The sequence below is a fragment of the Acinetobacter gyllenbergii genome (assembly GCF_001682515.1).
GTDB lineage: Bacteria > Pseudomonadota > Gammaproteobacteria > Pseudomonadales > Moraxellaceae > Acinetobacter > Acinetobacter gyllenbergii.
Genome location: NZ_KV575261.1, coordinates 173,015 through 228,947, shown reverse-complemented (window position 1 = coordinate 228,947; position 55,933 = coordinate 173,015). Strand labels below are relative to the sequence as shown.

General features: G+C 36.2%; 71 protein-coding genes and 4 pseudogenes (2 of these 75 cut by a window edge). 57 read left to right on the top strand and 18 right to left on the bottom strand.

The window, feature by feature from the left end; genetic code table 11:
• From NG55_RS01235 to NG55_RS01215, 5 genes are all read left to right on the top strand, one after another.
• Nucleotides 1-338: the end of a zinc-dependent alcohol dehydrogenase family protein gene (locus tag NG55_RS01235; protein WP_065342090.1), read on the top strand. 643 nt of this gene lie to the left of the window's left edge; the window shows 338 of its 981 coding nt (coding positions 644-981); its start codon lies beyond the left edge, outside the window; its stop codon occupies nt 336-338.
• 475 nt (nt 339-813) lie between these two features.
• Entirely contained in the window at nt 814-1,230 is a 417-nt protein-coding gene (locus NG55_RS01230; protein WP_016660323.1) for a YeeE/YedE family protein, read from the top strand.
• Nucleotides 1,230-1,640 carry a DUF6691 family protein gene (locus NG55_RS01225; protein WP_065342089.1) on the top strand — a complete coding sequence of 137 codons (411 nt, stop codon included), beginning with the start codon at nt 1,230-1,232 and terminating at the stop codon, nt 1,638-1,640. Before NG55_RS01230 ends, NG55_RS01225 begins: the two co-directional genes overlap by 1 nt.
• A 10-nt stretch (nt 1,641-1,650) precedes the next feature.
• Nucleotides 1,651-2,523 carry an MBL fold metallo-hydrolase gene (locus tag NG55_RS01220; RefSeq protein ID WP_065342088.1) on the top strand — a complete coding sequence of 291 codons (873 nt, stop codon included), beginning with the start codon at nt 1,651-1,653 and terminating at the stop codon, nt 2,521-2,523.
• Between the two features lie 163 nt (nt 2,524-2,686).
• Nucleotides 2,687-5,017: a TonB-dependent receptor gene (locus NG55_RS01215; RefSeq protein WP_065342087.1), complete on the top strand. Its 2,331-nt coding sequence runs from the start codon at nt 2,687-2,689 to the stop codon at nt 5,015-5,017.
• 81 nt (nt 5,018-5,098) lie between these two features.
• On the opposite strand, the gene NG55_RS01210 is transcribed toward NG55_RS01215, so the two are convergent.
• Nucleotides 5,099-5,584 (bottom strand): DUF2867 domain-containing protein, encoded by a 486-nt coding sequence (locus tag NG55_RS01210; RefSeq protein ID WP_065342086.1) that lies wholly within the window; start codon nt 5,582-5,584, stop codon nt 5,099-5,101.
• Between the two features lie 430 nt (nt 5,585-6,014).
• Here NG55_RS01210 and NG55_RS01205 point away from each other — a divergent pair, with 430 nt between their 5' ends.
• Nucleotides 6,015-6,821: a class I SAM-dependent methyltransferase gene (locus NG55_RS01205; protein WP_065342085.1), complete on the top strand. Its 807-nt coding sequence runs from the start codon at nt 6,015-6,017 to the stop codon at nt 6,819-6,821.
• Between the two features lie 367 nt (nt 6,822-7,188).
• Here the strand turns inward: NG55_RS01205 and NG55_RS21185 are convergent, their stop codons facing one another.
• Entirely contained in the window at nt 7,189-7,524 is a 336-nt protein-coding gene (locus NG55_RS21185; protein ID WP_065342084.1) for a hypothetical protein, read from the bottom strand.
• A 661-nt stretch (nt 7,525-8,185) separates the two neighbouring features.
• Between NG55_RS21185 and NG55_RS01195 the strand changes: the two genes are divergently transcribed.
• Nucleotides 8,186-8,653, top strand: coding sequence for a BLUF domain-containing protein (locus tag NG55_RS01195; RefSeq protein ID WP_065342083.1), 468 nt, complete (start codon nt 8,186-8,188; stop codon nt 8,651-8,653).
• Between the two features lie 417 nt (nt 8,654-9,070).
• Here NG55_RS01195 and NG55_RS01185 read toward each other — a convergent pair whose 3' ends face one another.
• On the bottom strand, nt 9,071-9,364 hold the full coding sequence (locus tag NG55_RS01185; protein ID WP_016660326.1) for a PAAR domain-containing protein: 294 nt from the start codon (nt 9,362-9,364) through the stop codon (nt 9,071-9,073).
• A 550-nt stretch (nt 9,365-9,914) separates the two neighbouring features.
• On the opposite strand from NG55_RS01185, the gene NG55_RS01180 reads away from it, so the two are divergent.
• The 6 genes from NG55_RS01180 (at nt 9,915) to NG55_RS01150 (ending at nt 14,574) form a co-directional block, all read left to right on the top strand.
• Nucleotides 9,915-10,130 carry a hypothetical protein gene (locus NG55_RS01180; RefSeq protein ID WP_065342082.1) on the top strand — a complete coding sequence of 72 codons (216 nt, stop codon included), beginning with the start codon at nt 9,915-9,917 and terminating at the stop codon, nt 10,128-10,130.
• A 47-nt stretch (nt 10,131-10,177) separates the two neighbouring features.
• A complete protein-coding gene (locus NG55_RS01175; protein WP_065342081.1) occupies nt 10,178-10,552 on the top strand; it encodes a hypothetical protein in 375 nt (124 codons plus the stop codon).
• Nucleotides 10,553-11,365: 813 nt separating this feature from the next.
• Nucleotides 11,366-12,103, top strand: coding sequence for a DUF4882 family protein (locus NG55_RS01170; protein ID WP_228704135.1), 738 nt, complete (start codon nt 11,366-11,368; stop codon nt 12,101-12,103).
• Nucleotides 12,104-12,321: 218 nt separating this feature from the next.
• A complete protein-coding gene (locus tag NG55_RS01165; protein WP_016539994.1) occupies nt 12,322-12,657 on the top strand; it encodes a hypothetical protein in 336 nt (111 codons plus the stop codon).
• A 287-nt stretch (nt 12,658-12,944) separates the two neighbouring features.
• Nucleotides 12,945-13,802: a class A beta-lactamase gene (gene bla, locus NG55_RS01155; RefSeq protein ID WP_065342079.1), complete on the top strand. Its 858-nt coding sequence runs from the start codon at nt 12,945-12,947 to the stop codon at nt 13,800-13,802.
• 133 nt (nt 13,803-13,935) lie between these two features.
• Nucleotides 13,936-14,574 carry a GNAT family N-acetyltransferase gene (locus NG55_RS01150; protein ID WP_065342078.1) on the top strand — a complete coding sequence of 213 codons (639 nt, stop codon included), beginning with the start codon at nt 13,936-13,938 and terminating at the stop codon, nt 14,572-14,574.
• Nucleotides 14,575-14,732: 158 nt separating this feature from the next.
• Here the strand turns inward: NG55_RS01150 and NG55_RS21180 are convergent.
• From NG55_RS21180 to NG55_RS01135, 3 genes and pseudogenes are all read right to left on the bottom strand, one after another.
• Nucleotides 14,733-14,933: pseudogene (locus NG55_RS21180) on the bottom strand (DNA polymerase V subunit UmuC); the annotation flags it as partial.
• A gap of 38 nt (nt 14,934-14,971) precedes the next feature.
• Nucleotides 14,972-15,427, bottom strand: a complete 456-nt coding sequence (locus NG55_RS01140; RefSeq protein ID WP_228704160.1) for a LexA family protein — start codon at nt 15,425-15,427, stop codon at nt 14,972-14,974.
• Between the two features lie 301 nt (nt 15,428-15,728).
• A complete protein-coding gene (locus tag NG55_RS01135; protein WP_065342075.1) occupies nt 15,729-17,180 on the bottom strand; it encodes a hypothetical protein in 1,452 nt (483 codons plus the stop codon).
• Nucleotides 17,181-17,336: 156 nt separating this feature from the next.
• On the opposite strand from NG55_RS01135, the gene NG55_RS01130 reads away from it, so the two are divergent.
• Complete coding sequence (locus NG55_RS01130) at nt 17,337-17,684, top strand: hypothetical protein (RefSeq protein ID WP_016539999.1); 348 nt, start codon at nt 17,337-17,339, stop codon at nt 17,682-17,684.
• A gap of 489 nt (nt 17,685-18,173) precedes the next feature.
• Complete coding sequence (locus NG55_RS01125; RefSeq protein WP_141669872.1) at nt 18,174-18,566, top strand: hypothetical protein; 393 nt, start codon at nt 18,174-18,176, stop codon at nt 18,564-18,566.
• Between the two features lie 28 nt (nt 18,567-18,594).
• On the opposite strand, the pseudogene NG55_RS01120 reads toward NG55_RS01125, so the two are convergent.
• Nucleotides 18,595-19,039 (bottom strand): annotated as a pseudogene (locus tag NG55_RS01120) (SOS response-associated peptidase family protein); the annotation flags it as partial.
• 91 nt (nt 19,040-19,130) lie between these two features.
• Between NG55_RS01120 and NG55_RS20440 the strand changes: the two are divergent.
• Nucleotides 19,131-19,271: pseudogene (locus NG55_RS20440) on the top strand (G:T/U mismatch-specific uracil/thymine DNA-glycosylase); the annotation flags it as partial.
• Nucleotides 19,272-19,410: 139 nt separating this feature from the next.
• Here NG55_RS20440 and NG55_RS01115 read toward each other — a convergent pair.
• The 10 genes from NG55_RS01115 to NG55_RS01065 form a co-directional block, all read right to left on the bottom strand.
• On the bottom strand, nt 19,411-20,532 hold the full coding sequence (locus NG55_RS01115; protein ID WP_065342073.1) for a phage integrase Arm DNA-binding domain-containing protein: 1,122 nt from the start codon (nt 20,530-20,532) through the stop codon (nt 19,411-19,413).
• A 2-nt stretch (nt 20,533-20,534) separates the two neighbouring features.
• Nucleotides 20,535-20,765 (bottom strand): hypothetical protein, encoded by a 231-nt coding sequence (locus NG55_RS01110; protein ID WP_005153261.1) that lies wholly within the window; start codon nt 20,763-20,765, stop codon nt 20,535-20,537.
• Nucleotides 20,766-20,781: 16 nt separating this feature from the next.
• Complete coding sequence (locus NG55_RS20775; RefSeq protein ID WP_141669871.1) at nt 20,782-21,015, bottom strand: hypothetical protein; 234 nt, start codon at nt 21,013-21,015, stop codon at nt 20,782-20,784.
• Complete coding sequence (locus tag NG55_RS01100; protein WP_065342072.1) at nt 20,976-21,695, bottom strand: ERF family protein; 720 nt, start codon at nt 21,693-21,695, stop codon at nt 20,976-20,978. The genes NG55_RS20775 and NG55_RS01100 overlap by 40 nt, the downstream gene beginning before the upstream one ends.
• An 11-nt stretch (nt 21,696-21,706) precedes the next feature.
• Nucleotides 21,707-22,252: a hypothetical protein gene (locus NG55_RS01095; protein WP_065342071.1), complete on the bottom strand. Its 546-nt coding sequence runs from the start codon at nt 22,250-22,252 to the stop codon at nt 21,707-21,709.
• 311 nt (nt 22,253-22,563) lie between these two features.
• Entirely contained in the window at nt 22,564-23,925 is a 1,362-nt protein-coding gene (locus NG55_RS01085; RefSeq protein ID WP_065342069.1) for a DNA cytosine methyltransferase, read from the bottom strand.
• 63 nt (nt 23,926-23,988) lie between these two features.
• Nucleotides 23,989-24,951, bottom strand: coding sequence for a PleD family two-component system response regulator (locus NG55_RS01080; RefSeq protein WP_065342068.1), 963 nt, complete (start codon nt 24,949-24,951; stop codon nt 23,989-23,991).
• Nucleotides 24,952-24,953: 2 nt separating this feature from the next.
• Nucleotides 24,954-27,416 carry an ATP-binding protein gene (locus NG55_RS01075; protein ID WP_065342067.1) on the bottom strand — a complete coding sequence of 821 codons (2,463 nt, stop codon included), beginning with the start codon at nt 27,414-27,416 and terminating at the stop codon, nt 24,954-24,956.
• Nucleotides 27,417-27,430: 14 nt separating this feature from the next.
• The gene (locus tag NG55_RS01070; protein WP_065342066.1) at nt 27,431-28,156 is read right to left on the bottom strand and encodes a restriction endonuclease; all 726 of its coding nucleotides are present in this window, start codon (nt 28,154-28,156) and stop codon (nt 27,431-27,433) included.
• 2 nt (nt 28,157-28,158) lie between these two features.
• Entirely contained in the window at nt 28,159-28,824 is a 666-nt protein-coding gene (locus tag NG55_RS01065; RefSeq protein ID WP_065342065.1) for a LexA family protein, read from the bottom strand.
• 133 nt (nt 28,825-28,957) lie between these two features.
• Between NG55_RS01065 and NG55_RS01060 the strand changes: the two genes are divergently transcribed.
• The 26 genes and pseudogenes from NG55_RS01060 (at nt 28,958) to NG55_RS00940 (ending at nt 46,656) form a co-directional block, all read left to right on the top strand.
• Nucleotides 28,958-29,209: a hypothetical protein gene (locus NG55_RS01060; RefSeq protein ID WP_065342064.1), complete on the top strand. Its 252-nt coding sequence runs from the start codon at nt 28,958-28,960 to the stop codon at nt 29,207-29,209.
• A 24-nt stretch (nt 29,210-29,233) separates the two neighbouring features.
• Nucleotides 29,234-29,686: a phage regulatory CII family protein gene (locus NG55_RS01055; protein ID WP_065342063.1), complete on the top strand. Its 453-nt coding sequence runs from the start codon at nt 29,234-29,236 to the stop codon at nt 29,684-29,686.
• Nucleotides 29,687-29,744: 58 nt separating this feature from the next.
• The gene (locus NG55_RS01050) at nt 29,745-30,029 is read left to right on the top strand and encodes a hypothetical protein (protein ID WP_065342062.1); all 285 of its coding nucleotides are present in this window, start codon (nt 29,745-29,747) and stop codon (nt 30,027-30,029) included.
• Nucleotides 30,026-30,313 carry a hypothetical protein gene (locus tag NG55_RS01045; protein WP_065342061.1) on the top strand — a complete coding sequence of 96 codons (288 nt, stop codon included), beginning with the start codon at nt 30,026-30,028 and terminating at the stop codon, nt 30,311-30,313. The genes NG55_RS01050 and NG55_RS01045 overlap by 4 nt, the downstream gene beginning before the upstream one ends.
• Nucleotides 30,310-31,149 (top strand): DNA adenine methylase, encoded by an 840-nt coding sequence (locus NG55_RS01040; protein WP_065342060.1) that lies wholly within the window; start codon nt 30,310-30,312, stop codon nt 31,147-31,149. Before NG55_RS01045 ends, NG55_RS01040 begins: the two co-directional genes overlap by 4 nt.
• A complete protein-coding gene (locus NG55_RS01035) occupies nt 31,146-32,069 on the top strand; it encodes a helix-turn-helix domain-containing protein (protein ID WP_065342059.1) in 924 nt (307 codons plus the stop codon). The genes NG55_RS01040 and NG55_RS01035 overlap by 4 nt, the downstream gene beginning before the upstream one ends.
• Nucleotides 32,066-32,239 carry a hypothetical protein gene (locus NG55_RS20950; RefSeq protein WP_171257913.1) on the top strand — a complete coding sequence of 58 codons (174 nt, stop codon included), beginning with the start codon at nt 32,066-32,068 and terminating at the stop codon, nt 32,237-32,239. Before NG55_RS01035 ends, NG55_RS20950 begins: the two co-directional genes overlap by 4 nt.
• Before the next feature lie 179 nt (nt 32,240-32,418).
• Nucleotides 32,419-32,832, top strand: a complete 414-nt coding sequence (locus NG55_RS01030; protein WP_065342686.1) for a DUF1064 domain-containing protein — start codon at nt 32,419-32,421, stop codon at nt 32,830-32,832.
• A 2-nt stretch (nt 32,833-32,834) separates the two neighbouring features.
• A complete protein-coding gene (locus NG55_RS01025; protein ID WP_016660665.1) occupies nt 32,835-33,386 on the top strand; it encodes a hypothetical protein in 552 nt (183 codons plus the stop codon).
• Nucleotides 33,387-33,941: 555 nt separating this feature from the next.
• Nucleotides 33,942-34,361, top strand: coding sequence for a hypothetical protein (locus NG55_RS01020; RefSeq protein ID WP_016540008.1), 420 nt, complete (start codon nt 33,942-33,944; stop codon nt 34,359-34,361).
• Nucleotides 34,362-34,453: 92 nt separating this feature from the next.
• Nucleotides 34,454-34,987, top strand: coding sequence for a hypothetical protein (locus NG55_RS01015; protein ID WP_065342058.1), 534 nt, complete (start codon nt 34,454-34,456; stop codon nt 34,985-34,987).
• 238 nt (nt 34,988-35,225) lie between these two features.
• Nucleotides 35,226-35,759, top strand: coding sequence for a DUF4189 domain-containing protein (locus tag NG55_RS01010; RefSeq protein ID WP_081408944.1), 534 nt, complete (start codon nt 35,226-35,228; stop codon nt 35,757-35,759).
• 180 nt (nt 35,760-35,939) lie between these two features.
• Nucleotides 35,940-36,116: a hypothetical protein gene (locus NG55_RS20945; protein ID WP_016540010.1), complete on the top strand. Its 177-nt coding sequence runs from the start codon at nt 35,940-35,942 to the stop codon at nt 36,114-36,116.
• Between the two features lie 154 nt (nt 36,117-36,270).
• Nucleotides 36,271-36,501, top strand: a complete 231-nt coding sequence (locus tag NG55_RS01005) for a hypothetical protein (protein ID WP_065342057.1) — start codon at nt 36,271-36,273, stop codon at nt 36,499-36,501.
• 907 nt (nt 36,502-37,408) lie between these two features.
• The gene (locus NG55_RS00995; RefSeq protein ID WP_065342056.1) at nt 37,409-37,918 is read left to right on the top strand and encodes a hotdog fold domain-containing protein; all 510 of its coding nucleotides are present in this window, start codon (nt 37,409-37,411) and stop codon (nt 37,916-37,918) included.
• Between the two features lie 412 nt (nt 37,919-38,330).
• Nucleotides 38,331-38,753, top strand: a complete 423-nt coding sequence (locus NG55_RS00990) for an energy transducer TonB (protein ID WP_065342055.1) — start codon at nt 38,331-38,333, stop codon at nt 38,751-38,753.
• Between the two features lie 262 nt (nt 38,754-39,015).
• Nucleotides 39,016-39,447 carry a hypothetical protein gene (locus NG55_RS00985; RefSeq protein ID WP_065342054.1) on the top strand — a complete coding sequence of 144 codons (432 nt, stop codon included), beginning with the start codon at nt 39,016-39,018 and terminating at the stop codon, nt 39,445-39,447.
• Nucleotides 39,448-39,555: 108 nt separating this feature from the next.
• Nucleotides 39,556-39,777: pseudogene (locus NG55_RS00980) on the top strand (putative metallopeptidase); the annotation flags it as partial.
• A 13-nt stretch (nt 39,778-39,790) separates the two neighbouring features.
• Nucleotides 39,791-39,985, top strand: a complete 195-nt coding sequence (locus NG55_RS00975) for a hypothetical protein (protein ID WP_065342053.1) — start codon at nt 39,791-39,793, stop codon at nt 39,983-39,985.
• A gap of 32 nt (nt 39,986-40,017) precedes the next feature.
• A complete protein-coding gene (locus NG55_RS00970; protein ID WP_065342052.1) occupies nt 40,018-40,659 on the top strand; it encodes a putative metallopeptidase in 642 nt (213 codons plus the stop codon).
• Between the two features lie 59 nt (nt 40,660-40,718).
• Nucleotides 40,719-41,237 (top strand): DUF2280 domain-containing protein, encoded by a 519-nt coding sequence (locus NG55_RS00965; protein WP_065342051.1) that lies wholly within the window; start codon nt 40,719-40,721, stop codon nt 41,235-41,237.
• A complete protein-coding gene (locus NG55_RS00960; protein WP_065342050.1) occupies nt 41,197-42,489 on the top strand; it encodes a terminase large subunit domain-containing protein in 1,293 nt (430 codons plus the stop codon). The genes NG55_RS00965 and NG55_RS00960 overlap by 41 nt, the downstream gene beginning before the upstream one ends.
• Before the next feature lie 39 nt (nt 42,490-42,528).
• Nucleotides 42,529-43,869 (top strand): DUF4055 domain-containing protein, encoded by a 1,341-nt coding sequence (locus NG55_RS00955; protein ID WP_065342049.1) that lies wholly within the window; start codon nt 42,529-42,531, stop codon nt 43,867-43,869.
• Nucleotides 43,870-43,878: 9 nt separating this feature from the next.
• A complete protein-coding gene (locus NG55_RS00950) occupies nt 43,879-44,976 on the top strand; it encodes a minor capsid protein (RefSeq protein WP_065342048.1) in 1,098 nt (365 codons plus the stop codon).
• Nucleotides 44,977-45,066: 90 nt separating this feature from the next.
• Nucleotides 45,067-45,483: a hypothetical protein gene (locus NG55_RS00945; RefSeq protein ID WP_065342047.1), complete on the top strand. Its 417-nt coding sequence runs from the start codon at nt 45,067-45,069 to the stop codon at nt 45,481-45,483.
• A gap of 273 nt (nt 45,484-45,756) precedes the next feature.
• Nucleotides 45,757-46,656, top strand: a complete 900-nt coding sequence (locus tag NG55_RS00940; protein WP_065342046.1) for a hypothetical protein — start codon at nt 45,757-45,759, stop codon at nt 46,654-46,656.
• A gap of 75 nt (nt 46,657-46,731) precedes the next feature.
• On the opposite strand, the gene NG55_RS00935 is transcribed toward NG55_RS00940, so the two are convergent.
• Nucleotides 46,732-47,079, bottom strand: coding sequence for an Arc family DNA-binding protein (locus NG55_RS00935; protein WP_065342045.1), 348 nt, complete (start codon nt 47,077-47,079; stop codon nt 46,732-46,734).
• 283 nt (nt 47,080-47,362) lie between these two features.
• On the opposite strand from NG55_RS00935, the gene NG55_RS00925 reads away from it, so the two are divergent.
• The 15 genes from NG55_RS00925 to NG55_RS00860 form a co-directional block, all read left to right on the top strand.
• Complete coding sequence (locus NG55_RS00925) at nt 47,363-48,091, top strand: phage antirepressor KilAC domain-containing protein (protein ID WP_065342043.1); 729 nt, start codon at nt 47,363-47,365, stop codon at nt 48,089-48,091.
• Nucleotides 48,092-48,171: 80 nt separating this feature from the next.
• A complete protein-coding gene (locus tag NG55_RS00920) occupies nt 48,172-48,468 on the top strand; it encodes a hypothetical protein (RefSeq protein ID WP_065342042.1) in 297 nt (98 codons plus the stop codon).
• A 99-nt stretch (nt 48,469-48,567) separates the two neighbouring features.
• Complete coding sequence (locus NG55_RS00915; protein ID WP_065342041.1) at nt 48,568-49,569, top strand: DUF6602 domain-containing protein; 1,002 nt, start codon at nt 48,568-48,570, stop codon at nt 49,567-49,569.
• A gap of 479 nt (nt 49,570-50,048) precedes the next feature.
• Nucleotides 50,049-50,198, top strand: a complete 150-nt coding sequence (locus tag NG55_RS20940) for a hypothetical protein (protein ID WP_167247743.1) — start codon at nt 50,049-50,051, stop codon at nt 50,196-50,198.
• 83 nt (nt 50,199-50,281) lie between these two features.
• On the top strand, nt 50,282-51,073 hold the full coding sequence (locus NG55_RS00910; protein ID WP_065342040.1) for a hypothetical protein: 792 nt from the start codon (nt 50,282-50,284) through the stop codon (nt 51,071-51,073).
• Nucleotides 51,074-51,085: 12 nt separating this feature from the next.
• On the top strand, nt 51,086-52,036 hold the full coding sequence (locus tag NG55_RS00905; RefSeq protein ID WP_065342039.1) for a major capsid protein: 951 nt from the start codon (nt 51,086-51,088) through the stop codon (nt 52,034-52,036).
• 45 nt (nt 52,037-52,081) lie between these two features.
• On the top strand, nt 52,082-52,387 hold the full coding sequence (locus tag NG55_RS00900) for a HeH/LEM domain protein (RefSeq protein WP_065342038.1): 306 nt from the start codon (nt 52,082-52,084) through the stop codon (nt 52,385-52,387).
• Between the two features lie 21 nt (nt 52,388-52,408).
• A complete protein-coding gene (locus NG55_RS00895) occupies nt 52,409-52,789 on the top strand; it encodes a hypothetical protein (protein WP_065342037.1) in 381 nt (126 codons plus the stop codon).
• Nucleotides 52,789-53,157, top strand: a complete 369-nt coding sequence (locus NG55_RS00890; protein WP_065342036.1) for a glutamate 5-kinase — start codon at nt 52,789-52,791, stop codon at nt 53,155-53,157. Before NG55_RS00895 ends, NG55_RS00890 begins: the two co-directional genes overlap by 1 nt.
• Nucleotides 53,158-53,195: 38 nt before the next feature.
• Nucleotides 53,196-53,909: a hypothetical protein gene (locus tag NG55_RS00885; protein WP_065342035.1), complete on the top strand. Its 714-nt coding sequence runs from the start codon at nt 53,196-53,198 to the stop codon at nt 53,907-53,909.
• A 44-nt stretch (nt 53,910-53,953) separates the two neighbouring features.
• Nucleotides 53,954-54,322 carry a hypothetical protein gene (locus NG55_RS00880; RefSeq protein ID WP_065342034.1) on the top strand — a complete coding sequence of 123 codons (369 nt, stop codon included), beginning with the start codon at nt 53,954-53,956 and terminating at the stop codon, nt 54,320-54,322.
• Nucleotide 54,323: 1 nt separating this feature from the next.
• Nucleotides 54,324-54,722 (top strand): hypothetical protein, encoded by a 399-nt coding sequence (locus NG55_RS00875; protein WP_065342033.1) that lies wholly within the window; start codon nt 54,324-54,326, stop codon nt 54,720-54,722.
• 96 nt (nt 54,723-54,818) lie between these two features.
• Nucleotides 54,819-55,331: an SH3 domain-containing protein gene (locus tag NG55_RS00870; protein WP_065342032.1), complete on the top strand. Its 513-nt coding sequence runs from the start codon at nt 54,819-54,821 to the stop codon at nt 55,329-55,331.
• 103 nt (nt 55,332-55,434) lie between these two features.
• Complete coding sequence (locus tag NG55_RS00865) at nt 55,435-55,788, top strand: hypothetical protein (protein WP_065342031.1); 354 nt, start codon at nt 55,435-55,437, stop codon at nt 55,786-55,788.
• Nucleotides 55,788-55,933, top strand: partial view of a pyocin knob domain-containing protein gene (locus NG55_RS00860; RefSeq protein ID WP_065342030.1) — the 5' portion only. Its footprint extends 1,156 nt past the window's final position; the window shows 146 of its 1,302 coding nt (coding positions 1-146); it begins with the start codon at nt 55,788-55,790; the stop codon falls past the right edge of the window. The genes NG55_RS00865 and NG55_RS00860 overlap by 1 nt, the downstream gene beginning before the upstream one ends.

The window sequence follows — 55,933 nt, the reverse complement described above, 5'->3', positions numbered from 1 at the left end:
ATGACACTGTAGGAGGTGATACGCTTGCCGCATCATTATCAGCGATAAAACCCTATGGACATATTGCAAGTTGTTATGCCTTTGGTGAAATCAATTTAGCACCATCTTCTTTACGTGCTGCAACCATTTCAGGTGTGTTTGTGTTATTACCGATGTTATCGGGTCAAGGACGGGCTCATCATGGAGATATTTTGCGAGAATTAACCCAGTATGTTGAATCGGGAAAAATCAAACCGATTGTTGATCCACGTACTTTTACTCTGGAAAATGCGCTTGAAGCTCATGATTACCTAGAAAGTGGCTTTGCTTCAATTAAAGTTGTGGTCGATATTGTTTAATTGACCGATTAAGCAGCTATGTTTTTTGAAATATGGCTGCTTGTTTTTATTAATGAATATCAATCACCATAAATTTCATGATTGTTACGAACACAGTCGCAACTTGCAGATGCAAGCCATTAAGCGTTGATATCTGATCATTCTTCAAGTGGTGAGAAAATGGATTTTTTAAGTAGAAATAGATTAGGTTGATCGATTAGAAATCTCTCTAGCGTACGTGATAGTTGTTTCCACTTGGGTTTGGAAAGCTACTTTCTCAGTGCGATTAGTTGGCTCATTAAAGTATTTCAATACTGTTTTGTCACCGATTTGGATGCTTATGATTCAAGTAAAAATACTTATTTTTCAAAAAAACTTACCAATATGTGCCTAATTTCATAAAAATTAGTGATTAAGCGCTAATATTAAATAGATTTATTTAAATAATATTCTGAATGATATATTATAAAAACATATATTGATTGGTGGAAGGATGATGACAAGTATTATTCTAGCTTTGTTAGGTGGCGCGTTAATTGGATTAGCGGCTGTTGGTTATTTATACGTCAATGGGCGTATAGCGGGTGTGAGTGGCTTGATTGCACAATTATTACAGCCCAAAACATTTTTGAGTAGTTCGGCTTTTTGGTTTCTATTGGGTCTGATTATTACACCATTTATTTATCAAATTTTTGTTAAGCCTGAAATTATCATGCAGTCGTCTCCGCTCGCTTTAATCATTGCTGGACTGTTGGTAGGCTTTGGGACTCGTTTAGGTTCAGGTTGTACCAGTGGACATGGGATCTGTGGGATTAGCCGTTTATCACCACGTTCAATCGTTGCCACAATGACATTTATGTTTGCTGGTTTCGTTACGGTGTATGTTGTACGTCATATTCTGGGAGCCGCGTAATGAAAAATCTATTTGCGTTTATCTTTGGCAGTGTATTTGCACTGGGCCTATTGATTTCAGGCATGTCAAATCCTGAGAAGGTATTAAGTTTTTTAGATATTTTTGGTGCTTGGGATATTAGTTTGATGTTTGTAATGATTGGAGCAATTGCGGTTGCATTCATTCCATTTCAGAAAGCATTGCGTCGTCCCAAAACATTATCAGGTGAGGCGATTGCTTTACCAAAGAATAATCAAATTGATAAGAAGTTGATCTCAGGTGCGATATTATTTGGTATGGGTTGGGGCATTGCAGGCATTTGCCCAGCACCTGCAATTACTTTGATCGGACTGGGTTATTTTGAGGTTTGGTATTTTATAGGCGCAATGCTACTCGGCATGTTGATCCATCGTCTTTGGGCCAAACAGTAGGAGAAATGCAATGCAACATCCAACAGTCAAAGCTTTTTTTGATGAACAGAGCAATACCTTTAGTTATGTTGTGCATGATCCTGAAACAAAGCATTGCGCGATTATTGATAGTGTTTTGGATTATGATGCTGCCTCAGCTTCAACTTCCACACAACATGCAGATGAGATTATTACCTACATTCAATCTCAAGCACTCACAGTTGAATGGATATTGGAAACACATGTTCATGCAGATCATTTAACGGCGTCACAATATTTAAAATCAGAGCTGGGTGGCAAGATTGCCATGAGTGAGAAAATTGCGATTGTTCAAGATACCTTTAGTGCGATTTATCATATTGATCTTAAATATTTTAATACGCATCAGGTGTTTGATTATCTGTTTAAAGACCATGAACACTTCAGTATCGGAAACCTAGACGCATATAACATACCAACGCCAGGACATACCCCTGCGTGCTTAAGTTATATCATCGGTGATGCTATTTTCGTTGGCGACACCTTATTCATGCCAGATTATGGTACGGCGCGCTGCGACTTTCCTAAAGGAAGTGCTGATCTATTATTTGATTCTGTACAAAGGCTTTATCAACTTCCTGACCAAACGCGTGTTTTCTTATGCCATGACTACAAGCCAGAAGGCCGAGCTGAATATGTGTATGAAACCAGCATTTGTGCACAGAAGCAGCATAATATTCATATCAATATGAAAACGCTTAAACAGGACTTTGTACGGATGCGTCAAAGCCGTGATGCAACATTGTCGATGCCAAAGCTTATTCTGCCTGCAATTCAAATTAATATGGATGCAGGGCGGTTCCCAGAACCGGAATCGAATGGCATTCGCTATCTAAAACTACCTTTTAACTATTTTAATCGCTAAGAGTGCAAAGCCCAGATTACTCAGATCTTTTTGAGTTATCTGGGCTTTCTTATATCAAATTTTTGCATGCAGTCCATATTTAGCAGAAAAAATGGAGTTTAGGTTCTGTTTGAACACTCAATTGTTATGTTATAACATATCAATTGCAATTAAGGAGTTCAACGTGCGTTATAAAGCCTTGGCAATCGCCATTCTATTTATTCATCATCAAGCATCTGCAAATGAGCAGGACAGTCCTGTAATTTTGCCAAATATTAGTTTAAAAGCAGAAACAGATCTTTCAATCGGGAACAATATTGTTGTAGAGAATCGAAATACACAAAATCAAACTTTGGGGGATGCACTCAAGCAGGTGTCAGGCGTACAGAGTAGCTCTTTTGGTCCCAATGCAGGCGCACCAGTTATCCGCAGCTTAAGTGGAAATCGTGTACAAATTCTTGAGGATGGACTAGCGATTTATGGCATGAATGCTGTCAGTGGCAATATTGCCATTCCATTTGATCCTTTATTTAATCAATCTATTCAGGTAAATAAGTCATCGGATAGTGTGAGATACGGTGGAAATGCCATCGGTGGTAGTGTAAATGTAGAGAATGGTCTGATTAGCAAAGAAATTCCTAAGAAAGATCATAATTTAGAGCTGGCTGTGCGAAAAGGCTGGAACAGCACCGATGCACATGGTTTTAAGCTGAATTTAAATAATCAAAGCAACTTTTCAACCAATTTTTTATTTTCTAAACAGGATATTTCGTCTTATAAAATTCCGGGGAATAGCAAAGCTGAACAATGTAATAGTGGAATTTTTCCTGCAACGGGTGGGGTGAGTTCAGCCTTGGCAGACGCCTGCCAAAAGGATGCACGTATACAACAGATCTATAACACCGCATCGCAAAAATATATCGACCAATTTATGACTGAAAATCCAGATTGGGCGGATGGCCAGTTTTCATTTTATACCGATAAACCAACATCTGTTTGGAGTGGTAAAACTTATACCAACCCAGTCAATCCTGAATATATACCTGATACCCCTAAGTTTAAAGAAAACAAGATTAATCAAGATGTGACGCCAAATTACCATCGTAAATTAGGTAACAGTTATTTAGAAAATCAGCATTATGCGATTGGCAGTACTTATTTCTTGGAAAATGGCTATATTGGTCTAAGTGCGGATTCGAAGAAAAATGCATACGGCGTACCAGGTTTTTCTTTAGAAAATAAGTCATTTCAATCCTCCTATGAGGATGGCTTACCCGTTGGGGTAAAGACTGATCAAAGAAAATATAGCCTAGATAGCCAGTTTAATTTTGATATTCCCTTTTTAAAGGGCGTTGATATTAAAGCGAATCAGGTGATCAATCGTTCAGGTGAATATTTAGGTCCACAACTGGCTAATGATTACCGCTTTGATACTAAACAAGCCGAAATTGTATTGAGACATCAGCCTATTCGCTACGTGAATGGTTTACTTGGGCTGAGTCAAAGTAACCGTAGTGTCGAAGGGCAGGGCAAGCTACGCTATCTTCCCAATGTCAATACCAAGACCCAAGCCTTTTTTATTCAAGAGATGCTTGATTTGGATCGACTCTCTTTTGATGCAGGTTATCGTCAAGAACGAGTAGATCATTCGATCAAAGACAGTGATTTTAAGATCGCTCGTAATTCACCGAATACGACACTACAAGACACCAGTTTTGATTTGGAAAATTATAGTTTTGGTTCTTATCTTAAAATCAACGACTACTTTGGAGCAAAACTTAGATATTCAGTGTCTGAGCGTGCACCTGAACTCAATGAGCTTTATGCCAGCGGTAATCATTATTCCATTATGATCAATGAGCAAGGCAACCAAAAATTAGAACCAGAAAAATCCAAGAATACTGAGCTGACAGCTTTATTCAATTATCAAGATTTTAATCTTGAGGCTACTGTATATAAGATGAAATTTGAAAACTATCTCTATCTCACTCATTCTGGTATGCAAACGGCGAACCGCTTACCACTCAAATACTGGACTCAAACAGATACAGAAATCACAGGCTTTGAAGTTGACCTTAAGCAGAAAATCAATACTCAGCAATTTGGTATTTTTACGCTTGGCGCATTTGCGGATTTTGTAAAAAATAAGAATTTAAATCCGAGTCGGACCAGTTTATTTAATGATGGTAATTATCTACCAAACATGCCCACCAATCGTTATGGTGCGAGCCTAGAGTGGAGTAAAGGGGATTGGGCTGCACGCCTCTCAAGTATTTATTATGATAAACCTAAATATTTGGGTAAGAATGTATCAGAAGAAGTACCATTACCAGCCTTCAATATGGTCGATATGCAGATTAGCAAGCATCTAAAATTCAAGAATTCTGATATTGACGTGTTCTTGAATGGCTCAAATCTACTAAATGAGGAAGCGAGACCGCATAACTCCCCACTCAAATACATTGCACCATTGCCAGGGCGTGGTTTTCAACTGGGGATTAATATGAAAATATAGATCTTTGTGACCTACAATTTCGAGACTAGTCACTAAAAGCGATATTGATTATCCGCTTTTAGTGACAGTTCTTTCAATTGGTTAATGCAAATTTTTTAATGAGTTTTTGACAATCAGTCCATGAACCAAAGAAACAGGCAGCATATAAATTTTTCCAAAAAGATTGTAAGTAATCACACTGGTTGTGACGGTTAACTCATTTTTTAATTCATCATGTTCTTGAAGTTGTAATGCCACTAATACACTGAGATGTTTATCTGTAGATTGTAAATATAATTCCTTGTCTGTAATTTTTACTACATCAAAAAAATCTAACTTTTCATTGATCTGAACATTTTCTGGTTTAACCGAATCAAAGCCTTTGATCGGTTGAACACCTCCAAACTTCGAACTTAAAAAATCCCTGATCTTAAATGCGATACGTAGCCAAAAGGGTGGATGACCTGTCATTAAGTTATAAACTTGCATCACTGTTAGATTCTTGTCGATGTATTGATGTACTTCATGTAGGTAGTTAAGCGATGCTAATGGAGCAACCAAAGGATGAAGGTCATTCTGATGTTCCATTGTGCTTATTCCTAGATTTTATAGATATATGAAATTTATAATAATTTATAGATGAATTTCTGGATATTTGTCAATCACATTATCTGACGATTATTTTGAATTTGGCTTGATATTCTAGTATAAAATGGCTTTTCTAATTGATATGTATTTTGCTAAGCTAAATTACATTTCACATAGTTTATAGAGATTTAAGTACAAGCAGGATTAGCAAAAGCAATTCAGTGATTATTGCATCCGCTTAAACATTCTCGTAGGGTGGATTAAGCCTGAATAATGCCATAAATTTACAATTATCCGATGATCACGAGTGCGATGTTGTTATCTCCTCTATGGTGCAAAAAAGCAATGTTTTTTAAAAAGAAAGAATATAGTAAAAGAGGTTAAATGAGCGAAGTAAATATAGCAAAAAAATTGAAATTAAGGATAAAAGATGAATGACTATATCAGTATCAATAAGCATGCTTGGAATTTAAAAACAAATGCACATATCAAGAGCGAGTTTTATGACAATATTTCCTTTCTAAGAGGAAGAAACACGCTAAACTCAATAGAATTGGGTATTTTAGGGGATATTTCAGGCAAATCCATACTACATTTACAATGTCATTTCGGACAGGATTCTATGTCATTGGCACAACTTGGAGCCAATGTTACAGCTATAGATTTTTCAGAGGAAGCCATTAAAAAAGCAAAAGAGTTTAACGATGAACTAGGTTTAAATGTAGACTTTATTTGCTCCAATATTTATGAACTCCCCAGTGTTTTAGACAAAAAATACGATTACGTATTTACGAGTTACGGAGTTATAGGATGGTTAGAGGATTTAGATTTATGGGCTAACGTGATATCCAATTTCTTAAAAATTGGGGGTAAATTTTTGATTGTTGAATTTCATCCAGTCATATGGATGTTTGATGATGAAATTAAAAATATAACATATAGCTATTTCAAAAATGACCCTATAAATGAATCATCTACGGGCTCTTATGCGGATAAATCAGCAGAAATAAACTATCAAGCCATCACTTGGAATCATAGTCTGAGTGAAATATTTACAAGTTTAATCAATCATGGAATAAATGTTCTCGAATTCAAAGAATATGATTACTCATCATATAACTGTTTTGGCAATATGACGAAAGAGAATGAAAAATACCGGATTGAGCATTTTGGCAAGAATTTACCATTGATGTTTTCGATACTGGGTGAAAAAATCAATAAATTTATTAGATATTAATAACTTAATTTTTGGAGTTCTTTGATTTCTTGGATGATCTTTAGATGTGTCAAAGACTATTACAGTCTGTTGTGAGTCCTTTATTGATACCAGAAATTTTAGTATTTAGTTACCTTAGAAACATATCTACCACCAGTTTCCAGGTCAAAGCTTAATGAATTGAATACCATTGGCGCCGAGTGAATCCAAAAGAATGATCCCACGACTCAGCCAGAGAATTTATTTGCGATCTCGATTTGCTACAGCATTTAAAGATATTTCAGCCAAAGCGCTTGTCAGCAAATCTTTGATGAAACCAGTAAGGATTATAAAGGAGTAAGGAGCTAAGTATTAAAAAGCTGAAAATAGTTGCATAATTTGGATAAAACTAGAAAGTATCAGTTTTATAATGTGGAACGATTAGGTTTTTTCTTAATTTTGGCATCAGAATCTCAATTAATGTAAAGGTTGATAGAGAAGTTAAAAGCATCATAAAAACTTCCAGCGAATGACTTAATGTAAACAGTAGGGTATAAAATATAGAAAAGCATAGCAGGCTGGCTAGAAAGTTTTTAAAGTATAGTGTGATAAAAACAGAGTATAAGAATGCAGAAAAGAATAAATTAAAATTTTTATTCATTCCCATTTTATTAAATAAGATGATTACTAAAGAAATAGTTATTACTGAAAGAGCAAAAATAAAACAATTCTTAATGATATTCATTGCTTTTCCTTAGTTTTATTTGACAAGAGAATACCCACCTTTAAGGGCCTCATCTCAAAGGTGGGTTTGGGTGCTACACCATTATTTAAAGTAAGCATTTATATTATTTTTATTGTCTAAAATTATCATGGCTAAATATTTTAAACTCAATAAAAAAAATAATGGATTATTGAAATGCTGGTGTATGAAGAAATTATAATTATCCAATAAAATGAGGGTATAATCTTTGGCTTACATGCTTATGAGAAATTTCTTACAATTGGTTAAAAAACAACCAAATCCTTAACCATTGAAATTAAAAATATAGATATAAAACAATATTTTATTTTTAATTTGGTGAAAAGTAGTTGAAAGTTATTAATATTTTTTTACAGAAGTATGCTGTATGGTATACGAAAGGAGGTGAAGAAATAAAAATAGCATTAAAAAACAAAAGCCTGTATGCTGTAATTCACGCTTTACACAAAGACTTATCTAAATAAGCTTTTTCTTAAAAAATGATTGGTTTTTCTCTCTAAGTAATTTTTATATGCGGGTGTATCCAACATGGGATTTGTTAGAGTTCTATACGCAAGTAAGGCCCAATATCTATTTTGATCTTCGGCAAGATTTATCAAAAAGTCTTGATACAGTAGTTGAGCATTGTGAATAAGGGAAGAATATGAAAATTCAATTGTGTTATGCCAGTTCACGACAAGGTCTTGCAGATGATTTGATCGATGATCTAAGCAACATTTTAACAGTAGCAAGAGGCTTTAACTCTAAAAATGTTGTATTTGGTGTCTTGTATTATGCAAATAATGCATTTTTTCAATGCTTGGAGGGAGAAGACTTCATTGTTTTACCTTTATTAGAAAGTATTAAAAAAGATTCAAGGCATAAAAATATTTTTGAATTTAAAATAAAAGAAATTCAAAAATATAGTTTTAAAAATTGGTCTATGAAATATGTTCAGAAAAGCTCTAAAGTAGATATTTTCTTCAGTCGTTTAGGTTATGAAGAATTTACTCCTTCAGCTCTGAATGATCAAAATTTAGATGGATTACTTGAAGCCTTATTGAATGAAAATCAAACTCGCGTTCGTAAAAGAGTAGGATTAAATCAAAGGGGCATTCACCCATATATTTGAAAATAGGTTGTTTAATGTCTTCAGGTTGATTGAATTTTTATCAGCACTGTGTATAGGTTACTTCATTCAGAAATTTCTAATTTCGTAATGAAGCTTTATTTTTCATTCACGATCCTTATTGTTTCACACCATGTTCGAAAATCAATCTTTTCAATATTCGGGCATAAAATTGATTTATCAAAAATGTAATAAGTATTCTCCTCTGTCTCTGAGAAGTAGTAATAATATTTTGAATCTTCTCCATATAACCAATAGCTGCTCGACCCCTCATTAATTTTTGTTGGATGGAAAGAGAAGATGTTGCTTTCTTCAGGAATGTCGTTAGTCTGATCTGTTGCTAATCGCCAAACATTTGAAAATGCATTCGAAAATATGCTTAGACCCAATATTCCAATGAATAAAAGATAACTTAAAGATTTAAAAATTTTCATTTATGTGTTTTTCATCCTTTTCCTGATTAAAGGATGTCTTTGACTTCAATAGCTTGCACCCACATGAAAGTAAGTCACCTTCACGCGCAACAGGCAAACCACCGAACCGAGTTTCTGAATCACCTGTCATGATGAATGCTGCTGTATTATGGGTCGGGCAAGTAGCCTCATCACCAACACAAGCGATTGGTTTGCCATTGATAAGAAAGTTTCTATTTCCGCTAATTACTTCACCGCCACCCGTCGTTGGGCTTCCGACAACTATGTAATGTTTGGGCATAATAGTGTGACTCAGTAGATGATTTTGCGGCAATATATTAGCAAAATTTAATATAGAAAGTTCTGTATTACTGATGAGTGGTTAGAAAATTTCTTATCGGGATATATATAAAAGCCCTCTTAGTAGGGCTTAGTTCAACTATAATTTATCATCTCAAATATAAACCAAGCATCACCGTAAACATTCCTGGGAGCATACATAAAAAGCTCATTGCTTTACCTTCTTGGGTATTTCTTATGTGTTTATGAAATATATGTGGACCAAAAATTAATCCAAAGATAGCCAAGATGAATCCCATAATTATTAAAAATGCTGACATTGTTTTATCACTCCTTACTCAGTTCTCTTGTCAGCAAAATTAGAACTTAAATACACAATACAGCGCAATCAACCTTAAAGAGATTCGAGATTTTATTATAAAGAAGAAAAGTTTGATTTGGGTAAGTTCTTTGATCCAGAGGGGGCGGCTTTACACTCTGGAACATCTCAGAAAGCTGGATGGGCTAAAATTTAAGGAGATTGGAATTTAACCAACATAGAGGTGCTTACAATGTCAAAAGTATCAATTGCCGAATGTTGTACGCGAAAGGAAGAGCTAGAAAAGGCTTTAACTCATCAGATTGCAGAGCTAGTCAATAAGTTTGAAATTGAAACAGGGGTAAATATTCGTGATATTTACCTAAACTTTACCGATGTATCTGAGATAGACAGACCAGATAAATATGTTTTTACCAGTGTTACAGTGTGTACTCAGAAGCCTGATTAACTTTTTCAAATGTGATATATCTTATTGAAAATATATAAGAGATCAAAATGAGAAAAGTATTTTTTCTAGTAGGAATATTACTATCAGGTCATTGCTTTGCAACTTATAACCAAAACTTTGAAAAGGAGTATTTGAGAATTTTGGATGAAAGCCAAGAAAAGCTTTTAAAAGAGTATCAGTTCAATGAGTCCTATAAAGGTCAGGAGTTAAGTGAGGCTGAATGGAAAGAAGCAAAAAAAATCCAATGTGATGGGATGAAAGCAGAGTTTGCATTTTATCAACTCGTTACTAGCCGTTATGACGAATTCGTGGCGTATCACAAGCAGAATAATTTAGAGTTGGTCTATGATGAAAATAGGTACATACAGGAATTTAACAACTTAAAAAAGATGATGAATGATCCTGAAAATGAATGTAATTAAGTAACTAGTAATTAACACCTTCTTTGTATCTTGATGAGAATGGGACGTTTTCCCTTGATCATGAAGGCTACGAGATCCAAGAAGATGCTGATAAAGATAAGGCTGATATCTTGGGAAAGTCATTCAACTCTACAAGTATCAAAAAATCTACGCATCGAAAACACCGCACAAAATTGAGCAAATCAAATTTTTAGGTGGTCATCCCTGGGCCACCCGGATCATCTTATGCCGCAGAGTCTATCTTGCTGGCATTTGGCACGATTTGCAGATCCAGACGATATGAATAGGGTACGCCGTTATCTATAGATCAGCAGGCTATTAATGTTTATGCCGAGCATAATGATTTGTCTGTTGGTCCACATATCTTTAGCGATTGCATTTTTGCTTTGGATGATTTGTTTTAGATGAGGTTCATAAAAAGTCTAAAGCCAAAAATAAAAGTGGGTGAGCAAATGATAATAATTTAACCTCCTTTGTTAATTAAGTTGTTGAAGTAACAGCTATAATTTTATGGTGTGTTGAAAGTGCATGAGTTATGTAAATATATAAATTTTTAAAGAGCTTTAATACGGTGGGGTTTTATCTAACTGTGGCCAGGATCTTGCTAGCATCACTTCTTTTTAATTTTTACTTTCTAAATCTAAAATAAGTGTTAGATAAGCAAAAATCCACCTTCGGATGGTTTTTTAATGACCTTTTATCCGATTTCACACTTATTGAAAGTGATTTATTTATACTACTTGTTCAATTATAAAAAAGGTAAACGAAGTGAAGAATATAATATTGGGCATCCTTATCATAGCCATTCCTGCAATGAACACTTTCGCAGCGTGTACTTATAATTTTGATGCTAACCAGACGCAAATAAATGCGGTTTCATCAGGAGCTCTACCTTTTCCAATTATTTCTGGGCAAAAAGTTTCCTTAACCATAAGCCCGACAACAGGAAGTAAAAGATACGTTGCTGCAAGTGGAAATTTTGGCAATAAGCAATTAAGTCAACCAGGCAAAATGATCGGCGATGTTGCACTATCCCAAAGTAACATTATTGCCTATGAAATGATTGTGAAAGTTCCAAATGTGGTCTTAAGTAACAACAGTATTATTGGTCTTTTCCCGTTTACTTTTTTTGGAACTAAAGAAGATAAGCATGTTTTATCCAATTCGATTATGAGTCTTAATAATATACCTGAGGTTTCAAACCAAATATTATCAGCATGGCAATCAAGAGATCTGTCAAACAGTGCCTTAATAGGTGAAAATGCTATTGATAATAATGCTTTGAATAACGGAGTAAGGTTAGGTTTTTACATCAATCAACAGACTCAACAAATTGGTGTAATTTCAAATGGCACAAATTATGGCTATGTGGGAAGTTACTCTACAAAGCCAAATGAAGGTTATTTTCTAGCACAAATTGCTGTTCAAGATATTCCATCAAACTCAGCTATGGTAGGGAAAACATTTTCACTTGAGCTAGTTACGGACCGTACTAAACTTCAAAACACTTATCCTACTGGTGCAAAAGACATTTGTGGAAATACAATCTAATTGAGTTAAACCACCATCGGGTGGTTTTTTAGTAAACTTATTAAGCTTACTAAATAAAGTTGGAGAAAACTTTTAAAAATCGTTGTGAAAGTGGTAAAAAGGTAAAGAAATTTCAGCTGCTATTTATGGCTTAGTAAAGATCTACCGTGAAGATGCAGAAAATAGTGTTTGTTGGATAAAGTTGCCTGGTTTGTATCATCCTTAATTGGAGTTTATTTATGAGTGAATATAAATTTACTGCTGCCGATCTAGATGAAGAGTTTCATCAAATGACACGTGAAGAGCTTTTACAGGATATTGCTTACAGAATTCAATCTGATAGAAAAATGATAGAGCTTAATTGGGAAGAAAAGCAGGCATTATTGGATGAGAATAAAGAGCTTAGAGATGCCATTAATTTCGGAACAAGTGTCATTGAGGATGCAAAACAGGAAATTGAGTACTTTGGAAAAGTGCTCAAAGATAATTCCAACACGATTTTGATGTGGAGAAGAACCAGTTATATATTAGCCACACTACTACTATGGTTGGGCGCTCTTTTACTTTTCAGTTAATACTAGAATGGAAACCCGCGGTATGCGGGTTTTTTATGACTATAGTAAAGCCCCAAGGGGCTTTTTCTACATTCAAGAGTAGTGTCATTTACCATGTAGGGCCAATAACAAGATCAACAAAAATATTCATGTTGAAATATGTGCAAAAGCCTTTGATAGAGGCTTTATTATTGAATACATTTAAGCCATTAAATAATGATAAAACATTTGATTAACTTAATAATTAAATTTCTAGAGGTATACTTGGCCACGCTTAATTTTTTAAATTTTTAATATATGGATGCAATATGAAATCGTTATTGAAATCTGTCATAGCTGTTGTTTTGTTTGGCTCTTCGGTGTCAGCTACTATGGCTGCTACTCTGGAAGAGCAAATCAAAACCCTATCCGAAAAGGGATGGCAGATTGGTGTATCTATCCTGGATATGGATGATAAATTGATTTCGATCAATGGCGATAAACGCTTTCCTTTGGACAGCACTGTAAAAGCGCTTGCTTGTGCGAATGTATTGGCGAAGGTTGATGCTAAAAAGCTGACTTTAGATCATTCAAAAACGATTCAGCAAAAAGACCTCGTTACTTATTCGCCAGTGGTCAAAGATTACGTAAATAAAAAACTGACGATCAAACAAGCTTGTGAAATTACGACCGCATACAGTGATAATACGGCAGCAAATTTTGCGATAGAGGCAGGTGGAGGCCCTGTAGGCCTAACCTCATTCATGCGTTCAATTGGCGATGAAGTTACAAGATCAGATAGATATGAACCAGATCTTGTCATTAATCCCGAAGATGACATCCGAGATACAACGACTCCCAATGCCATGAATGCCAGTATGAAAAAGTTATTGACGGGTAATGTGTTATCTAAAAGCTCAAAAGAGCAATTAAAAGAATGGATGATAGGGAATAAAGTTGCAGACAATATGTTAAGAGCTGCTTTACCTAAAGGATGGAAAATTGCTGATCGTACGGGTGCCAGTGATTATGGCATTAGAGGTTTAACTTCAATGGTATGGTCAGAAACTCATGCACCTGTATTTATCAGTATTTATGTGAGAAAAAGTGAGACTTCTTTAGATGAACGCTCAGAAGTTATTAAACTTTTAAGTGATCATATTGTGAAAGAACATTTAATTAAATAAAGAAGAATGTTCATTTGATCAGTTAGATAGCCTTCATTAGAGGGTTATCTATTACGATAGTTAAAGCATTGAGAACTTGAAATAGCTTTGAATCGCAAATTGTATTTTTATTGAAGTTAAATGAGTGTGAGTAATGAGTAGGAATGTTTCTTTAAAGTATGAAGCTGCAGAAGAATTGAGCGAAAATGATTTAGACAAAATAAACCAGATGATCGTATTTACTTGGGATTATCATTCATGGGTTCCTCAAAAGAATGTGAAACCTATGGCGGAGTTTTTTCTAGGTGAGGTTATTATAAACTCCTCTCGTATCTTTGTGGTACGTAATGAGAATGAGATTGTTGGAGTTATTGCAGCATCAATGATAGATAATATTAAGCAGAAAGCTAATGCAAAAATAAGAAAATATAAGGCTTTAAAGGAAATAATCTTAGAAAAGAAAGAAGATGTTTTTGAGGGTTATTTGGATACATTGATATTAAATGAAAAATTACTTCTAAAAAGTGGTAAGAAATTTGTTGCATCCTTAAACTTATTTATCCTAGATGAACAATATCAAGGTATGGGAATAGGCAATAAATTGTATTCAATGTTTACCGATTATCTTACTGAAATGAAGGTTAAAGAGTTCTTTCTTTATACGGATGATAGTTCAAACTTTCAATTTTATGAAAGAAAAGGTTTGAAGCGGATTGGCGAAGAAAAATATAGCTGGGGTGGAGATACAGACAATGCTGAATTGTATTACCTGTACGAAGGGCAAGTAAAATGACTAATTGAAAGTTGCTGTCAGGATTATAGCATTTTATATGATTCTGATTTTTTGAGCTTTCGCCTACTGTACCTAATGTCGGTATAAGTTGCGGTCTTGTCTATCTAGCTTTTCCTATAGTTTCTAATAGCTCACGATAAGTTAATTTAAAAATTAATTCACTGTGATCTAAATGGATTTCTACTCAGTTTATCCCAACTCATGGACCAATTACGGTTAAGTATAAAGCAAGGTCCAATTCCTATCTTCTTATATTTAATTCCTTCTTCGTAGATATGGTTCAGCATCAATGTAGCAGCCTTAGCCAATTCAGGCGCAAAGTCTGTAGGCTCAGGAAATGTATAGCTGACATAGCAATTGTTTACGTCAACTAACACAAATACTTTATTTTCGTACTTCATATTTTTCTTGTGTTTTTCAGTACGAAAGTAACGACACCCCAAACTTCTAGCAGTTGGTCATCATCAAAATAAATATTGCTGTATTCAGGATTCTCGGCTTTTAACCCGATTCGGTCATCTTCATCAAGCATTAAACGTTTAACGGTAAAATGATTGTTGACCAAGGCAACAATGATATCTCTATGCTTAACTTCTAAACGACGATCAACAATCAATTCATCATCAATATCAATACCAGCGTTTTTCATTGAGAGTGAGCCGACTTTAACAATGAAGGTCGCGTATTCATTACCAATTAAATGCTGATTCATATCGATATAATCTTGGGTTGGGGAAGGGAAACCTGCTGAAATTTTTTCTATTGCGACAGTGATAGCCATACGCATAGAAGGTTGTATCACTATGATAGAAGATACATCTGAGAATAAGTCATGCCTGAGATGATTCTTGATTTAGATGATTTGGTTTGAATGGCTCATGGCTACAACTTGAATTTGTAACACATTCAAGTTGTATTTTAGGTTTGGCCTAAAATGTTTTCAAATTTTAAAATTTTAGTGGAAATAAAGGGAAGTCATTACTTGTCGCTGCTAGTGTGCGTTTGGTCGGAATTTACGCGTGTCTTCTGTAGAGTGTTCGCTTGGGTTTTTCAAAACTAAAAATTTCTGACAGTCTGAATAGAAATTGAAAAAGCCCTTAGTTCAAATATGCTATTGGAGCTTAATTGAACAAAGGGCCATAAGTAAAAAATGATCAGCTAACTTCAATTTCAATCCCTGAATTCTCGTTTACAGATAATACTCTTATCGTGTAACCAGATTCTTCATCGATCAGTGTTCTCCCAATAGTTAGCGGGGAGTCTTTAGAGTCGGTATTTGGGGTTGTGTCAATTATTGTATTGGTAATAGTGTTCAGAGAGTCATATTTCACTTTTCGAACAGTTAAACCATTACTAATTGTTTGATTGGGCTTTGCTGAAAATTGGTCATAGCGCCCTTGATTAGGACGGTATTCGAATTCTAAATATCCCTCTTTATGAGCGATACGAAGGCCCTTATTTCCTTTTTGTGAACTAAATGCGGGCAATAAGGTGTATTTACCTTTTGACTCAATATATGGCACATTTTCACGGTCAAGCCATCCCAACCACAATCTGTAATTAACGGTATATAAGGCAGCACCACCAGCACCTAATGCATCCCCATAATCTATACCCCAACTTTCAGGTGTTGCTGTTTTAGTTAATTTAACAGTACTACCATTCACCGATTCCGTGGTTATAAATTGAGTATGCAGAAAACCTTGATTGTGTCCAAATTCATGTGTCCACATCCAGTATTTATGACCGGATCCATTGGAGTGGATTCTTGTTCCATTGATGTCTGCTACAGCACCATATTTACATAGATTTGTAGCTGGGAGTTCTACAAAAAGATATTCATAGGAAATCCCTTTGTCTGCTGCTAATTTTTTAATAGGATTGAATATTTTCTCGTTTTTTTCATCTCCTGAGCATGAACTAAGTGGGGATGAACTTAGTTTGATATTGTCTAAAAACTCTCCAGATATAGTCGCTCTACCATTAGAAGAAAGTTCAATATTTTCCTGAAGATTTAGTTTGTTACTGGAATTTTTAAACACAGCATTGTAAACGTCAGTTCCATTTTGAGGCTTTTGCCCATCAAAATAAGCATTGACCAATAGAACTTTATGGTTACCTAAAAAAGCGCTGGGATTTTCATATTTTCCGCTAAATTTCCAAATGGATTTATCGCCCCCCAATTGACTATACGTAACTCCTGAATTGGCCAGATTGGCCGCTAGATAATTAGGTTGCTCAAGTTGAGTTTTGTACTGATTAAAAATACTAAACTTGTTAGTTGAGGTTTGGCGCAGATAAAACTTTCTATATGTTGAATATCCTGGACCTGTACAAGAATCATATTTGTTCGTAACAGCATTAAAACAAAGAGATGGATTTGCCTTATTTTTTAAGTACCAATACCCACTGTTTTCAGCCTTTACAAAAGCCCATTGTTGGTTTTCTGCCCCAGTCGAACCTGAGAAGGACACTGAATTATCTGCATTTAAAGTTAAAAAGTTGCTTCCCGAAATTCCAGTATTTTCCAGTGTAGAGTATGTGACTTCAGCATGAGCAGAAGAACATATTGATAATAGAACGATTGGTATTAATTTTTTTTGCATTATCTTTTACCATTTTTTAATGGACTTTAAGGGTATGCGGCTCACAATCAAAACACTTGGGGATAACTATGTAAACATTGTTTGGTTTATGTAGGATATTTTTATAGGATTGTTTATTTTATGATTTAACAGAGAGCGGATAAAAGGAGTATATAGATGAGATATAAAGTGTTATTCATATTGGTGTTTATCGTGTTGGCATTTATTGTGTATACATTTAAAACCGATATAGCAAAAGTAAATAATTCAAGTTTAAATCATTCAGATAACAGAGAAAGTCAAGTTAATGAATCTAGTGTTACAAGTGATGTTGGTCTGTCTAAAATTACTGATAATAGTGCTCGATTAAAGGGGGCTGAAGTCACACAAAATGCAAGTAATAAAGAGCATGAAGTAAATGAACATCAGCAGAAAACCGCTGAAGAGCAGGAGGCTGAGTACGATCGGAATTTCGCAGAGTTAGAGGCAGCACAAGAAAAAGAAATGGAATTAAGAAATAGGTGAGGATTCAGAAGATAACGCTGAATGTAAAAATCAAAAAATTTTTTGCCTTTAATTATTTTATTTCATGTTTAGGCTCAGAAGTGTATTCATCAATTGGCATTTCAACTAAAAAGTCTTTAGCTTGATCATGATTGCAGTTAAGCCAGTCATTATGGCGGCCTTTGGGGATGACTACAATCGATCGCTTTTCATCATCAGGTGCATGGAATTGGTTTTTTGATTACCTATTCTTGTTTTTATGTGCAGTCATTACCGATAATGATCTTCTAAACCAAGCCATTTTTAATACGATTAAGTTTGATCATAATATCTACTTGATCTTTTGGTGCCTTTCGGTTTCAATCTACACGTGTATCCTCTGCAAACTATTAGTACAACAAAATAAGTTGAGTGATTAATAAATATGCATTTAAGCACTAATATCATCAAAATTTTTTTTACTTAAATAGATATTCCGTAGAGACAATATTTTTAAGTGGGAATTTTATTGTGAATTTAATGAATTTTTTTAGGTCTATTTTAACTTTTTTCTCATGGTTGGTGGTTGCTTTTCCTGCTATAGCTTCCTTGAATTTTGATCCATTATTTCTCCAAATTGTACTATTTTTTTTGATTTTATTTTTTATTGTTATGGGTAGGGTGAATGTGTTTTTTTATATACTTAGTTGTATATATATATTAGTTGTTTATATTCCTCCGTATATGCACTTTGTAGTGCCATATATGGATGGGGTTGCTTGGGGGGAGATATTAGGTAGCTTGATTGATAAAAAGATTTTTAATTTAAAGTCAATCTCTTGGGTGGTGGTATATACATCTTTGTATAGCGCGAGTACATTTTTTTTGATTAAAAAGAATTCAAATTTAAAAAGTTATGGATAAACAAAAGTGCAACATTCTGTGTCGCTCTTTAATGGGTATTTGGGCGGAATTTATGCTTATCTGCTTTCAGAGCTGCTGTGTAATCATCAATCGGCATTTCAACTAAAAAGTCTTTGGCTTGATCATGGCTGTAAGTAAGTGCAATCTTTGCGCCTTCCTTTCGAGATTACTACGATTGAACGTTTTTCATCGTTTGGTTCATGGAATTGTTTCATAAATGGGTGATCATCAGCATTGATCGTTAACATGCTCATTGATGAAATAACCAGCTCACCGTTTACAGTCACATGTTCATAAATACCAACAGCAGTGAACGGCATATGGTCTTCTCGATAAATTCCATACCAATGGGATTTCCCATCAATGTATTTGGGTTCAAAAATAGTCTCTACTGGAATCAAGCAGAATTGATTTTTAGACCATGCATGTCGAAAGCTAGGCTTTGTTGCCACGGTCTCAGAATGGGCGTTATATTAGTCAACAAAAGAACCAAGCAAAAAACGGGAATATTCTATAAAATAAACGAAACTTTTCGCTCAATTTAAAATTTGGCTCTTTATATAAATGACTGATATAGAAATAGAAACACATCCATTACAACCGTTTCTACCTGCAACTGCAAAATTGCTGATGCTCGGCAGTTTTCCGCCGCCACAAAGCCGTTGGAAGATGGATTTTTACTATCCTAATTATCAAAACGTAATGAAGTAAAATCAAATTAAGACATTGATTTATATTAATTATAGCTATAAAAATCAGTGTTTTTTAACGCAAAAATGGGACTTATAGAAATCATAGAAAACAATAACTTATAAACCCCATTTGTTAAAAGATTTTATGTCATTTAGGCAAATGGCAAGGCAATCCCCACATCTACGTCATTCCAAACAATTTCATGTCCTGCCTCATAATGTTCTGTCATTTTTACCGAGCTGTGACCAGCTAATGCCTGAGCACTACGACCAGCTTTTTTATGCAGAAAAATAGCCAATGCTCGTATTTCATGAAAAGTCGGAATTTGCCTACCTTTCAGATCCGGATATGCCTTAGCACGTTTAACAATCCTCAAAAACTCTTCGGATAAATATTGAGGGAGAATTTGAGTCCAATGCTCTTTATTCGCATTCTTGGTTTTACGCTTAGGGATTTGATGAATTACAAATGGAGTAAGAAGTTTATCTGGTTTGCATCGATCTAAAACCTTTTGCGGTTCTGCATCAATTTTAATTCGCACATACCCAGCACCTTCCATAACATCAAATTCATCCATTGAATCAGTCGTGGTTTTCTGTTGTGCAATATGAATATATCCATCATAAATATCAGTCCAACGCAAGGCCACAATATCAGTACGTCTTTGAGTAGTTAAAAGAGATAGGTCAATTGCGTTCTGAAGCCACAATGGGGAATGAGCCCTAATCTGTTGTAGTCCCGCAACGGTATGGCGCTTACGTTGTCTCTGAACGTGCTTTGTCAAAGTAATACGGGCAGGGTTATCAGGGCAGATACCCTTACTCATCGCAACATCAAAAATATTGCACAGTAAGCTTCTTATCGCCTTTCTGTTCGAAGGTGTCAGTTCATCTAATTGATCATTTACCATTTTTAAAGTAATTGAGTCTAAAGATATCTTGCCCCAAACCCTGTAAATTCGGTTTAAATGGATCTTGTAATTCTTCTTTGTGTTTTCAGATAAAGGCCGCCCATCTTTACGTCTTTTTTCTTCTAAAAACTGTTCGCAAAAATCTTTAAATGAAATTGTCTTGCCAGTGACGCTAGAAACATAATCTTCTTCCTGAATCAGTAATGAGTTAAGTTTGCGTGCAGCTTGAACTGCAATTGCCTTGTTACTCCCCATGGAATGAAACTTACCCGTTTCAGGATGGCGATATCGCCAAGATTTTCCATTCGCTTTATAGAGATTCGCAGGCAAGTCTTTGTTGCCTGCATTTCTAGAACGTGACATTTTTAACCTTGCAATACTTTATTTACTAACTCATCGCCAGTTTGCTTTTCATAAGCTTCCCAGTTGATGTACCAGGTACCACGTTTGCCATCTTCTGCACCATGTAATTCAGCAGGTAATTTACCTATTCGGCATTTACGTGTGATGGTTTGAGGAGTAGGAGGTGTCGCACCATCGCTTGCATCTCCATAGACTCGTTTAATAAATTCAGATACTCGAATTAAGCAAGACATAAATATTTCACCTTAATTAGTTATTTATTTTTTCAAAAGACTGCATGCGTGCAGCCTTTTGATTGGTTAATAGCGATACTGAGACATCTTTGATTAATTCATTGCCTTGCAATATCTGCTGTTTAGCTTGGAGAGCTGTCGTAGCCTCTACACGTCCTCGTAAGCTGCCTTTGCCGTGAAGCTTGGCCACATACTTAAAGATGTAGGTTTTTACGCACTCCAACCCTCCATGTCCTTTTTTGCTTTGCATGCCTGCACAATCTGAGCTTCATAGCGTGTGCCTTTAAACTGCTTATAGATCGCACCTAGATCTGCTTCTTTGTCGGTGTGATGAATTGCGTTTAAAGCCTGCTGAAACTCATTGGTCAGCTGCTGCGCTGCATTTGGTTGAGCATTTTGGTTTTGCTGCTGCCGTTGTTGCTGTGCAGGTTGTTGGTTCTGATTGCGCTGCTGATTTTGAACAGGTGCATTCTGTTGATTATTACGAGCCTGTGCATTGGTTTGCTGATGATATGCATCAGTATCAGCATCTTGGGTATCATCAATAAGGAACAGGCCATTCAATGCGTATTTACGTGCATAGGAACTGGATGAGCCAAAGGTTTGGGCAACATCCATTCCTTTTTTATTGATCTCGACACCAGCATGTGCGGTGGTCATGGTTTGTTTACCATCGGCATCAGTAAAGACAGCTTTAGCTGTAATCACCACTACAGGGCCGATCTCATGCACCTCATCGCTAACAACAAGGGTAGCACCGTATTTTTGCAATAGCGGCTTAACACCTTCAAGAATGTCTTCTAGGCTACGGTAATGGAATTTACCAAAGCTGTTGTATTTGCTTTTTGGTGCTTTTAACTCAAGCTGAATAAGTTGTAAGGCATCTAGAGTATTGGTTGATGCCATTTGTTGATTCACGGCTGCATTCATCATAAATCTCCTTAGGCACCGTTATATTGCGCGATGCGGTAATCGATACGCTGTTCTTTGCTATAGCGTGGGGTTTGGCTTTTCGCTCTGCGTTCTATGGCGCGTTGGTAATTTACGATTTTCTTGATATTACCTTTTAGCCAATACACCGATAATTCTTCATCTGTGATCGGGCGTGCTTGGTTTTCTAGTGATTCTTTAACCAAAATAGAATGCCATTCAAAGCGTGGGGCTTGAGCTCCACCGAAGAATTCACCATCAAAATCAGAGGTGTAGTTTAACGATACTCTGACCAGATAAATTTTTGGGCCAAGGCGTACGTTGTAGTAGCCATTCATGTCTTTACAGATGAATTGCGCGAAAGGTGTGGTATAGCGTTTCTTTTGCATGACAGGCTCCAAATTCTTGGTCTTACCCTGTGTATATGATGCTGAAACCCCAGTATTTACAGGGCTTACAAGTCGCTTTGCGTCATAGCTTGTCGGTTGTATTTTGTTCGATAATGACGAGTTGAATAGCTTAGTTTCTGGGTTAGAAGCTGTATGTAATTGTCCCATGTGCTTATCCTCCAAAGATGCCGTAAATGACAAAGGTAAGGAGAAGCCAGAGTAAGAAAACGACTAAAATAATAGGGAAGAGCTTAAGCGCATCTTTTAAGTTGGCTTTGATGAAGTCGAGTGTACTGACCTGATAATCAGTAGCAGAAGGGTGTTGGTGTAAACGTTGGGACGTTTGACTATGTATAGGCTTTTGTTTCATACTTATCTCGCAGTTTTCTGTAAAGCCCCGTTCATCCGCCAAGAGCACGGGGCTTTTTGTTGTCTATGAGATAAATATTACCAAAAAGGTAATTTATTGCAAGTTGATATTACTCTTTTGCAGAAATTAAACTTTTTATATGCTCTAAGGTGTTGCTAAATTCAGATTTTAAGAATAAACCAATTCCTTCCGCCATCAAGGGAGGAACTGCATTTCCTACTTGAGTGTATTTAGGGCAACTATGTTTCCGTCTTTCCCCACCAGTAGTGTAAGGTCCGTAAAATTCATACCAATCTGGAAAAGATTGCAAACGTGCAAATTCACGAACTGTTAATATTCGAGGTTCATCATAATGCAACATATCTTCTGGTACAGTTGTTACTGTTGAAGCTGGTTTATTTATATCTAGAACTTTTGTAATTAATTTTTTAGTGTAAATTTCATTTTCTAAATAGTCTTTTGGTAGTGTTGTACGCCGACGGAGATTGTACTTTTTTCTTATTCTTTGACTATCAATATCTTTTAATATTTTTGCAAATTTTCTTGATGTATTTTCATTATGATTAGCCAAGCGTAATCCAGTAGGTAAAAAATCATCTCCAAGATTGTTTCTTATCAAATTTAAATATGTATTATCTATTTTATTACGGGAAGCTATTTGAAAAAAAAGCTTACTTTTAATATCGGTTGCATTAATTTGAGGGAATTTTTTATTTGTTGTATAAAATGTTTTTAGATCATGTATAGCTTCACCAACACTTACAATGTCAGGTAGATTCTTTAATTTTTTAAAATTCGCTGCAAAAAATTCTAATTCATTCTTCAAAAATGGAGCAGCCTTTGAGGAAATTTCAAGAATTTTTTGTATACTTAAAGTAGATAATCTAGAATCGATTTGATCAAATCTTATACCAAAAAGTATAAATCGAATACGTTGTTGAGGAACTCCCCAAATTGAAGCATCTTCAATAAAGGAAATGGGGAAGTACCCAGACTCTATAAGTTTTACTTGAATTTCATAAGCTGGAGAAGGGCTTGTACTTTTTATTTTATATGTAATCCCCTTAACATTTTCCATTACAATAAATTTAGGTTGAACTAAACTTACGATTTTAAGATAGTCAAAGACTAACTGGCTTCTTGGGTCATTTGGATCTCGTCTTCCTGCTGTTGAAAAACCCTGGCAAGGAGGACCTCCAACGACAAGATCTATCATTTGTTTTTTACCTAAACTTTTTAGGTAGGTTAGTTTTTCATCAATTACTTCATGAATGTTGTGATGTTTAATAGGGATTTCAGAAGAATCCCATTGAAAGCTATTCTTTAAATAAGGATTAGGTGTAACTAAATTATTCTTTAGACTCTCAAAAGCATCGGGGTTCTTTTCAATAGCAAAAAGACCTGTAAAACCAGCATTTAGCAGTCCTAGAGATAGGCCCCCACAACCAGAAAACAGGTCTATAAAACGCATATATTTGACTAAACTAATAAGTTAGGGGAAGTATATTTCAATTTTTGAAAAAAAACCAGGACTCTATTCCTTTTTTACACTATCAAGATTTCCATTTGTCAGTAAGGCCTTTAAATCAATAAAATTATCTCTGTGTGTAAGAAGGTTTTGTCTCAAGTTTTGAAACTCATTTTCTCCAAATATCTTTTCATCAACTTTAAAAATTAATTTACCATCTTGGATAACAGGCTTAGCATGGGCTAGAGAGTTTCTTGGTTTGATAACTTGATCATCATAATTATTAATGATTTCAAAAATATTAGAAATATTGTAATCATCTAATAATTTTTCCAAAAAATTTTTTAAGATTTGAGATTTTATCGAACTACCGCAAGCTCGGTGTTCGATAAGGTTCTGGAAGTTACAGCCATCAACATTCTCAATTATTTTTTTAATTTGCTTTAAATTAGATGTATTTGAATCCTCTATTTTACGTTGAATGTAGTGGTAGGTTTTGCTTTTTTCATCAGGACATTCAATTCGATTGTGAAGACTAGTTAAAATATTAATAATTTCCTCATCAAAATCGCTAACAGCCTCCATTACAATCCCACGCATATGATTCAAGTCCAGAATTTTTTTTATTCTATTATAGATAATATTGTAGGCTTCATTTTGAAGAGTAAGCCTTTGTACACAGAAAATGCCATCGATATTTTGATTGAAAATTTGCTCACGTAGTTCTGTAGGGGTTGAAGAACTATAGAAAATTATATCTGTAAGAATTTGGGAGTTTCTTAATTTTTTAGCAATTTTTGCCCCATCAATATCAATTCGGCCTAGATCATAATCAAGTAGAATAAGATCACTATCTTCTACAGAGCCTTTTATTGTGTGAACAATACTATTTAAGTCACCTGTAGGCTTGTTCCAATCTACAATGAGATTAAATCCTAATCTGCTTAGTCTGGCTCTTAAGCGGTCTTCGACTTCTTTAACGTTGTGAGGTTGATCTTCGAGCCATAAAATTTTGTAATCTAAACGCATAACTACACCAGTCTGATAATAAATTGAGTACCACCTTTGAACGTTTCATTCAAAGTAATACTGCCGCCCATTTGCTCGATTATATGTTTAACATGATATAAGCCTAAACCTGAACCTTCAGTAGTACTGAACCCTTTTTCAAAAATTCTATTTTTTTCTAATGCATTAATTCCTTGTCCATCATCAGAAACTTTTATTTCAATTTGTTTAGTATTCATTTTTTCAATATTTACATTTACCGTGGTAGAGCCTGCTTTCCGGGAGTTATCTACAAGATTATCTATAACCATTGAAAGCTCAATGGGAAGAAATGTTCTTTCGAATACATCAATATCACTAGCGAACAAAATTTGAAGAATATCTCCTGCATAAAGTTTACAAATTCTTTCTAAATATTCTTTGATAAATAAAATTAAATTTTCAGTTATAGTTTCTGATTGAAGTCTAAAATTCGCATGTGTAGCAAAACGTGAAACAGCAAGTATTTGCTGGTTCTTAAATGTTAATTGTTCGAAAATATTAATTAAATCTTCTTTTCCAAAAAACTCGTTATGATTTAGCTTGTCAATTTGATTAGCTAATAAATTATGGATTGAAGATGAATAAATTCCAATTTGATGGTGTAGATTTACAATATTGTCTTTATCTATTGATGAGTTTGCTGTTAAAAATAAATTTCTCTTTTTTTCTTCCTCATAAGCTAAGGTTACTTTATCTTTTTCAGCTAAAGCTTCTTGTTTTTCTTCTTCTGCTTGCTTTGCCGCTTGCTCAGCGTGCTGTTTTTGTCTCTCTGCTTCTATACGTGCCTTTTGTGCTAAACGAGCAGCTTCTTCAGCTTTTTTTCTAGCCTCTTCTGCTTCATAGGCTTCTTTCTTAGCCAGCTCTTCTGCTTGTTTTAGTTCTAAATATCTTTGCTCAGCTTTATAAATTCGGTCCCATAATTCTTTATCGTTTGCTTTTCTAGCTAATGATTTTAGCCCCTCTAATGACTCTTCAAATTGCTTTGATTTTTCATTAAGAATCGATATTAAATTCTTACTATATTCTATTAGCTCGATATTATTCGTATTAGTTAACTTTGAAACAATATTGATTAATCTAGCTTTTGCTAAGTCAGTATTCAATCTTTCTGGAGTATCAATGTCCTTATCTAAGCTATCTTTCCATGTAACCTCTACAACATAAGTTTCTAACCTTTTTATACATTTATCCATGAAGCATTCGACTAGTTGGAGATATGCAGGTGTTTCTATTAGGCCCTGATCTCGGCTAGAAGCTTCTTTAAATTGATCTTCAGTTCCGTTTACATCAATTTTTCCAATAATTTCACGTGTGCCTAAATATCTTGCGTAACCTTGCTGTTTCCTACGATCTAGGTGAAAAGTATCATCTCCCTCATTACCAATAGGAAAAACACGAAAACCATTACGGAATACAAAAATTGAGCCAAATGATACTGACGTTACTCCCATTCTTCGCTTAAATGTCATTTTTGCAGCAGTATTTAAATAATATATGCTTGCTTCAAAATTACAATTTTTAATTAAATTAAAATCATTTGGTTCTTTAATTTTATAAATTAATTCACCGCGGTCTATAAGAGTGGAGGTGATATAATCTCCGTTGTCTGTGAATTTTACCTCAAGATGCGTTGATTTTGATTCTAAGGTATCAAAGATAAAGTTCTTAATTGGACCATTAACAATTGGTAAATAGTCTTCATTATTTAATTGCGATTTAACTTCATTCTGATCTTGTTCTAATTCATTAGGAGCTAAAATGGTGATCTCAAAATCATTTTTTTGCTGAAATGGGTTTATTAGTTTAGCTAAGGACTTTCTAAGCTCTAATAACTTCTTTCTATCCCATGTTTCTCTAAGTTCGCCTATTTCTATAATAGTACCGTGTTTAGGTATCTTTATAGATCTAAATAGTGAGTGGTCATAGAATAGATCTATTGAATATTTCTTCTCATCCAAATTAAATTTGTTTTCAGTACTATTAAGAACTTTTATTTCTTCAAAACGGTTCTGATCGTTTGATTCAAACTTATCCCATGATATATCTAAAATTTCATTATGATTTTGCTGACTTTCATGTATTGTTTGAAGTTTTAATGTTTTTCCTAGTCTATCACATGAGAATCTACCTACACCTTTGCTTCCAGCATATACTCTATTGTTAGTATTATTTCTATAGTCACTACTATCTAAACTATTACCAATTTTTTTCTCAGAATAAGCTACAAACAACCATTTTTTTACTAAGTCACTGTGTGTCATACCGTGACCATCATCAATAATTATTATTCGATCTTTATCAAAATATAGTTGTACTTTTTTTGCACTTGCATCAAATGAATTTTTTACTAATTCAAAAATAGCAACAGTATCATTAATGATTAGGTCTCGGCCAATAATATTTTTTAAGCCCGAGCTTACTTTAAAGTTTAGTTGGTTTCCCATAATATTCTCTATTCTTAATTTATTGGTCTTCTATTCATCGTAATAGGTCCAAATAGCAATTTTTCTGGATTGTTTGCAGCAAAACCCACTGGATAAATTAAATGTAAATAAACAGATTTATTGTATTCATCATCTTCGATAGAAGTTAACCAAAAGGTATTATCTTTACATTCACATTGGTATTCATCCTCGTCGTTTAAAGAGAACTTTTCACTACATCCCCAGCACCATACATTAAAATTAGAACATGTATCGCATTTTGCTGAACAGGTTACAGTCATTGGATCATCTGTTGTTATTAAAGTAGGATTTAGTTCCCAAATTAGAGAGCCAGTACAACCTTGAGATGAGCAATATTCCCAACCATAGAATCCTATGTTTTCAACTTCCTCTTCTGTTAATAACCGAATGGTAATCAATTCTTGAGCTCTTCGAAGTGCAGCTTTAGTGTATCCATTCGGACATACTAATATGCCCCTCTGTGCATTTACGTCCCGCATCATTCCTTCAAATTCTTCAACTTTTTTAATATCTATCGGCCTTTTATGATATTTTGCATCAACAATTATTCTTCTATTACTTTCCCCATTTTTACTATCTAATAGCACATCAATTTGTCTTGAGATACCGCTTATAGATCCTATGATTTTTGCATTAGGCACAACTGTCGTATCAAAATCATATTCATCAAACATTAATGAAGATACTATCTTTTCATATAATTTTGAGTTTATTTTCATAATTAAACATCCCTATATAACCCAACAACTTTTCCAACCAATTTGCATCCTTCACGAAGCTCGATAATCTTTTCAAGCCATTTGGGGTTCAAAGGTTCTAAGTACATACCGTTACTTTCTACAATCAATTTCTTGAAAGTCGCTTCTGTTTCACCTTCACAAGCAACAATAACCAGATCACCTGTTTTTAAATCACTTATTTGAAAGTCAGGATTCACATATATTTTGTCACTAGGGCGGAAGTCTGGAAGCATGGATTCACCAACAACCTCTAAACCATAGCCATTTTTTCCACATTTAGGATTAGGAGGTAGCCACTCTTCAAATTGTGTCCCAGCTGGTACTCCATCTGCAAAAGTCCAAGTTCCAGCTTGAACCCAAGAAATTACTGGAATCAATTTACCAATTAAAGGAATGGGATCAGAAATGTTTACATCTGTAGATGTAATTTCATGCTCATGAGGTAAGTCTAACCACCCATGAGGTTTATCAAAAGCAATCTCGATTTCACGAGCAACTTTGTTACCAATTCCTTTTATAGGATTAGTTCCAGCGAATTGGCTTGCTTGCGATTGACCTTTCCCAATTTTGTCAGCAAAACTGGATACACCGCCAACTTGATCAACAAGTAAACGAGTATTTTTGTATCTAATTGATTTGCTGTCCATATTTATCCTAAATGTTCTGTGACATGTCACATATGTCAATTGTAGTTTTATCACCAAAAAGGTAAACAAGAAAAAAGGTTGTATTTACATTACCTAAAAGGTAATATTTGGATTGGTTAGAGAGGATCAATCTATGCGATTTAGAGACTTCATTTTAAAAATGACTCCTGAACAATTGGAAAAGTATGCAAAAGCTGCTGGCACAACAAGTGGTTATCTAAAGACACATCTTTTATATGGATATAAAGAACCACGTAGAAAACTCCGTATAGCTTTAGTTCAAGCAAGTAATGGTCAAGTTTCTGAACAGGAAGTTTTACAACACTTTGGGTTGTATCCAGTTCAATCATTACCTAACCAAAATGGTAATGAAGTAGCCATCTAATAAACACGTTCAAAAGGACTCGCAATGAACATATTAGATGCGGCTTACCACACGGTTCACGACTTTAAAGGCGGGGCAAATGCGCTTGCATCACGCATGGGCATCAAAAGCCCGGCGGTGCTCAACAGCAAGGTCAACCCAAATACGGAAACACATCACCTGACTTTGCTCGAAGCCACAAAACTCATGGGCATAACAGGGGATTTTCGAATACTTCAGGCGATCTGTGCAGAACATGGCAAAGCTGCCATCGACTTACCAGATATACCTGAGTGCAAAAGAGACAGTTGTTTGATGGATACCTTTCTTAATATCGGTATCAAGAAAGGCAACGTAAGTAAGCAATTTAGAGAAATGCTTGCTGATGGGCGAATAACACAAGGCGAGGCAATCGACATGGCAAAGGTCATACACGAAATGCATGTACTGCTTGCCACGCTGGAGCAACAAATTAACGCCTGTATTCAGGACAAATAAAAAAACCGCTTTCCTGCTGTAACAGGTCAGACGGTCATATTCAATCGAGGTAAATCAAATGAATGAAATAAATATAACAAACGAAGTAACAACCCACAACAGTGACTTTGTTGTGGGCGATATGGTGGTGTCTGTTTGTGAAGGAGTAATTCCAAACATCTTTGAAGTGGTGGAAGAAGAGCACGGTTCATATGACGAGTTTATCAAGTGCAAACCACTTGGATCTAAAACAGGCTTTGTATGTTTTCTTGCGATCAATGAGATCCGTCATGCATCCGTGGCTGAATTGTCAGCACAACGCCGTATAACCAAGTCAGAACAAGCTTTAGCGGAGGTTTCATGAATACAAAACTTCCAGATTACAAACAAATTCAGGCAATACAGTCCTGGTATGAACCAGCTCTGGATCTTTTGAATAAATTACTCGAGCGTAATAAAGCAAATCTCCGTAAGCGTGGATACACCGAAGAAAATGCAGCAATAACCCGTGAAGAGTTTAGACAGCAGCTTGCTCGCCGTGGACGTATTTCATTGCATACGGCGGGAGAGATTGAAACGAGTTTGTATAAGGCTCAGAAGGTTGAATTCATGGGTGGGTATATTCGACCTAAGGTTGGTGAGTTATGAGTAGCTTAAAACATCCGCTTATCCGATATCACGGTGGGAAGTTTAGAATTGCTGATTGGATTATCTCTAATTTTCCTGTCCACAAAACATATGTAGAGCCATTTGGTGGTGGAGGTTCGGTATTGCTTTGCAAAGAACCAAGCCAAATAGAAGTTTATAACGATCTTGATGGTGAAGTTGTAAACCTATTCCGTGTATTACGTAATTCAGAACAACGTATGAAGCTAGAGGAACAACTTTATTTAACTCCATTTGCTCGAGCTGAGTTTCATCTAGCATATGAAGATAGCAATTGCCCAGTAGAACAGGCTCGCCGAATGATTGTACGTGCTCAGATGGGTTTTGGATCTGCAGGAGCAACAAAAGGTAGTACAGGATTCAGAATGGCTGGTGGACGACAAAAAAATTATGAAATCCAGCTTTGGGAGAAATACCCAAATCGACTTGCTGAGTATGCGGAACGTTTAAAACAAGTGTTAATCGAAAATCAGGAAGCAGTAAAAATCATCAGTCTATATGACAATGAAGACACACTGTTTTTTGTCGATCCACCTTATGTGAGAAGCACAAGAACAGCAAATGTTGTTGCTTATCGCTATGAGATGAGTGATGGCGATCATATTGAATTATTAGACCAACTTAACCAGGTAAAGGGCAAGGTACTGATTACTGGATATGATCATGAGATATATAACGAAAAACTCTCTCATTGGAAAAAATTAACAAAACAGGTGCAAGCATCTGGAAAAATGGGCGGTGTGTCACGACAGGAATGCCTTTGGATAAATCCTCGAGCTAGCGTAAATAGTGACTTATTTAGCGGGGTGATGACATGAGTTTAGATGCAACTATTTGGGCATTTAAGGCAGCGGTCAAAACATCAAGCCAAAGACTCGTCTTACTTGCCTTAGCCGATCGTGCCGGCGATGAACATAAATGCTATCCAAGCCTAAAACGCTTGGAGAAAGATACGGTACTCAATCGTAAAACCATCATTAAAGTTCTAGATGAACTTGAAGCAGCCGCATTCATAAAATTTACAGGTAAAACGACAGGTAACGGAGTAAAAATCTATCAACTGATAGGTGTTGTTGGCCGAGAAGATGAAGATCCAACAACTACCAAAAATGGAACTAGTACCAATAACGGAACGGGTACCAATTTAGGTACTGGTTCCAAAAACGGTACTAGTACCAATAACGGAACTGCCAGTAGTACCAAAAACGGTACTGCAACCAGTACCAATATTGGGACACAGAACCTCCCAATGAATCTCTCATTAGAATCTAAAAATAAAAAACACTGGTTTTGTTCAAAAAAATTGAGTGAGGAAATTGCTCAAGCAAATCCTGAGATCAATCCAAATGAGATCATCTCAGCAAGTTGGTTCAATCGTGAATTTAGAGCATTCGAGAAATTCAATGCTGAAAAATCTATGTGTGATGAACTCATGATTTACCACTTTGCAAACTGGTTACTTGAGGCAAAGGCAAAACTCGACCGCATGAATCGATCTGCTCAACCAAGCAAGAAACAGGAATCAAAATCTGAAAACAACCTCACTGAAAAACAAATCAAATTTTTAGCAGGGAAGTTATCTCGTATTCCAGATTTCGGGAAATACGCCGTAGGTAATGAATCTCACGAGCAGCTTGCAGTGCGTTTAGAAACCATGCTGAAAGATCCGAGGAATATCCAAAAGTGGGCTGAGTATTTAACCCAAGTTGGATTTGAGCAAAAGGGGAATGCGGCATGAAGCTCACAGAAGCTCAAAAAAAGGATTTAGCAAAAGTAGTTGCTCGTCGTGACAAATTACGAGGAAAATACAATCGTAGTGGACTGTCAAACACGGATTACAACGAGCTACTTCAATTAGATAAAGCAATAGAGCAGATGCTTAAGGTTGGTTCAAATGAAAAGTATTAAAGAAAGATGGAATGCATGGAAGCATCAATCATGGTTGATTTTGCTTCTAGGGTTAGGACCAACAAAATGTGCTCTTGACGACTATTCGAAGGCGAAAGCTGTTCAAGCCGAAATTCATGAGAAGGAGTCTAAATGACCACAATCATTAATCGGCTGGAATGTTTTGGGTGGTTATAAGAATGACCTCAATGAGCATCGATCAGTACCGCCGTGAAATTCTTAAACAGTGTGATAAGCCTAAGGTCGCTCAACGTAATAAGTTCAATGCTCAGAAGGTTGAGCTTGATGGTATGACCTTTGATAGCAAGAAAGAACATAGGCGGTACATTGAGCTTAAAGCAATGCAGCAAAGTGGGGAGATTACGAGGCTAGAACATCACACTAGATTTGAACTAGCGCCGAAAACGAAATTAGAGGGTGAGAAAAGGGCAAAGCCAGCAGTTAGATACTTTGCTGATTTCACTTACTACAATGGCGAAGGCACATACATTGTTGAGGATGTGAAGTCTGCAGCAACAAGAAAGTTAGCGAGTTATCGCACTAAAAAACACTTAATGAAAACGGTTCACAACATAGATATTTCCGAGGTATGAGCATGGATACATTAGCAACTAAGTTTGAACAATTTGAATGGTTGGCTCATGGTCTGACGGCGAGTTCACCAAATCTTGAACCAAGTGTGCGTGGAACGGGAGAGAAGCCATTGGATTATCAAGATCGCTTGGGTGCTATTGCTTCTATGGAGACTCAACTTGCAAAGTCGGTAACGGCTTTAATTGTGTTCGAAGGAAAGGCTCAAAGTGACTATGAATATGTGCGCCAGCATCTAGCCAACATAATGATTAAAAACGCCGTGGCTGATAAGAAAAGAGAACCAGAAGGAATTGCTATATATCACTTGTCCTGGTTGATTGCAAAGATGGTGTTGGACTTTGCACTAGATCCAGAGCTTGAGGAAAATTACACAGCCAAAGGGAGATTGGCATATGTGGGGATTCGTGGCCATCAAATGAAAGTTGATTGCTATCGTATGACTTGGAAGCAATATGAAAAGTTGATGACGCTTGCGATTGAATCAGCCATATCAGAAGCTGGTAAAGCAATTGATGTGTATAAAAGAAATACTTTTAAAGAAATTAAAATATAAGTATTCCTTTCACACGGAAACAAAGGTATATTTTTTCTATACTGGTCGAATTGCAAATGAATGCATTGATTCAGATTAAGAGCTCTCATTGTGAGGGCTTTTTTGCTATTGGAAAGGTTAAAAAAAATAATGTTAAAAAGAAATGCGCCAATCCTTGTTCTCATTTTTATCGTAGTCGGTGGGGTGTGGTATTCGCTTGCAAGTGGTCACTCATTATTTGGTCGTAAACCGTTGCGAATTGATTCTAGATGTTATGGGGTAGATGTACCCAAAACCATTAAATATAGCCAAACTGAGAGCTTTTGCTCATGTGTTCATATAGGTGGCCATGTAAGTAAAGAAGAGAATTATAAATATTGCGTTAATAGATTCAGTAATTAACTTTAAGACCGCCGAAAGGCGGTTTTTTTATAGTGGATGAATAAATCCACTATATCAAAACCATGAGATTCTAAAGAATTCCCCATTCTGGGGAGTGCAACGCTATCCATGTCGGTTAGCGCCTTTTCTAACCACCTTCGGGTGGTTTTTTTATATCCAAAAAAGGAAAATGAAATGACACTTCAAGAACGTCAAATGTATGTAACCATTATTAAGAAACTTTATGGTACTTCGATCTATGTAGATGAAAGTCAGATTACTGATGAAGTCGTTGGAATTGTAGAAACGATCTTAAAAGAGATTCGTAACTGTACTAAAAGTCTTGGTATTTTTATCTCCATCGTTCAAGGTCTTGCTGATGCATTGCAAGCAACTGGTGAAGCTTTACCAAAAGAAATCATCGAAGACATGTTGAAAGATCAGGACTTAGAGTGGATCCGCAATATGCGTAAAAACTTTACTGAAGCATTTGTTGAAAGTTTTGTTACGACATGGATAAACATTTTAACTGGTGCTCAGCAATCAACAACTTGTGTAAATGGTGCCAAGTTAAATTGGAAATCTGCTTTAGCGATCGCTTTACTGGGCATTTAAGCCTGAGTTAGCTCAATAACTTAACATCTTCTGAAACCTACTGAATAGTAGGTTTCTTTTATTAAATAATAAATTATAGAAGGGCTATCGAGATGACAACCACAACAAATAATTGGTATCTAGATAATTGTACATATTCAAATGGCCAATTGGTTTGGGACAATACATCTACTGACTTTGGAACACCAGCATCACCAATGGTCATGTATGGATATCATGCAGGTATTAAAGCAAATGTTGGTGATACGATTGAATTAATTGCTGCTAATCATTTGCTATCAATTGACAAAGTCCATAGTGGCTTCCGTTTAATGTCGACATATAACTCATTTGACCTTGGTGGAACCAACTATGGTTTTAATAATAGTCATAATGGACACACAAATGATTTTACTATCTTGGATGTAGGGGAGAGTTTTTCAACAACTGACTTACCTGTTAAGTATCAAATGACTTATGTTTCCAAAACACAAATTGAGCAAGTAGTTACTTCTATTGATGGAACAACAGAATTATATCGATATACAAAGACCATTCCTGAAATTGATGGGGATGTATATTTTAATTTCACTCTTATCTGCGAAGATGAGTCGGATGTTATACCGACTTCAATAGCTGTACTTTAATCGTTAAAAGCCCATCGAAAGATGGGCTTTTTTTTCGTTTCTGAGATTTGAAAAAATAACAGGAATAAAGGTATTTCGTTTTAACGAAAATTAAGCTATAGTTTTTCTATACTGGTCGTATTACGGTTTAACCATGACCAAGCAATGAAAGCTCATCGAAAGGTGGGCTTTTTTTATCTAACCCTTGCTTCGGTTTTAATAGCGATAATAAGTTTGCATTTATAAAGGTGTTAATAACATGATAGCGATTAGTAAAAATCAGATTTTCAAATTATACATCTTCTTTGCTCTAATCATTTTCTTGGGAATTACAAATACACATGCTGAAGGCAATTGTCCTTCTGGTTATTATCCTATAGGTGGGCAAGGTGTTCAAGGATGTGCTCCAATTCCTGGTGGGGCTAGCAGTGGAAATGCCAATGATAGCCCAACTTTATATCCTTCGGCTGAAATATTGTGGGGAGCGATAGCCGAAGATAAAAGTAAAGGTTTGAATGGGCGTCCATTTGGTTCTACAAGAAATTTTAAATCTAAAGAAGAAGCACAAATAAATGCATTAAAAGGGTGTCAAAAGGATGGTGGACAAAAATGTGAACTGTCACATACATATAAAAATGGCTGCGTTGCAGTGGCTGACCCGATTAAAGGTGGTCAAAAATCTGAAATTAAATTTAATGTTTCAGAAGATAAAGCTAAAGAAGCTGCAATGGTTTTTTGTTCGTTAAACAATCAGCAATCATGTCGCATTGTTTATTCTGGATGTAGTTTATAAAAGGTAGAGCCATGCAATGGGTTGTGACAAACTAGCAGCACCTTCACATTCCATGTAATTCTTTTAAAAGCTCATCGAAAGGTGGGCTTTTTTGTTATCTTGAGAAAAGTTAAAAGCAAAAGTTGGCGATTTTAATAATAGTTATGTAAGCTAAGGAATAAATAAACCAAAGGATAAATTATGAAAATTTTAATCATTTCTTTTGCTGCATTGCTTACTACAGCATGCACCAGTTATCAACTTAAACCAGAAGTGGAAAGTCAAGAGTGCACTTATTATCACAGTAAGAAAGCAGCACCAATGCCACCAAGTGCAATGAATGAATTGAAGCAGCGATGTCTTGATTCTCAAAAATGATTTGGAATAAATAGCTTCTAATTAATGGAAGGAAAATATTCATTAATCTTGCGAAGCTATTGATTTTTGTTTAAATAGGTAATTTTATTTTAACCTCCTTCGAGAGGTTTTTTTATATGTTAAAATTTGATTCATAATTTCATGGATTAAATAGATGCATATTTGTATTGGCGGTGATCTAGATGGCGAAGTTGTGGCAAATCGTAAAAGCGCATATCTGAAGGCCAGTGAAATAGATTCAAGAAAAACATCGACTTACAAAAGGCAAACTTATTTTGTTGGTGAAAAATCATATTTTTTCTGGCTTTGCGATGAGTTACCTTTCATTGAGACTAGCAAAATAGCTAATAGATACCTTGCTGAAAAAATTAAAAAATATTCTTAAGTTATGGTTTTGAGAAAGCATAAAAATTTTAAGTTGGAGTCGTCAAGAATATATTTATTGGTGAGACCTTTAAATATGAAATATGTTGGCTGTAAACATTCAGTAATAATTGTTCAACTCTTGTCAATATCAAAGTCATTAGCTTGATGATACTAATTGATTTCAGTATTTTAGTTTCTCGCTATACTGTTCTCAGACGGTATTGCGATTGGTTTAATTGGTCATGCCAAAAAAGAGGTTAAACCAGAAAGCCCATCATTAATTTGATGGGCTTTTTTATTCAATCAATAAAACCATAGGTCGTAAACTTAATGTAAACATTGTTGTGTGATTGTCAGATGTTGATTAAAACGCTTGATAGTAATTCTTTAAACCATTAAATAAATCTAATCGATTGTTTTACAAGCAATCAAGGGTTTTGCAATGATGCTCGAATAGATTGAACGGATGCTTAAAATTTATTAACATGAAATTCTGAGAATCGATGATGCAAACTGTTTTTATTGCAAAACTAAAAGGGAAAAAATTTACATTCACCAAATTTAAATCAATGACTGAAGAAATATTTTGGTTCTATAGTAAATTTTGTTTTAATTCAGTCAAAGAAATCTATGTCTATCGGTCAAAGGACCTGACGCAAGATGAATTAGATGAACTTATTCGCCAAGCACGCAAGAGATTTGATTAGACCTCCTTTTGGAGGTTTTTTAATCCTCACACGCATCAGTGTAATACAAGTCAACTAGCGAATCTTACTTCGGCACATTAAAGCCTCGCTAATATAGAGCTCATTAGAGGGTATTAATAGAAAGTTATCTCAAATGATTGAAAACAATACAAGCCGAAACAATAAGAAATTTAAACTTTAGTTATATTTTTACATCAAGTGTACTTTTTGAGCTTTAAAATGAGCAACTACATTTCTAACTTTAGAGAAAAAATTTGGGGCGAAAGCCTAAAACGCGAGAATGACGTACTAACCGCTTTTAAATCTCTAAAAAAGATCCCTGGTGGCTTAACGATACTTTCAAAAGTCGTAAGCAGGGTAGCGCCGTACTTTCAAACAGTGGACCCAATCATTGAAAGTTTGGATACACTCAAATGCATTGCGAACATGAAAATGCGAAAATCTGTAGAAAATCATATCGGAACTGTTCATGTTATTGCTATATGCAATGGATTGGAGTTTGTGATGGGGGTTTTAGCTGAGGCATCTGTCCCAACTCATTTAAGATGGTTACCAAAGGGGATGCAAGTTAATTACTTAGCTAAAGCGGATTCAGATATTAAATTAACAGCTACTATTGAAAGTGATTGGGCAATTGGTGATTTCGATATTAAAGTGCAAGCCCATAGAAAAGACGGCGTGTTAGTTGTTGATGGTGTTATTAAGCTTTGGGTAACTGAAAAGAAGTAGAAGGCAAACTTTACAGCAATTTTTTAAGAGCTTTGTGGTTGTAAACTTTCAGTAATCATTGTTCTCTAGTTGTCAAAGATCAGGAAATACGCTTGTTGGTTCACGCTCAATTCTGTAAATTCACGAAGTCGTAGCGCTTCACGCTGATAGCACTACGATGGGTTTAATTTATTGTGACATGATTAAATTGAACCTTTTTGCCCATCAGATTAATTTTTGATGGGTTTTTTTATTAGTGAATTATGGACGTAATTGAAGCGAAGATGAATCTTGAATTCTACAAGAAGAATGTAATTCTTTTGTGGACAATCACTTGTCTAGCAGTGGTTGGAAAAGATTGAAAGGATGTTGAATCTTAAAGATCAGGGAGATGTTTTTTGATATCATTAAAGAATCTTATAGGGTGTAAATTATGCTTAAAGATTTCTCAATTTTGGCCATATCGTCTTTGCTGATATTCAGTATGCAGGCTGGGGCAGCTTTAACAGAATTAGAAGATCAGAAGTCTCAATTAGCAAACCCAATAGAGATAAATTTAGGAGAATATAAATACGAAGATATTAGTAGTATGAAGGATATTTGGGTTAGTTTTCCAAAAATGAATTTCTCTAAAAGCGACTTAGAAAATAAAAACAGAGAAATTGAAGTTTTATTATTTGTTGATGAAACTGGGCTTGTTGGAAATGTACATGTGTTAAAAAGCTCAGGATTAAAGAATTTAGATAATAAAGTATCAGATTATCTGAAATCGGGTGCGCGAACAAAACCATTAGTTTTTTATGGTAAACCTTACAAATTTTCAGGTATTCAAAAGTTAGTACTGCTTGCAGAATAATTTAATGATATTTATAAACTATTATTTGCCACCCTCGGGTGGTTTTTTAATGGGTGATATTCATGGATACAGAAAATATTTCGAACTCACTAGAAAACTAGAACACAAAAATAATCCAAGAAATACGCCGCTACCCAAGGCTAAGCAAACATCTTTAGAAGGTGAAAAGCACTAAAAGAATATGATAGGGAGTGGTGGATTTTTTGAAAAAGTTATATAAAATTTATGCATTATAATGATTTGTAATGAGCGTATGCATTTGATGGTTAAAGTACTATTATTTTTTATAAGCTTAGTGGTTATTAGTCCTGTATGTAGTGCCGATGATTTTTTCAGCAAAAAACCATCTATCTTAATTGCTAAAGATGAAGATATTCATAATAAGAATAATAGCAGTGAGAATGTGGATTTTTTTGAGATATCAAATCAACTAAAAATAAAATGGGCAAATCAAAATTTTAACCAAGCTGCTCACAGTTATAAAGATGCATTTCAAACATCGGGTATGAGCTCTTATGATAAAACTCAGTACTCTAGCCAAAATAGATCTTTAGATAATAAACGTTATTCGAAGCTCATTGAGTCTACGCCTGATAGACGAGTCATTTCAGAAGAAGAATATCAACAGCATATGAAGCAATATAGGAAAAAGGAAATTGATGATAGAGATTTACTATACTTATTTGATAAGTAATTCAGAGGTAAGATATCAACAGCTAATAGAACAACAATAAAATAGCTTGATGAAATTGATTGTTAAAAAACAAGCCCGCTTCGGCGGGTTTTTTAATGGGTGAAATTTATGAACGAAGTCGGATTTGTTATTCAGCAACGACCATATCCACCAGAATGGATCTTTGCACAAGACACACCGAACTTTGCACTGGCACCAGAATTATGGCGATGGATTAAGACTATTTTCCTCAATCCTGAACATAAGCTTTTCAATCCAGATCATGCACATCGGGGTTCGTTCTACTATCCGCAGATCGCCGTGATGTGTTATAAAAATAACTCCAAAAAATAAGGAGATAAAAATGTTTATTATGTACGATGATTATTTCATTAATACTAAAAATATTAATTATGCAAAGATTTTAGGCGAGACTTCACAGGTAATTTTTTACTTTGGAACAACTCAGGATAATGCTGATGGTTCAAGTGTAACCTTGCAGTTTGGTGATATTTATGAAATTACGGAATTTCTACAATCCTTTAATGAAACTACTTAACTCGCTTCGGCGGGTTTTTTAATGGGTGAAATATGGACCAGATCAGACCATTCCCGCCGCCTGAGCTTTTAGATCAAGCAGAGGAAGAAGAAGCGATTAGATTGGCACCAGCACCAGATTTAAAAGAATGGGTGATTGCTAATTATCTTACTGCTGAGGCTGAGCTTTATAACCCTGATCATGATCATATAGCCGAGTTGCTACATGACAATGAGGAATTTCTAGCATTTGCATGGGCATCACAGGCTTGTACCGTTAAAAAGCAAATGGTTTTAGGTCAATGTGAAAAAGTCATGTTTAACGTTGGTGGGTGGCGCAAAGCAAGGCAAGAGCAACAGATGCGAGACTGGTTTGGATTTGTACCGATCTATTTAATTACTATAGATGCAAGCTTTTGTGAGCAAACCACTGATCGAAACTTTTGTGCTTTGATTGAGCATGAGCTGTATCACATAGGAGTTGAGCGAGATGAAGACGGTGAGATTGTCTATAGCGACAATACTGGTTTACCTAAGCACTATTTAGCGGGGCATGACGTTGAAGAGTTTATAGGCGTAGTCAAACGACATGGGGCAAGCGAGAACGTTAAGCGTCTTGTTGAGGTCGCGAAGCAACCGCCGTTTGTATCTGATCTAAGCATTACTAAGTGCTGCGGAACGTGCGTTATTACTTGAGCCTTAAGGCTCATTTTTTTTATCTATTTTGCTTTACGTAGCTTTACGAAGAGGTAGGTATGGCGGCACTTAAAGAGCCTGTTAAAATCTTTATAGTTCAGTCGCTTGCTTGCATGGAAACACCTCAACAGGTAGCTGATGCTGTAAAGCAAGAATTTAATATTGAAATTGAGCGACAACAGGTAGCTCTCTACGATCCAACAAAGGCAACAGGAAAAAATCTAAGTAAGAAACTGAAAGTGCTGTTTGAAAAGACACGCGAGGATTTCAGGAATAATGTTTTTGATATTCCGTTGGCCAATAAGTCATTTCGTATTAATGAACTGCAAAAAATGTATGACACAACCAAGAACAAGGTCATTAAGCAGAACATTATTAAGCAAGTTAAGGATGAAATGCATGGCCATTCTACCCAGTTGTTAGATCTTGAATTGAAACAACTTGAGATTGAAAAAATCAGGAATGGTGACGGCGAAGGTGCTGACGATCCAACACCAGTAAAAGTAACCATTCAAGTTGTAGATGCGAGTAAGAAAGATGCCGAATATCAATCCGACACTGAATGTGCCTCAGGCTAATTTTTTACAGATGGAAAAGAAGTTTCGTGCTTTTGTTGCGGGGTTCGGATCTGGTAAGACATGGGTAGGGTGTTCAAGCCTTTGCAATAAAGCCTGGGAATTTCCCAAAGTACCATTAGGTTACTTTGCACCGACTTATCCTCAGATCCGCGACATCTTCTTTCCAACAATTGATGAAGTTGCATTTGATTGGGGTTTAAAGACGAAGGTTTATGAAACTAACAAAGAGGTAGATATTTACTACGGACGCCAGTATAGAACCACAATCATTTGTCGTTCTATGGAGAAACCTCAAACCATTGTGGGGTTTAAAATTGGCCATGCACTGATTGATGAGCTTGATGTTATGGCCAAAGCAAAGGCACAGCAAGCATGGCGTAAGATCATTGCACGTATGCGATACAAACAAGCTGGCTTACTGAATGGTATTGATGTTGTGACTACGCCTGAGGGCTTTAAATTTACTTATGAGCAATTTGTAAAAGAAGCCAATTCAACTCCAGCTAAACGAGCCTTGTATGGAATGATTCAGGCTTCCACCTATGACAATGAAGCCAATCTGCCAGATGACTATATTTCATCGCTATATGAGTCTTATCCACCACAATTGATTTCAGCGTATTTGAAAGGGCAATTCGTTAACTTAACCAGTGGTGCTGTTTATCCTGATTTTGATCGAGTGCTGAATCACACAGATGAGGAAATTCACCAGAATGAACCTTTACTCATCGGGATGGACTTTAACGTACTGAAAATGGCCGCTGTGGTTTATGTCATTAGGCAAGGTCAACCACGTGCATTAGATGAATTGGTGGGAGTGAGAGACACACCAATAATGTGCGAGTTGATCAAGGAACGCTTTCCTGAGCATGACATTACTGTGATACCTGATGCCTCAGGTCAAGCGACTTCATCAAAGGGATTTAGTGAGTCTGATCATGCAATTCTTAAAAAGAACGGATTTAAGGTGGAAGTGAATGGCGTTAATCCTGGCATTAAAGACCGGATAAATGCAGTCAATGCACAGATCCTGAATGCTGAAGGTGAGCGTACTTTAAAAGTAAATACCAATAAATGTCCAAACTTCACCGCAACTTTAGAACAGCAGATTTATGACTCGTTTGGGATGCCTGATAAAAGCGCTGGTCTGGATCATGTAGGAGATGCGGGCGGTTATCCACTGGCGAAGCGGTTCCCAATCATAATTCAGAAAGTATTTAAACGGCGTCGTATCGGCGGTATGTCTTATTAATCAACGCACCTTTACAGGTGCTTTTTTTATGGTGTTTTTATGGCAGTTACTGATAAACATCCGCAGTATATTGCTGCACAAAAAAGCTGGCAGCTGATGCGAGATGCTGTTGCTGGTGAAGAAGAGATTAAGCTTGCTGCTGTTCGGTATTTACCTAAATCAGCAGGCATGATCGAAGCAGAGAAGCAGGGTGATACCGCAGGTGAGATCTATAAGGCTTATGTGAACCGTGCTCAATATCCGCTATGGGTTCAAGATTCATTGCGGACCATGATTGGCTTGGTGTCAAAGCTTGAGCCAGATATTGTTATTGAGAGCTCTTTGCTGGTTGGCTTGATTAATAACGCGACCAATGATGGCTTTGGATTGAAGCAGCTATTTATCCGTGTATGTGTAGAGTTACTGGAGTGTGGGCGCTGTGGTTTATTGGTAGACGTGGATGCAGACGGCGTACCTTATTTCGCTATGTATGATGCGCTTTCGATTATCAACTGGAAAGAAAATAGCATCGGAGGGCGTAAGGATCTCAAGCTGTTGGTGCTCGAGGAGCAGTTTGATAATAGTGCTGATGAATTTGGCCATGAAACCAAAATTGTGCACCGTGTTTTATCTATGCAAGACGGCGCTTTAACTGTACGTTTATTCGATGGTTCAATACCAGAAGATAAAACCCCTGATCTGGGTGGTAACCAACTTTCTTTTACGCCGTTTGTATTTTGCGGTACGACGGACAATTCACCGCATGTGGGTTCGGTACCATTGCTGACGATGGCCAAAGCGGCATTGAAGTATTACCAGTTGAGTGCAGATTATTTTCAGTCTTTGCACCATACCGCGCACCCTCAACCATGGATTAGCGGTCTGGATAATGAATCTGATATTAGTGTAACTGGTGTAATGGCCGTGTGGGATTTACCTAAGGAATCAACCTGTGGTTACTTGGAAATCTCAGGTGATGGGATTGATATGACCAAAAAGGAAATGGATGCCCAAAAGAATGCAGCACTGGAAGCTGGCGCCAAGGTCATTGATACCAATACTCAGGAATCAGGTGAAGCCCGCCGTGCGCGTCAGGATGATCAGCATGCTAGTTTGCACAGCATTGTGATGTGTGCTGCCGAAGCCATTGAACAAGCTATTAAGTATGCGGCTCAGTGGCTCAAGTTAGATCCATCTAAATATGCTTTTACTGTGAAGCCTGAGTTTATTGTTCAGCAATATGATATCAATCTGGCCAAGCAACTTTATGAAGGTGCGCTTGCAGGTAAAAACTCATTTAAAACCTATTGGGAATATATAGCTACAGGCAAGCTTCCAACACATGAATATGAAGAGGAGCTTGACCGTGTTGAGGATGAGCGAAACAGTTTGCCATTGTAGAGGTGTTTAATGGCTTCAGATGAAATTAAAAATCTGATTGAGGTGCTCACTCAGCACCAGGCTTATTTGTATCGAGTCTCATCTCAATCGGTGAATGAATTAACCAGATTATTTAACTCTGAATCAGACCAAATGCTTTCAAAGCTACGGGATTTGCTGGATGAGTTAAGTGATGCTGAGAAGGTGGCCTTGGCTGGTGGGCTATATACCACAACTAACCTTAAAGAGATTCGAGATCTCATTGCAAAGTGGTTTGCCAGTTTAAGTACTTCCATTCCTGAGGTTTTCGCCGTTTCAGCCACAGCTTTGGCGGTATATGAGGCAAATTACACTGCCAAGCTGTACGGCGGCAAGATCAGGAAGCCAGACGGTAAGAAGCTATATTCGTCCGCCAAGAAAACGCCATTGGTCGGTGGTGCGTTAGTTGATGATCTGCTATCAAAGATTGCTGAAAGTGCTCGGCAAAAGGTTGAGTATGCGATTCGGGATGGCATCAGCGGCGGCAAGACAAATCAGGAAATTATCCAACGCATTCGTGGTACCAAACGCCAGAATTATGAGGACGGACTACTAAATTCCAGTAAGTCTGATATCGATCGCACGGTAAGGACAGTACGCAGCCACGTAGCAAATCAAGCATATTTAAATAGCTTCAATCAGTTGGGGTTTGAATATGTCAGGTTGGTTGCAACCCTGGACGGGAGAACATCAAAACTCTGTGCATCATTGGATGGAACTGTTTGGGAGATCCACGATCCTGCAAAGCGCGTACCGCCGTTGCATCCTAATTGTCGGAGTATTTTAGTACCCGTCGATAAAGATGGTTTGCTGATTGGCCAACGTCCATTCGTGATGGATGAACGTAAAGTTAAAGACATTCCTAAGGATGAGCGTGATCAGCTAATTGGCCAGATCGATGCGAACACAACTTTTAAAGAGTTCTTTAAGAAAACAGATGATTTCTTTCAAAAGGAATGGCTAGGGCCTAAGCGCTTTAAGCTTTATAAGGAAGGTAAGTTTGATTTTGATAAATTCTTTGATCCTGAGGGCAAGCTCTATACATTGAATCAACTTCAAAAGTTGGATGCTTTAGCTTTTAAAAAATAGGTTTGTTATAAAATTGTAGAATACTATTTTATATATTAATAAACAGTGTACTAATAGCGTGAATTAGAAATAAATATTTGAGAACCATAAATGAATACACGTGCATCAAATTTAAATTCAACTGAAGCAACCACTTGGGTCTTAAATGCATTAGAAGATGAAAAGGTTAAGTCTGTACACTTTTTTGCAACAGAGTACCGAAGATTCAAGGACTCGCAACGTCAAATACTTGATACTAACTCACCTATATTGGTTGTGAAAGTAAACTATTTGGATGGTAGTGTAAAACTGCTTGATGAGGAATTATTGACTGCAGCAAGGGATCATCGAAAAAGAGAAATTTTACAAATTTTGGAAATCGCAAAGTCTTCTAGCAAAGTCTTTTATCATGTAGAAAATATAGTAAATACAGAAAATCTTAGCTTTGAAGATGCTGATGCATATTTAAATCGTTTAGATATAGAACCACTAGATTCAAGAAAGCTTTTAGCGTTATTAACTAACTAAATACATTAAATTTAAAAACCACCTTCTTAGGTGGTTTTTTTCACTTTAAGAAAGTCCTTCACGGCTTAACTTTATTGTTTAGTTGGTGGAAGGATGTGTTTAGCAATTTCATGACCTAATATCCATTAGGATGGGTATCCTAATTAATCCACTTTATGTCACTATAGGGTATTGTAAAATTATGAGAATATTCATATATGGTATAATTGACTTCATAAGCTAATTTATTTATTTTGTTGATAATTAACAATCTTTTTAATTGGTTATCTAGCTATGTCTCAGTTTCAGTATATTAATCCAGAAAGGAAGTTCGATTTTTATTTGCCAGAAGATCAATTGTTTTCTAGTCATAATATGGGGAATTGGGGGATAAATGATATTTATATATATACAGAACCTTCACCACATGACTGTCCATCCGATGATCACAGATTCTTTACAGTGCATTCTAATGGTGTTACTGATATTCGAGAAGCTTTAAGTATTGGAAATGAGCTAATTTCTCTTATAAGAGGTTTTTACAAAATATCAAATAGTACGATTTTGGATGAAAGGATTAAATTAGTAAAAGTGAAAGATGAAGATGCATATTGTCAAGCATACAACGAGAATCAGGATGAATATTTTGGATTTTATCAGGATTTAGGTCAATCTCTAAAATCAAAGTTAAAGCCTTTAGAGTATCAGCAATATAAACTAAATACGCAATATAATCTGATAAATAGCTCTATGTACTTAGCTCAGAAACAGAAAAATATTGGATTGTATTTAATATTAAAATATTTCTCCATGCCTTTGAGTTGGTCTATTTTATATAAGATTATGGAGACATTGGAAACTATAGAGAAGTATCATGATAAAAGTTGGTCGGTTACTTATACTAAGGCTGATAGGACAAAATTCACTAACCCTGCAAATAATTTTAGCTTGTTAAAAATTGATGCAAGGCATGGTTTGAAATTCGACTCATTAAAACCGAATTCTAATAATAAAATGTCTTTGGATGAAGCAAAACATATGTTTAGAGAATGTGCAATTTCTTATTTAAGATACAAGTTTGAAGAGCTTAAGTGTTCAGCTTGGTTAGAAAAAATGAATGTTACACATTTCATCAGAAGGAAATCTAATATATGTATGAACACGTCTAAGATTACTGAGTATAAAAAGCTATAAAAACAGTGTATTTTTCATACGATTTTTTATGTTTATCATAAACCCACCTTAGGTGGGTTTTTTTATCGGGTCTAATTAGTTAACAGAGCAGCCTTTTTCAATAAGATCTTTTGCATCCTTTTCATCGATCATACACCTTAAGGCAAAGTAACTAAGAACCCATTTTCCATCACGATATGGCTGGAGCTTAATGTCTGAGTAATTAGATTTAAGAAGTCCAATTGTCACGCCATCTAATTCAATTCCCATTGCTGGTTCAGATAAATTGTCGTAATCCGTAATTCTAACTCTAGGATTGAAACTATCTAATAGGCGTTTTCCTGCTTCGGAATTGATCGATCGATTATTTATCTCTGCTGCTATACCAATTCTTTGCTTAAGTTCAGCAGGAATTCTTAAGTTAAATTGAACTTCAGATGACATCAGATACCCTTTAGTAGATAAAAATAGCAGATTAATAGCAAATTAATATTGCACACAAAAATCAACTTTGCTATGTTAGAATTTGATAGCAAAATAATATTGTTTTGCTATTTATGTTGGCGAAATAAAAAATGGCAAGAAATAATCAGCAGGTAAATATTCGAATGTCGCATGAAACAGTCGATGAACTTAAAGCATATGCAGTTAAGTATCGCAGATCTTTAACAAGTCAGTTGAATGTAATAGTTGAAGAATGGCTCAAGAGCCAAAAGGAGAGAAAAGTATGAATGCGATTGTTCCATCATTACAAGCACAATCTATGAATCATTTTGAGATTGCTGAACTTGTTAATAAGCGACCTGACAACGTGAAACGGACTATTGAAACTCTTGTTGACAAAGGCATAATTCGACTTCCTCAAATTGAGGATGTCGATAAAATCAACAACTTAGGGTTGAATATTAAAGTTAAGACATACATCTTCACAGGCGAACAAGGTAAACGAGACAGCATTATTTTAGTTGCTCAACTTTGCCCAGAGTTTACTGCTCGCTTAGTAGATCGTTGGCAGGAACTAGAAGCACAAGTTGCTAAACCAATTGATCCAATGAAACTATTGGCAGATCCACATGCCTTGCGAAATGCCTTACTGACATATTCAGAAAAAGTGATTGAGCTAGAACAGCAAGTGGAAGTTATGCAGCCAACAGTTGAAGCTTTTGATCGTATTGCGACAGCGGATGGCAGCTTATGCTTAACAGATACAGCGAAAGCATTACAAATGCGGCCAAAAGATCTGATCTCATGGCTGAACCAAAAACAGTGGATTTATAAACGTACAGGCTCAGCACATTACTTGGGCTATCAAGAAAAAGTTCAGTCTGGGTACTTAGAACATAAGGTAACCGAAATCACCCGTGGAGATAGCTCAGCTAAAATCACAGAGCAGGTGAGAGTAACGCCAAAGGGACTGACCAAGCTTTCAAAGCTTTTAGGAAATCACAATGCATAATTCAGACAATAAAAAAGCCCTCACGAAACTTGGCGGAATCAAAGGGCTTAGCATTGTCATCACATGGAGTAATAAACAACATGAACAGTATGGTACAGATAGGAAGTAAAAATCAAGCCTATGATGCAAGTGACGTTGCTGATGGTTATGCACTGGCATATGAACAGGTAGCAGATGTCGCTGCGATGCTTGGGGCAATCCACAATAAGCAGGAGAGAATCATTGAGCATGTGGGTAAGGTCTATGACGTACCTGAATCCGTATTCAAAGAACTTATTAGGCTTTTTCATATCACTGAGGGCATGATTCAAGATTCACTTGAGTTTAGTAAAAAGCAGGAAGATCATTACCAAGCCGAAGTGGATAGTAAGTCATAAATCATACTTAATCTAATCAAAGCCACCTTTCGAGGTGGTTTTGATGCTAAAAATTTAGTAATTTATCAACTTAATTTACTAATTTAAAAAGATTTTTATATGAGTATAATCTCTGAAAAATTCAATGCAAAAGTAAATGCTTTGAAAGCTGACTTTAAATTAAATAAAGATGTTATTCATCAGGGGGTTAAAGGGGGGTTGAATGAAAGTGAGCTATCTTCATTGATAAGTGAAATTATACCTAAAAAATATAAAATTTCAAAAGGAGTCATTGAGAATTCTAGAGGTGAGCAGTCAAACGAAACTGATTTTTTCATTTATGATGATGAAATATTACCACCATATATTAAAAATGAACTAGCTTTTGTGCCAGTTGAGGCCGTGAAATATGTTTTTGAGGTTAAAAGCACACTAAATTCTACAGAACTAAAAACGACAATTGGAAAATTTAAAAAATATGCTGATATGGGGGGGAATGCTCCAACTATCTTATTTGCATTTTCAAGTGATATACAAGGTACTGAGTTAACCAGATACAAGAAAAATGATGAAAAATTTTACACTTATCCTTCAGTGATGAGTTTGTGCATTTCGAATAAAAGCTATTATTTTAAACATATAGAAACGAAGTATTTAAAGGAATATTTAACTAAAGAAGAGTTTCTACGTCAGGCAAGTAGAGAAGGAAATTTAAGATTAAATATTGGGGGGGCAAATTTTTTTGTTGAGAGCAATAATTTCCATTTTAAGTCTGAAGAAAATAAGCTAACAGTAAATGGGATCGATTATGCAAAGATAACATTCAATATTCACAAATGGATTGGTATCGAACATTCAGATAATACGATTGAATTATCATTACTTTCAGGTATTTCTAATACTTTATGCAAAGAAAAATTTGGGCTTTACCTACTTGAAAACCATAATCCTGATATAAAAATATTTTCTGTTTGTTATGAGGATATGTGGGGTAATCTAAGTTGTCAGGATTTTAATGAAAATGGATTAGATTATAATCCGGATAATGTAAGTTTTAAGTTTAGTACCTCAAGTGAAAATCATAAAATTATTTTTAAGCCAATGAGAAAAAAGGTTGATTAGGGAGTAGTAGGCTATTAGAGCTCAGGAACCTTACATGCATCGTTTTTAAGTAAGCAGAATGTAATACAAAAAGTTGAAATTCGGTACTTTTAATCTATTGAACTAAACGGGAAACTACCTTTCGAGGTGGTTTTTTTATACTAAAGCTCCAAGTCATAAGATCCATTTATTGTCAAAACCTACAGGGGGTGTTCATATGAAATGTTAATACCCCCTGTAAGGCTAGGTTAAATAATTGAGCGATTTTAAGATGAAGTCGACTGTATCAAGTCGGCTTTTTTAGTGCCTGAAAAAAGTTATGGAACAAAAATCTTGAGGACTTTTTAGATATGTAAGTATTCAAATTGATAGGAACGCGTTCCGTCTAAACAAGGGGTTAGTAAAGAAATATGCTAACCCAACAAAGCAAAAACCCCAGTGCGCTAACACTGAGGTTTTCAAATCAACTCAACCGGTGAAAGTTAAGGAGAAATATCTCTATGCATAAGAATACATCAAAATCCGAGTTAAAGGTAGATGGAAAAATGAGTGAGAAAGGTGCCGATCGAGCAGGACTAATGCAGGCGATTACCAACTTTGGATTAGTCATAGGACTCATAATTATCGCGATTATTTTAGCGCTGAAATAATCGCATTTACTTACACACCGCCTTCGGGCGGTTTTATATTGCCTTGAGAAAAGGCTCAACCTAATCAAACGAGAGGTTTGAACATGTCATTGCCATTTATTGTGACTTCACTAGAAGACGTTAAAGAAGAACATCGTGGCTTATATGTCGAGGAAGACGGGAAGTTTCGCCTTGATCTGGATGGTTACGAAGATCCGAAAGGTCTGAAGACTGCATTACAAAGCGAGCGTGATGCCGCCAAGAATGCGAAACAAGAACTCCAGAAGCTGCAAAAACAGTTTGAAGGGATTGATCCTGAAATCGTTAAAAAGCTGTTTGCCCAACTGGAGCTTGATGAAGATGCGAAATTAATTGCTGAAGGCAAAGTCAGTGAAGTCATTCAAAAGCGTACCGAGAAGATGCGTGAACAACATGACAAGTTACTGAATGCTGAAAAAGAACGTGCAGATAAGGCCGAAGCCTATGCCAATAAGTTCAAGCAATCCGTGGTCCAAGGTCAAATTATCCAAGCAGCAGTAGAGCTTGAAGCCTTACCAGAAGCCACTGCAGATATTGCCTTCCTAGCTCAATCTAAATTTGTACTCGATGAAGATGGTAAGGCTGTCTCAGTCGATGCACACGGCGACATTGTCATTGGGAAGGATGGCAAGACACCATTATCCCCAAAGGAATGGGTCGAAACCTTACGAGAGCAAAAGCCTTACTTCTGGCCTAAAGCAAATGGTTCAGGTTCACCAGGTAGCACCAATACCAAAGCTCAGGTCGACATCACCAAACCTGATGGCTCCGTGAACCTAACTAAACTCGCTCAATTACGAAATGAAAATCCGCAGTTAGCCAAAGAGCTCGCTGCAAAACATGGCATTAAACTTTAAGGAGAAGGCCACATGGCTGAAACAAAAATTGCTGATGTGATCGTACCTGAGTTATTCACTCAGTACGTTTTAAATAAAACCACCAAGAAATCTGCTTTATGGCAGTCCGGTATTGTCGGTGAACTAGATGTCGAGGTGGCATTCGGCACTCAAGGCGGTTCAACCGTGAATATTCCATTCTGGAACGATTTAGACGGTGAGTCTGAAGTTTTATCAGATAATCAGGCCTTAACCGTGAATAATATTGCTGCAGGGCAAGATATCGCGATTTTACATGCCCGTGGTAAAGCTTGGGGTGCCAATGACCTTGCTAAGGCATTGTCAGGTGATGATCCATTAGGTGCTGTAGGTGATCTTGTTGCAGATTACTGGGCACGAGAGTTTCAGGGGTTCACAGTGAATACGCTTAAAGGTGTGTTCGGTTCTGCCAGTATGGCAAGCAATACCCACGATATTTCAGGTGGTGCCGGTGCTGCTGCAGTGATTGATGGTGTTTCCTTTATTGATGCTTCATATAAGTTGGGTGATGCGGTTGATAAATTAACAGCAATTGCCATGCACTCGGCAACGATGGCGGCATTGGCGAAACAGGGTTTGATTGAAACCGTGCGTGATGCAGATGGTGTGGTGCTTTATAAAACCTTTATGGATCGCCGTGTGATTGTCGATGACGGAATGCCTGTTGATGGTGATGTATTTACATCGTTCCTGTTTGGTCAAGGTGCAATTGGTTTTCAGGATATTGGAGCGCCGGTTGGTGTTGAGACAGACCGTGACAGTTTAGCTGGTTCCGACATTCTGATTAACCGCCGCCATTTTGTACTGCATCCCCGTGGTATCAAATGGTCGGGAGCAATGGGCATTGCCCCAAACAACAGCGGTCTTTCAACAGAAAGTAATTGGGAGCGCGTATATGATCCAAAGCAGATCCGTATCGTAGCGTTTAAGCATAAGGTCAAATAACTAAAAGGCGGTTTTAACCGCCTTTATCTTTTTGGAGATCCTTACATGGGACTTTCATCATTTAACCGAGCACGGGAACGACAAATGACACAAGAAAAAGTGAATGAACTTGAAGAGCAATTGGCTGGTGTGAAGGGCGAGTTTATTGCCTTCATGAATGATCCTGAAGCAATGACAGCGCGTATTGCAGAATTGAATGAAGGTAAGGGAATACCTGATCCTTTAGATGGTCCTACGCCTGGTGATTATGAAAACTGGAAAGTAGATCAAATCAAGGCTCACTTAACCGATCTTGGTATTGAGTTTAAAAACTCTGCCTCTAAGCCTGAATTGATTGCACTCATACCTTAGCAACAACAAGGGGAATAATCCATGAGCTTTATCACTGAACAAGAAGCGATTGAACATGTAAAAGGCTTTGATGCTTTATCTGCCAGTGATAAGGCTGATTATCTACAAAAGTCTGAGACCTATCTGATCGCCCGTAATGTGAAACCTTATGAAGATGTGACACTGGTGCCTAAGGCACTAAAGACAGCCTCATACGAGATCATTCGGGGCGTCATGAAAGGTGAACTCTACCAAGGACATGAACAGGCCTTAAAACGTAAAAAGGTTAAGGCTGATACGGTAGAGTCAGAAAAGGAATACCAAGATGGTTCAGTTAAGCTAAATGCTACCGAGCAATACATACTGGATCTGATTAAACCCTTCACCAAACGTTCTTCAGTATTCTTTATAAGGAAGATCTAATGGGTTTACGTGACGAGTTACAGGCAGATATTGCTGAGGCATTTAATGAAGATCTGGCAGATACTGTTCAATCATTTTCGTGTGAGCGGATCATCAAGTCAGATTGGGATCCTCTGACCGAAACGCATAAGACGATTAAAGAGAATTATTCTGGTCGTGGTGTGCTGTTTGGTTCATATAGTCAGTATGAGATCCAAACGCTTGGAGTCTTGGCCACCGATAAAAAGGCTGCTGTTCTACAGAATGAAGTAACCATGACACCGCAAATTGATGATGAGTGGATTACACCACTTGGCATGTTTCGAGTCATGCATATTCAGCAAGATCCAGCCGAAACAATCTGGAAATGTCAGTTGAGAAAGGTTTGAATAGTTGGTTTAATGCGGGTATTAAATGAGGAGGGGGTATGTTTAAAACTAAACTTGAAAAGAAAATTCGCCGTGTATGTTGGTTTTTCTTTTTTGGAATTTTTTTATATTTGCTAATAGCTTTTTTACTTTTAAGTAAATATCCCCTTACTCATTTTGAGTTTGACTTAGTGAAATCATATGAAGTTTTAAAAGATGGTTTAACCATCTCAGCTACATTTCTAGCTTCTGTGGTGGCTTTTGTTTTGTTTAGTCATTGGAGTGAGCAGCATAGTTTAATTCGGAATGAAAACGACGTTACTCAACTTCTTAAAGAAACAAAAGAAATTACGAATGAATTAGAAGACATTCAAGATTTTATTACGAGTTTTTACGAACGAGGGCTTACCGATGAAGAGCTTGAGGATAATGAGCAAAAACTCAAAAACTTAATGCCTAGAATCCATGTGCATTTTAATAACTTAAAGGAATCAGAAAAGAATTTTAGGAATCAAGAATTTCATAAGCTTTGCTGCGAGATGCATCAAAAACAACTTAACTTTTTGTATAGAATATTGGCTCTTGTTCAAACTTGCAGAGACCTGGAAGATTGTAAAATAAATATTAATAATCGAGATGCTTTACCTGGTTTAATTTTACAGGAACAACAAGTTCGTAGGCGCTACTTTGAAGCTTTGGAAACTTATTCATTTTATAGTGAGGAAGTTAAAAATCAGATTGAAAAGCTCGCTGATGAGCACAGGATTAGATAAAAATAGACCCACTTTAGTCGTGGGTTTTTTTATAGGTAAATTTTATGGCTTGGCACGGAAAAAAACCAACTGACTTTAGCGTAGCAGTTATTAAGGGAACTGAAAAACTCATTCAGAAAATCACCATGGATACGGTGCAGTCTTTAGTGGTGTCCAGTCCAGTTGATACTGGTGCTTATCGTGCATCTCATATTCTATCGATCGGATCTGGTAACTTTGGAAAACGTGGTCCTGAAACAAACGCCGTGCAGGATGCTGCAGTTCAAGCGGTACGGATTAAGCTGGGCAATCTGGTCTATATTCAGAACAATCAACCTTATGCTGAGCGTTTAGAAAATGGTTGGTCGAAGCAAGCACCACAAGGGATTTATAGCACTACGTTTAACTTCATTTCTCAAAAGTATGGTGTTTAAAATGGCAATGACACTTGAACAGGCAAGACAAGCCATCATTACTCGTATGCAGGGCTTCACTGGTATTGATCAAGAACGAATCCAATATCCGAATGCCCCTAACTTTAACGCGCCTCAAAAAGGCTTGTGGTGTCGTTTAACGATAGCGGGTGGATCAAGCTTTATCTCAGGTATTGCTGATCAACCTTGTACACGGCGAACGGGCAATATCATCATCCAGTGTTTTGATCGACTGCATAGTGGAGAGAAAAATATCACTGAGTTAAGTGAAGCGTTACTGAATCATTTTGAGTATTACAATGCAGATCATCTGGAGTGTTTACAAGGTCAATCCATTAATGTAGGTAGAGATAATGATTTTATTCAATTCAATATATCAATTTCTTATTCAGTAAATTAGATTCGCTTTTTAATTAGTAAATAATTAGTATCCCAAAACTTTTAAAACCTTAGCCTATTTGTTATTGTGATTACAATTAATAACAAATGGTAAGATATGAAAAATTCAGCAATTGGCTGGGGAGCCGCAGGAGTTTTAGCTATAATTTTTTTGGGTTCAGGAAATGAAGATTCATCTGTGAAAAGTTCAAATACTGATGCATCACAGAATAGTTCTGAAGAAATTATTGATTCTCAATATATAAAAACAAATGCTCTAAATATTCGAGATAAACCAAATGGATCTGTGGTTGGTAAATTAGGACGTGGTGATAAAGTTGATATTTATGAGAAGCAAGGTAGCTGGGTCCGCATATCATTAAATTCGAAATCACCTCAATGGGTCTCAAGTAAACTCTTATGTCAGTCTGATGGCTGTTTTGAACAAAAGTCACCAAAATCTAAATCAACTAATTATCAGGCTTTAAGCTCGCAATCTGAATATAAGGAAAGGAAGCAAGAAAAAACATACTATGACAGTGATTGTTCTTGTTCAGTAGTTGATTATTGCGTAGGACCTAGAGGCGGACATTACTGCATTACTAGTGGAGGAAATAAGAGATATAAGTAAAAATAGTATTTTTACATTTTCTTAAACCACCTTATTTGGTGGTTTTTTACATTTTACCAATACCACCTTCTCGGTGGTTTTTTTATGTCTATAGGAATCACTTATGAGCAATTTTGTTTTTAAGCGCGGTGACACCTTCAACCTTAATCTACAGCTTGTTGATACTGATGAGGCTTTGCAATTTTCGCCTGATGATGTACGCCGTGCAATTGATTTAACAGGTTTTGCATTTACATCGCAGGTGAAAGCCCTTGTTGATGGGAGTGCTGTTGCGACTTTAACCTGCGTTGCATTAAATCAGGCAAATCAAAAGGGCTGGTTAAACATTAAATCAGGTGCAAGCACATCGGCATGGCCATTGGGTTTAAGTCAAATGGATATTAAGGCTGTGGTTGGTGGTGTAACTCAACATTCTGAGACTTTAACGTTTCAGGTAATTGATGGAGTGACAGCATAATGGCCAATCTAGTTTTTAAATTTAATTGGGATCATCGTCCATATCCCTACAATGCTGCTCAAGGTAAGCGGCAATTCATGTTGCCTTTTGCTTCTGGCATCCCAAATTTAAATCCCAATTTGTCTCAGGTACAAGGTGCTGGCAC

Coding starts and splice junctions, on each gene's coding strand:
- NG55_RS01230 (WP_016660323.1), top strand. CDS start 814: ATGACAAGTATTATTCTAGCTTTGTTAGGTGGCGCGTTAATTGGATTA.
- NG55_RS01225 (WP_065342089.1), top strand. CDS start 1,230: ATGAAAAATCTATTTGCGTTTATCTTTGGCAGTGTATTTGCACTGGGC.
- NG55_RS01220 (WP_065342088.1), top strand. CDS start 1,651: ATGCAACATCCAACAGTCAAAGCTTTTTTTGATGAACAGAGCAATACC.
- NG55_RS01210 (WP_065342086.1), bottom strand. CDS start 5,584: ATGGAACATCAGAATGACCTTCATCCTTTGGTTGCTCCATTAGCATCG.
- NG55_RS01205 (WP_065342085.1), top strand. CDS start 6,015: ATGAATGACTATATCAGTATCAATAAGCATGCTTGGAATTTAAAAACA.
- NG55_RS21185 (WP_065342084.1), bottom strand. CDS start 7,524: ATGAATATCATTAAGAATTGTTTTATTTTTGCTCTTTCAGTAATAACT.
- NG55_RS01195 (WP_065342083.1), top strand. CDS start 8,186: ATGAAAATTCAATTGTGTTATGCCAGTTCACGACAAGGTCTTGCAGAT.
- NG55_RS01185 (WP_016660326.1), bottom strand. CDS start 9,364: ATGCCCAAACATTACATAGTTGTCGGAAGCCCAACGACGGGTGGCGGT.
- NG55_RS01180 (WP_065342082.1), top strand. CDS start 9,915: ATGTCAAAAGTATCAATTGCCGAATGTTGTACGCGAAAGGAAGAGCTA.
- NG55_RS01175 (WP_065342081.1), top strand. CDS start 10,178: ATGAGAAAAGTATTTTTTCTAGTAGGAATATTACTATCAGGTCATTGC.
- NG55_RS01170 (WP_228704135.1), top strand. CDS start 11,366: ATGAACACTTTCGCAGCGTGTACTTATAATTTTGATGCTAACCAGACG.
- NG55_RS01165 (WP_016539994.1), top strand. CDS start 12,322: ATGAGTGAATATAAATTTACTGCTGCCGATCTAGATGAAGAGTTTCAT.
- bla (WP_065342079.1), top strand. CDS start 12,945: ATGAAATCGTTATTGAAATCTGTCATAGCTGTTGTTTTGTTTGGCTCT.
- NG55_RS01150 (WP_065342078.1), top strand. CDS start 13,936: ATGAGTAGGAATGTTTCTTTAAAGTATGAAGCTGCAGAAGAATTGAGC.
- NG55_RS01135 (WP_065342075.1), bottom strand. CDS start 17,180: ATGCAAAAAAAATTAATACCAATCGTTCTATTATCAATATGTTCTTCT.
- NG55_RS01130 (WP_016539999.1), top strand. CDS start 17,337: ATGAGATATAAAGTGTTATTCATATTGGTGTTTATCGTGTTGGCATTT.
- NG55_RS01115 (WP_065342073.1), bottom strand. CDS start 20,532: ATGTCACGTTCTAGAAATGCAGGCAACAAAGACTTGCCTGCGAATCTC.
- NG55_RS01110 (WP_005153261.1), bottom strand. CDS start 20,765: ATGTCTTGCTTAATTCGAGTATCTGAATTTATTAAACGAGTCTATGGA.
- NG55_RS20775 (WP_141669871.1), bottom strand. CDS start 21,015: ATGCAAAGCAAAAAAGGACATGGAGGGTTGGAGTGCGTAAAAACCTAC.
- NG55_RS01100 (WP_065342072.1), bottom strand. CDS start 21,695: ATGAATGCAGCCGTGAATCAACAAATGGCATCAACCAATACTCTAGAT.
- NG55_RS01095 (WP_065342071.1), bottom strand. CDS start 22,252: ATGGGACAATTACATACAGCTTCTAACCCAGAAACTAAGCTATTCAAC.
- NG55_RS01085 (WP_065342069.1), bottom strand. CDS start 23,925: ATGCGTTTTATAGACCTGTTTTCTGGTTGTGGGGGCCTATCTCTAGGA.
- NG55_RS01080 (WP_065342068.1), bottom strand. CDS start 24,951: ATGCGTTTAGATTACAAAATTTTATGGCTCGAAGATCAACCTCACAAC.
- NG55_RS01075 (WP_065342067.1), bottom strand. CDS start 27,416: ATGGGAAACCAACTAAACTTTAAAGTAAGCTCGGGCTTAAAAAATATT.
- NG55_RS01070 (WP_065342066.1), bottom strand. CDS start 28,156: ATGAAAATAAACTCAAAATTATATGAAAAGATAGTATCTTCATTAATG.
- NG55_RS01065 (WP_065342065.1), bottom strand. CDS start 28,824: ATGGACAGCAAATCAATTAGATACAAAAATACTCGTTTACTTGTTGAT.
- NG55_RS01060 (WP_065342064.1), top strand. CDS start 28,958: ATGCGATTTAGAGACTTCATTTTAAAAATGACTCCTGAACAATTGGAA.
- NG55_RS01055 (WP_065342063.1), top strand. CDS start 29,234: ATGAACATATTAGATGCGGCTTACCACACGGTTCACGACTTTAAAGGC.
- NG55_RS01050 (WP_065342062.1), top strand. CDS start 29,745: ATGAATGAAATAAATATAACAAACGAAGTAACAACCCACAACAGTGAC.
- NG55_RS01045 (WP_065342061.1), top strand. CDS start 30,026: ATGAATACAAAACTTCCAGATTACAAACAAATTCAGGCAATACAGTCC.
- NG55_RS01040 (WP_065342060.1), top strand. CDS start 30,310: ATGAGTAGCTTAAAACATCCGCTTATCCGATATCACGGTGGGAAGTTT.
- NG55_RS01035 (WP_065342059.1), top strand. CDS start 31,146: ATGAGTTTAGATGCAACTATTTGGGCATTTAAGGCAGCGGTCAAAACA.
- NG55_RS20950 (WP_171257913.1), top strand. CDS start 32,066: ATGAAGCTCACAGAAGCTCAAAAAAAGGATTTAGCAAAAGTAGTTGCT.
- NG55_RS01030 (WP_065342686.1), top strand. CDS start 32,419: ATGACCTCAATGAGCATCGATCAGTACCGCCGTGAAATTCTTAAACAG.
- NG55_RS01025 (WP_016660665.1), top strand. CDS start 32,835: ATGGATACATTAGCAACTAAGTTTGAACAATTTGAATGGTTGGCTCAT.
- NG55_RS01020 (WP_016540008.1), top strand. CDS start 33,942: ATGACACTTCAAGAACGTCAAATGTATGTAACCATTATTAAGAAACTT.
- NG55_RS01015 (WP_065342058.1), top strand. CDS start 34,454: ATGACAACCACAACAAATAATTGGTATCTAGATAATTGTACATATTCA.
- NG55_RS01010 (WP_081408944.1), top strand. CDS start 35,226: ATGATAGCGATTAGTAAAAATCAGATTTTCAAATTATACATCTTCTTT.
- NG55_RS20945 (WP_016540010.1), top strand. CDS start 35,940: ATGAAAATTTTAATCATTTCTTTTGCTGCATTGCTTACTACAGCATGC.
- NG55_RS01005 (WP_065342057.1), top strand. CDS start 36,271: ATGCATATTTGTATTGGCGGTGATCTAGATGGCGAAGTTGTGGCAAAT.
- NG55_RS00995 (WP_065342056.1), top strand. CDS start 37,409: ATGAGCAACTACATTTCTAACTTTAGAGAAAAAATTTGGGGCGAAAGC.
- NG55_RS00990 (WP_065342055.1), top strand. CDS start 38,331: ATGCTTAAAGATTTCTCAATTTTGGCCATATCGTCTTTGCTGATATTC.
- NG55_RS00985 (WP_065342054.1), top strand. CDS start 39,016: ATGGTTAAAGTACTATTATTTTTTATAAGCTTAGTGGTTATTAGTCCT.
- NG55_RS00975 (WP_065342053.1), top strand. CDS start 39,791: ATGTTTATTATGTACGATGATTATTTCATTAATACTAAAAATATTAAT.
- NG55_RS00970 (WP_065342052.1), top strand. CDS start 40,018: ATGGACCAGATCAGACCATTCCCGCCGCCTGAGCTTTTAGATCAAGCA.
- NG55_RS00965 (WP_065342051.1), top strand. CDS start 40,719: ATGGCGGCACTTAAAGAGCCTGTTAAAATCTTTATAGTTCAGTCGCTT.
- NG55_RS00960 (WP_065342050.1), top strand. CDS start 41,197: ATGCCGAATATCAATCCGACACTGAATGTGCCTCAGGCTAATTTTTTA.
- NG55_RS00955 (WP_065342049.1), top strand. CDS start 42,529: ATGGCAGTTACTGATAAACATCCGCAGTATATTGCTGCACAAAAAAGC.
- NG55_RS00950 (WP_065342048.1), top strand. CDS start 43,879: ATGGCTTCAGATGAAATTAAAAATCTGATTGAGGTGCTCACTCAGCAC.
- NG55_RS00945 (WP_065342047.1), top strand. CDS start 45,067: ATGAATACACGTGCATCAAATTTAAATTCAACTGAAGCAACCACTTGG.
- NG55_RS00940 (WP_065342046.1), top strand. CDS start 45,757: ATGTCTCAGTTTCAGTATATTAATCCAGAAAGGAAGTTCGATTTTTAT.
- NG55_RS00935 (WP_065342045.1), bottom strand. CDS start 47,079: ATGTCATCTGAAGTTCAATTTAACTTAAGAATTCCTGCTGAACTTAAG.
- NG55_RS00925 (WP_065342043.1), top strand. CDS start 47,363: ATGAATGCGATTGTTCCATCATTACAAGCACAATCTATGAATCATTTT.
- NG55_RS00920 (WP_065342042.1), top strand. CDS start 48,172: ATGAACAGTATGGTACAGATAGGAAGTAAAAATCAAGCCTATGATGCA.
- NG55_RS00915 (WP_065342041.1), top strand. CDS start 48,568: ATGAGTATAATCTCTGAAAAATTCAATGCAAAAGTAAATGCTTTGAAA.
- NG55_RS20940 (WP_167247743.1), top strand. CDS start 50,049: ATGCATAAGAATACATCAAAATCCGAGTTAAAGGTAGATGGAAAAATG.
- NG55_RS00910 (WP_065342040.1), top strand. CDS start 50,282: ATGTCATTGCCATTTATTGTGACTTCACTAGAAGACGTTAAAGAAGAA.
- NG55_RS00905 (WP_065342039.1), top strand. CDS start 51,086: ATGGCTGAAACAAAAATTGCTGATGTGATCGTACCTGAGTTATTCACT.
- NG55_RS00900 (WP_065342038.1), top strand. CDS start 52,082: ATGGGACTTTCATCATTTAACCGAGCACGGGAACGACAAATGACACAA.
- NG55_RS00895 (WP_065342037.1), top strand. CDS start 52,409: ATGAGCTTTATCACTGAACAAGAAGCGATTGAACATGTAAAAGGCTTT.
- NG55_RS00890 (WP_065342036.1), top strand. CDS start 52,789: ATGGGTTTACGTGACGAGTTACAGGCAGATATTGCTGAGGCATTTAAT.
- NG55_RS00885 (WP_065342035.1), top strand. CDS start 53,196: ATGTTTAAAACTAAACTTGAAAAGAAAATTCGCCGTGTATGTTGGTTT.
- NG55_RS00880 (WP_065342034.1), top strand. CDS start 53,954: ATGGCTTGGCACGGAAAAAAACCAACTGACTTTAGCGTAGCAGTTATT.
- NG55_RS00875 (WP_065342033.1), top strand. CDS start 54,324: ATGGCAATGACACTTGAACAGGCAAGACAAGCCATCATTACTCGTATG.
- NG55_RS00870 (WP_065342032.1), top strand. CDS start 54,819: ATGAAAAATTCAGCAATTGGCTGGGGAGCCGCAGGAGTTTTAGCTATA.
- NG55_RS00865 (WP_065342031.1), top strand. CDS start 55,435: ATGAGCAATTTTGTTTTTAAGCGCGGTGACACCTTCAACCTTAATCTA.